Source organism: Cytobacillus sp. FSL W8-0315, assembly GCF_038002905.1.
Classification (GTDB): domain Bacteria; phylum Bacillota; class Bacilli; order Bacillales; family Cytobacillaceae; genus Cytobacillus; species Cytobacillus pseudoceanisediminis.
Map to the genome: position 1 here is coordinate 3,053,205 of NZ_JBBOOC010000001.1, position 57,671 is coordinate 3,110,875.

Sequence of the window (57,671 nt, forward strand, 5' to 3'; positions counted from 1 at the left end):
AACAGAAGGGTATTGCTGTTAATGATCGTGCAGGTTGTGCCTTCAGGAAAATTCATCCAGGTGCCGGGCGGGTGAGGAGCATCCCATTTTTGCACCTCATCAAAGCTATATTTGACATTTGCAGCGGAAAGCTGCTGACCATAATGAAAATTAGTTACATGCAAACGGATCTGCATGGTATGTTCATTAAGCCATTTTATTTCTTTCGCAAGTGAAGGAATCAATCCGCCTTCCCGGTCTGCCCTGACTGGTTCTTCCATTGTATTAAACAGCACATATAGCCAATTCAGTTCCGAAAAATCCGCTGCATGAATCGTTCATCTTGGATATTCCAGCGTGTTTTCTCCTTTCATATCCCATCTCCTTTCCCTCATATATCAATATCTATATTTGCCCTTAACTGTATGTATGTGCAGTGAGAATGATATTTGATTTAATGTCAGGAACTATCGGTTTTAATAAATGAACTAATATTTTTATGGGAGAAAGCGGTAAATTTCGTTTTTAAATCTTTTAGACCTTTATCATTCGATGAAAGCTAAATCTTTTCCCATTTCCATTCCAGGGAACTTAAGTGCCTGAACATGCTGTTATCATTTTCATTACGAATGAAAGTTACTTCTTTTCTAATGGGAACTGAAAAAGAAAGGTAGACCAACATTCCATCATTTATCTAGCAAGTTGGCAATGCAACAAATGGCCGCTGGATAATATGAACCTAACCAAACCCGTAATCAATTATAAATTCCATCTGCAGACTACTCTTTCTCAGGACCTGCTGAGCAATCAGAGAATATTGGTAATAGAGCATTTTGAAATAAGAAATGCTCTATTTTAATTTGTTTGATTCAATGAGTAGGTTACATTTCAATAAAAATATAATAAAAAACACTAATTATTTATTGCAAAACGATAAATATTGTATTAAAATCAAACTGAAAATAAGAAGTGAGGTGTTTTTTATGGAAAAAGTAACAACATTGTTCTTAAAAATAGCCGTTTTTCTATTAGGAGTCCCAATTTTAGTTCTATGTATTTTTTTGGTGCCTGAGCTGGGGAAAGTTGCAGGTGAAATGCTGCCGAAGTTTGCTTTCCTTAAATATTGGGTTTACATCGTGTTTTATGCTTCGACGATTCCTTTTTACTTTGCGCTGTATCAGGCTTTCAAACTTTTGCGCTATATTGACGAAAATAAGGCTTTCTCAGATTTATCTGTCACAGCTTTAAAGAAAATTAAATATTGTGCCATCACCATCGCCGGATTACATGTGCTGGTACTGCCGATTTTCTATATTTTTGCAGAAATAGACGATGCCCCGGGTGTCATCTTCGTTGGCTTGCTGGTTCCTTTTGCTTCAATGGTTATAGCAGTCTTTGCGGCTGTTCTGCAAAAGCTTTTGCAAGAGGCAATTGATATAAAATCAGAAAATGATTTAACGGTCTGAGGTGAGAACATGGCTATTATTATAAATGTTGATGTGATGCTGGCAAAAAGGAAAATGAGTGTAACAGAACTCTCAGAAAGGGTAGGAATCACAATGGCAAACCTCTCTATTTTGAAAAATGGAAAGGCGAAGGCGATAAGGTTTTCAACTCTGGAGGCCATTTGTAAAGCTTTGGACTGCCAGCCTGGTGATATCCTGGAATACCGCAATGATAAGGAAGATTAATGATACAGGTGGGGGATTAAAGATGCATTTGACTATTCGGAAAGAGGAGCCACGTTCGATTCGGTCACTGAAACAGCTCTTTCGTTTTGGCTGGGAGCAGGCATTGTCCTGCTTATTTCCTGTTGTTATTTTTGCTTCTTTAGCTTTAACCAAATTCCTGCCGATGCCCATTCTGCCGAGATATGACTGGCTGCTGATTATTTGTCTCCTGATGCAGTGGTTCATGGTGCGGTCGGGGCTTGAAACGAAGGATGAATTGAAGGTTATCACTTTGTTCCATATTATTGGCCTTGCACTTGAACTATTTAAGGTCCATATGGGCTCATGGGCTTATCCGGAGGATGGCTATACCAAAGTGTTTGGAGTTCCTTTATACAGCGGTTTCATGTATGCCAGTGTAGCAAGTTATCTCTGCCAGGCGTGGAGAAGGCTGAAGGTTGACTTGATTAAGTGGCCGCCATTCCTGGCAGTAGTACCTCTTGCTGCTGCGATTTATTTGAATTTTTTCACTCACCATTATTGGATCGATATCCGATGGTGGCTGTCTGGAATGGTTCTGATTGTTTTTTGGAGATCCTGGGTCAGTTACGAGGTAGGAGGAATCCAATACCGTATGCCGCTTGCACTTTCTTTTGTGCTTATCGGATTCTTTATATGGATAGCGGAAAATATCGCAACATTCTTTGGGGCCTGGGAATACCCCAATCAGGCCGATGCATGGAGCCTCGTTCATTTGGGGAAGGTGAGTTCATGGCTTTTATTAGTGATCGTCAGCTTTCTTATAGTGGCGACGTTAAAGCAGGTTAAGGGAAAAAATTCCACAGGGGAAGCTGCTGATCACCTTTAAAACGGTTCTGAGAATGTGTTTTTTTAAGGTTGTATGTATTTGGCTGGCATCCCGATGTGTATTTATAGATAATCAAATAAATATAAATAAATAGCTGCAATAATAACCGAAAGAAATAATGCACGAAGTTTATGGACATAGTGTAAATGAATCATTGGAAACATAATGATTACAAATAAAAATGACCACCAAATATTCCATCCATTATGGTAGGATATAAAACTAAATCGGTTTGCCAGCCATTCAGCCGCCCAAAATAAGACAATCCATTTTGCATAATAGAAAATTTGCTTTTTTAGGCTGCTGGGGATATTAGATAAGAACATAAATCCAATTAAAGGGTTAATTAGGATGTTATGCAATAGATGAACACCCATCAGATTTAAAATGCCTTTTTCAAGTTCCCATAAGTGAAAATGGCTGTGTGATATAAATTCATAAATGAAGGATGCTACGGAAATGTATAGCATGGAAGGATAATATCTTTCCCAATTGTGCCAGTCACCTTTAAAATAAGCAAAGATAATGACCAGGATAACAAGGATGCAGTGCATAAGTTCACCTCATTTTTCTCATATTAGTATTGACGATATCCGAAATTAAATACCAATAAATGTAAAATAAGGAAATTATCCTAAAAAGACTTTTTGTAAATTTAGTTAAGATCTGAAGTTTATCATTCAAGGGATTTTCATCTTAGTAACTATAGAACAAGCTGCAAATTAGCAGCTTGTTTTTTCATGCAAAGGGATTGGTTTTGTTTAACTATGGAATATATTACTTCATGAAAAGATAGATTTTTTTGTTAATCTTTTTGGAATAATAAACCTACTAAAACATGGTGGGGGGTTCATTTGTGGAATACGGGAATAAGAAGGTAAATATTGAACTGACTTGCACAGAAATTGGAGGCCTTTGGGGGGTTTATTTACAAGAAAGCATGGGTTCCTGTTTTCTCCAGTATTTTTTACACCACCTCCAAGATGAGGAAATCATTCCATTAGCAAAAGAGTCATTGCAAATTTCGCAAGGAAGAATAGATAAGATCAAAAAAATTTTTCTCTCAGAAAATTTTCCGGTACCGGCTGCCTTTTCCGAAGGGGATGTCAATTTGTCAGCCCCTCCATTATTCAATGATGTGTTCACCTTAAGCTATATTTATATGATGAATCGATTGGGAATGATTAATTTCAGCTATACTGCTTCAAATAATGTTCGGCTGGATGTACTGGACTTTTTTACAGAGTGTATACATACCTCTACAGAAATGTTTGGCAAAGCAGTCAAGATGATGCTGGGTAAGGGTATTTATGATCGCCCGCCAAAAATGAACTATCCCAAAGAAATTGAATTTGTTCAAAAGGATTCATTTCTGTCGGGAATTATAGGTGCAAAACGTCCCTTGAATGCAATAGAATTATCGGAAATATTTTTTAACATCGAGCGGAATTATTTTTCAGTTCTCATCATGCTTGCGTTTGCTCAAGTAGTAAAAGACAAAGAACTGAAAAAACATATTTTGAAAGGAAAAACGCTCAGCGAAAAACAGATATCCTTTTTCAATAACTTATTAATGGAAGAAGAGCTACTTGGAACCGTGACCGTCGGAATGGAAGTAACAGAATCCATGGTGGCACCTTTTTCAGACAAACTGATTTTTTCAATGATCAATGTTTTAAATTCCGTAGACATTAGTTTAATTTCACATGCCATGTCAGTGTCCATGAGAACTGATCTAACATCTCAATACAGTAAAATTATTGCAGAAGTCATGCTTTATGCAAAGGATACCTTTGATATCGTGGTAAAGGAAAAATGGCTGGAGCAGCCTCCGCTTGTAACTAATAGGAAGATGCTGATACATAAAAAGCAATAATGTATAAGCAATAGAAATAAGTATGAATCATTTATTTTACTGCAGCCTTAAAAGGCTGCAGCAGTGTTTTCAAAGCTATTCAGTGCTATCGGATGTATTTCCTCTTTTCACTAAATACATTGCAGTAATCCACGACGTGACAGGAATGACCATCGTAACACCAATTCCTGCACAGAAGATCGTAATCATCTCACCGCTGAAAATCTTTGAATTGATAATTTCACCTGGTGAATAGGATAGGTCTTTAAACCATATCAGAAGTGCTAAATATCCGCCAAAGAAGGCGAAAAATAATGTGTTGGTGCTTGTTCCGAGAATATCCTTACCGATGCTGATGCCAGCTTGGAACAAGTCTTTTCTGCTAATGTCCGGATGATAATAATGAATTTCCCTCATTGGCGAAGAGATGGCCATGGCAGCATCTGTTATGGCGCCGATTGTACTCATGATGATGACAGATGCAGCCACTTTAACAAAATCAACCCCAATATAAAGGGAAAATATGCTCAACTCTTCTATTTCCTCTTCACCAAATCCCTGAATATTTGCCTTATCTGCAATGATGACAATGAACACAATGAGAACTACTGTAGTAATGATCGAAGACAGAAATGCGGTTATCGTCTTAATGTTCACTTCATTTATAAAAAATAGATTGATACAGCCAATTAGTGCACATGCGAATAATGTAACGATAATTGGATTGATGTTTGGATCGTTCATAAAGAAGAGGACGAAAATAATCACACCGAAATTGAGGAAGATCGCAAAAAATGATCTCGCTCCTTTTTTTCCGCCGATAAGGGTCATCAGAATAAATAATATGGCTGACAGTAATAGGATGGCGTTCATCTTTGGGCCCTCTTTCTATTAATGAAGTATATCGTCGTATACAACCCAATCGGAATCGTGATTACAATCCCAATTCCTCCGGCAAGTGCCCGGGCTAATTCCAGTGAAAGGTTCATGGATAGGCTGAATCCGAGCGGGGAGTCATTTTTTATATACAGAATAAGCATCGGAATGGAGCCGCTGATATAGGCGAAAAACAAGATATTCGTCATGGTGCCCATAATGTCTTTGCCTACTTCCATTCCAGAGCGTTTAAGAGCCTGCACTGGAATGCTGTTATTTTTTTCATACAAACTAAACAGTGAAGATGACATGGTAATGGCTACATCCATAACCGCCCCCAACGAGCCGATAAATAAACCGGCTAAGAAAACCATCTGATAGGGCCTGGTTATAAACTGGAGCTCTTCGTATCTTAGCCCCTTCCCGCCAGTTAACCATATGACCAGATAAGTGACCAATAATGATAAGAATGTAGCCGCTAGCGTTGCAATAATCGCAGCATATGTTTTTTCGTTGAAGCCATTTACGAGCAGAAGGGAGGTAACGGTAAATAAAATGACTGCCAAACAGCAGATCAGCAGCAGGCTTATTTCCGGATTTTTCAGATATACATCCAATGCATAGGAAAGCAGCACGGCATTAACTGCCAGGCTGATTATGGAAAAGAGACCTTGTTTTTTTCCGACAAAGAGCAGTATCAGGATAAAGATCCATCCTGTCAAGAGTATGTAATGGTCGCGCTTCAGATCTAGGATATCTCCGCTTAGTTCTGCAGCACCTGCTTTTTTTTCCTTTATGGACACAAATAACTTTTGTCCTGTCTGAATTTCATAATCGTATGCTTTGGATTTAGAAAACTGATTTGATAAGTGGATTTGCTGTCCTTTTTCTTCGCCATTCGTTATTTCTGCCACTATCTGCTGTTCATAAATGCGGTCTTCATTATCGTAAATATCCGTTACTTCTTCAGCTTGATGAGTTTTAACCGCTTTAACTTCAGCGATGGATCGTTCATAGAATGAGTCATTGTTTTGAACAAATAGAACGGAGGCAGCAATGCAAAATGCCAATATGATATATAAATAGAATTTTTTGAGTGGGATGTTTTTCAAAATTAACCTCCAGAGGAAATAAAGACAAATTTTAGTATAAATGAGCGGTTTTCCCGCTGAAAATCCATAATGATGCCATGCAGCTGCCTGCTTCAACGAAAATAGAATAACAGTATTTTTTTCAGATAGTCAAGCTTATCAAAGTGTGTGTGCAATGTCTAATTGTTTTGGTCTGTAAGCATCAATGGCTGCAGATAAGGTCAAAGAGAAATGCCTGCCAGGTTTAACACTTGGCAGGCATTTTTAATTACAAAATTATGAGGAATATCAAGGGATCACTGGTCAGTGAGATCCATAGATCAAACAATTTAACTAATATGAGAACTTCAAAGGAGGTGATTTTAACATGACGACAGGTAAAAACGCGAACAGTTGAAGGGTTTGCAGCAAGACATGAAAAATTGTTTCATCTACAACTTGCATCGTGCTTATTCTATATCATGCATCAGTGCAGTTCAGATTTTAAATAATCCACATGCTCTCTTTGATTATCTAATATTTGGTGAACAAGACTCATGCTTTTTTCATCCAGCTTATCCCGGACTAACTTCTCCGTCATTTTAATTCCGTAAAGATTTTCTCCTTTAATGGCATGCTTTAAGATATCCTTTTCACCTTGTGGGTGATCGAATATCTGACTGATGAATTGTTCAATTTTGCCAATAACTCCTTCGCTGGTAGCCGGTGTTCCGTGCAGCTCCTGAATTCGTTCTGATAGCAGCTCTGCATGATGCTTTAGATCCTTTTGGATCATAATGAATCTAGAGCGAAGCGGGGAAGCGTCATCAAGGTTTTTAATAAATTCTTCATAAGAATGTATTCCCATATATTGACCCTGCAGTAACTTATTTAAGGGTTTTGTAACTTTCTGTTCTTCCATCAAAATCAATCCCTTTTATTTTATAGGCTCAGCTGATTCTAGTTTAAACGGAAAAAAATAGTTTCATGCAACTTTTGGAAACCCGAGCTTTTATGGAGATTGGTAACAATGCATAAGCAACTATTCAAGATTTAAACCAGACTTCAGCATAAACCCTAATAATCCAGGGCAAATTATCCTCGTAATCAACATCTCTTCCTGCAGTCATCGAGTTTCGTTGCCTTCAGTAAATGTAACAGCGTGGATTCTCCGTGCTGTTAAAAGGCTAGCTGATCTTAAATAAGTGAAAATACTAAAAAGTGGTTGAGTCAAACAATAATACACTACCTAAACCATGGCTTTAAGAGGCTTATCTTCAAGCTGATATTACTCAATTGGAGGTACATAATGACTACTATAATCGAAACAATAAAAGATTATTTACAGGTAAATTTAGATAATGAACCAAAAAGCCCTCTTCACGTAGGGGAAGTCATGAGCTGCTGGCTTTACCTCACAATCATGGATGAAGCAAGTGTATATATTCAGACAGGCTTGAATACGACAACAGATGATGATGTGGTCAAAATCCTGAAAGAAAGCTTGAAGCAATGTGATGTTCAAGGACAGAGATTTAAAGACTTTATGAAAAAAGAAGGGATCCATTTGCCTCCAACGAGTGAAGAACGACCGGATTCAGAGCCTAATTCAGTTCCTTTGGGAACCAAACTGACGGATGATGAAATTATGAACGGCTTAAGCATTAAAACTGTGGCTGCCATTGTTCATTGTTCGACAGCAGCCGCTCAGTCTATAAGAAATGATGTAAGTTCGCTGTTTACCCACTGCATGCTGGAGAAAATGAAATTTGGTGCCTCATTAAAGGATTTAATGAGGAAAAGAAGCTGGATTAAGGTTCCTCCTTACTATTATCCGCCAGGGTCTCCTAGGAACTGATATATAAGCATCCCATAAATAAAAGGACTGCGATTTTTTTAATTATTTGATGGTAATTTCGGTTCATCCTGAAAACAATGCCATCACTAAAATGGTGTGTTTAAAGGATTGCACAGGAAAAACCGGAATGAAGGGGGTTTTACCTTTCGTCCTTGCATACTCCGGTATTTTCTGCGTTCTGTATCGGTGGAAATTATAACTATACCTGAGCGTTAACAAAGGTCTAAAACATCAAAATGAATAGAAGCATTGAGACAAAGCACCATTGAATTCTCTTTAAGTCATATCAGAATTTGATTTACTGACCTGCAGCGTCAATGAATATTTGGATCAATTCATATTTATTCGCATTCATTATGGATTCAAACTTCAAAAAAAATCATCCATAAAGGATGACAGAGTATGACTGCTGAGCCATGTGTTAATTCTTTTTCTTCAAATTGCAGCTTTCAGTTTGCTGGATCTCTTGTTTCTGCCTTTCTGCGTCCTTCTTGAATGCCTCCATTGCTTTATAGAAAAGCAAAGTCACCTCTATCACCTCCATATAAAATGTATCCCCCCTGTATCATTAGATAAAACGTTAAATAAAGAATTTATTATATGAAAAAACATTGACCAATATGGTCATTTTTTGTTATGTTGAAAATGACCACTTTGGTCATTTTGGTGAAAGGAGTGGAATATAATTAATACTACTTTTTACAGCTTGAAAAGCGAAAAACAGGAACGAATCATCAATGCAGCCATGAAGGAATTTGTAAAGAGCGGCTTTGAGAAGGCATCTACAAATGAAATAGTAAAGGATGCACAAATAAGCAAAGGCTCTTTGTTCAACTATTTCAGCAATAAAAAGGATTTGTATTTCTTTTTGATTCAGAATGCAATAAACATCATTGAACAAATCTATGTTGAAATAGATATGAATGAAAGGGACATTTTTGAAAGAATCAGCCAGGTAGGGTTCATTAAATTAAACATTCAAAAGAAGTATCCCCTAGTATTTGATTTCTTAAAATCCCTGCTTGAAGAAGATGCTCAGGAAGTAAAATCTGATATAAATCAACTGCTGGCAAACATTCAAAAAGATGGCATGAAAAGAATCTACGAAAACATCGACTGGTCAAAGCTACGGGAGGATATAGAACCTGAACAGGCGATAAATATCCTTAATTGGACAATGACTGGTTTCGCGGAGCTGCAAATCACGAAAATCAAGTCATTTGAGGATATCGGTATCGAGCTGATTAACGAATGGGACAGTTATAAGGAAATTCTAAAGCGCTGTTTTTATAAAAATGGGGAGGAATGACCATGAGCCTTTTAAAAGTAACCAACCTAACAAAAAAATTCGGCAAGTTTACGGCACTGAATGGGGTAAATCTCGAGTTAAATGCAGGTGAGATACTGGGGTTCATCGGCCCAAATGGGGCAGGAAAATCCACCACCATTCGGGTTTTATTGGGGATACTAAAGGCAACAGGCGGAGAAGTAAAGCTTTTTAACAAGGACGCCTGGCAGGATGCTGTCGACATTCATAAGAGGGTGGCATATGTGCCTGGTGACGTGAATCTTTGGCCGAACTTAACAGGGGGAGAGGTCATTGATTTATTTATAAAATTAAATGGCACTGCGAATAAGGCGAAACGTGAGGAGTTAATAGAGAAATTTGATTTGGATCCATCCAAGAAGTGCAGAACCTACTCTAAAGGAAACAGGCAAAAAGTTGCTCTGGTTGCGGCCTTTTCCTCTGATGCAGACCTGTTCATTCTGGATGAGCCGACATCAGGCCTGGATCCATTGATGGAAAAGGTTTTTCAGGAATGTGTGATGGAAGTTAAGAGACAAGGAAAGAGTGTTCTCCTGTCCAGCCATATTTTATCAGAGGTAGAAAAGCTGTGCGACCGGGTAAGCATTATCCGTCAAGGCAGGATTATTGAGTCGGGAACCTTAAATGAGCTTCGCCACCTTACACGGACACAAGTCCTCGTTGACACAAGCATGCCGATTACAGGATTACTTGATATGCCAGGCATTCATGACATTCAGGAAAGTGAACATGGGATGTCGTTTCAGGTTGATACGATGCAAATGGATGCAGTCATCAGGCATATAAGTCAATTTGGCATCATCAGGCTGGAAAGTGCCCCGCCAACATTAGAGGATTTATTTATGCGTCATTATGAAGGGGAAAAGGATACTGGAGGTGTCCGCTGATGGCAGGCAATCATTTAGCAAAAACCGCTTTCCTTTCAAAATTTATATTCCGGCTGGACCGTTTGCGTATCCCAATATGGGTGCTGGCACTAACCTTTTTTACGATAATCGTTCCAGCAGCCTTTAAGGGATTATACAATTCTCAGCAGGAAAGGGATGCTATGGCACAAACAATGGCCAACCCGGCGATGACTGCCATGACTGGCCCCGCGGATTTAAGCAACTATACGATTGGTGTCATGACAGCCCATCAAATGCTTTTAATGACAGCTGCTGTGACCGGTTTAATGAGCATCCTGCTGGTTGCCCGGCATACCAGGGCTGATGAAGAGGATGGGCGGCTGGAATTGCTCCGTTCGCTGCCTGTAGGGCGTCTATCCTATTTAAATGCATCATTGCTTGTAGTATCGGCAGCTTGCATCGGATTGGCTTTGATTAATGGATTCGGCCTTTATGCCTTGGGAATTGAAAGCATGAATCTGGAAGGGTCATTGCTTTATGGTGCTGCATTAGGGGCGGCGGGTCTATTTTTCGCAGGTGTAACAGCTGTATTTGCTCAGGCTTCAGATAGTTCACGGGGAACAATCGGCTATTCGATAGCCGTGCTTCTTATTTCTTATCTTTTTAGGGCAATCACAGATATCAGCAATGAATCATTATCCTGGCTTTCGCCGCTTGCATGGGTAACCAAAGCAGAAGTCTATGATTCTAATAATTGGTGGCCTATTGTCTTAATGATTGCTGCCGCCATGGTTCTTTTTGCCATCGCGAATTATTTGAACGCTATTCGGGATCTTGATCGCGGATTTTTGCCATCCAGGCCGGGAAAAAAATATGCATCCCTTTTTTTGCAGAGTCCAATCGGCCTTGCGTTAAGGTTGCAGCGGACCGGAATCATTTCATGGGCAATAGGCATGTTTGTGCTGGGGGCTTCTTACGGTTCAGTATTAGGGGATCTGGAATCATTTTTCTCAGATAATGAAGCCATGAAGCAGCTCCTTAAGCCAACAGAGGGGGTAACATTAGTAGAACAATTCATTCCAATGCTGATGATTGTCATCTCACTGATGGCAACTATTCCTCCAGTGATGGCCATGAATAAACTTCGAGGTGAAGAGAAAAAGGAACGAATTGTTCATCTTTTGAGCAGAGCCGTTTCACGGACAAAACTGTTAGGGAGTTATTTCGTTATATCTGTCATTAATGGATTTTTCATGATATCGCTGGCAGCACTCGGATTATGGTCTGCCGGGACTGCTGTGGTTGAAGGCGGTTTATCCTTTGGAATGATCTTTGGGGCAGCATTATCTTATTATCCAGCAATGCTGGTCATGATTAGCCTGGCCGTCTTTCTGATTGGATTTCTGCCAAAATTCACGGGTTTTATTTGGCTATATGTTTTATATTCATTTATTGTGCTGTATTTAGGAGGTTTATTTCAATTCTCTGACTGGATCGGCAGTATTTCTCCTTTTGGCCATGTTCCGCAGGCACCGATTGAGGAATTCTCAATTATTCCGCTGCTTCTATTGTGTTTAATTGCTGGGGGACTGGCGTTAGCGGGGTTTATAGGGTTTAATAAGAGGGATATCGAGCAATAAAAATTAAGAAACGCAATCTATATGGGGATTGCGTTTTTTATTCATACTAATAACAGTCCAAAGGGTAATCTGAAGTTACATGTGTTGCAATATCAAAATTTTTGTGATTAAATAACAATATCCAAATCGTAATAATTACGATTTTCATCAGAAAGGAGTGACATACCTTGGCAAAAAAATCTAAGGTAGCAAAGGAAATCAAACGGCAGGAGCTTGTATTAAAGTATGCAGAATTACGAAAGGAACTAAAAGAAAAAGGGGATTATGAGGCTCTAAGGAAACTGCCAAGAGACTCATCACCGACACGGCTGAAAAACCGCTGCCAGGTTACGGGCAGACCGCGGGGATATCTTCGCAAATTTAAAATGTCCCGAATCGCTTTCCGGGAATATGCGCACAAAGGGCAAGTTCCGGGAGTTAAGAAATCCAGCTGGTAAAATAAAATGCGGAGGTTATGAAAATGAAGGTAAATATTCATCCGGAATATCATAAAGTAGTATTCATGGATATGAACAGCGGCTTTAAATTTTTGACAGGATCAACAAAGACTGCAAATGAAACAATCGAGTGGGAAGATGGAAACACATACCCATTGATTAAAGTTGAAGTAAGCTCAGATACACATCCGTTTTATACTGGAGTTCAGAAGTTCACGGATCGCGGCGGACGTGCTGAACGATTTATGAAGAGATATAACATGAAGAGCAAGTAAATTGTTTCTCCACTTGGCGAGATGAGGTGAAAGATATGAATTCACATCTTATGGAAATGGTCTCAAGAGAGATTGTAAAGTCACTACCTCCTGAGCAAAAAGAGATTTATGAATTTGTCGTTGGTCTGGAAGAAGAGCTGGCTCAAAAGGCTTCGACTTCTGAAGAATTTATGGCTCTTCTTGTGAAGCATTCACCTCATAGGCAGGCGGCAGCACATTTTAACCTTTCATTTGGACAGCTGATGATGACCATGCATGAAATTGAAGACAAAATTAACAGGCTGCTTGAAAATAAATTGAAACATGTCACATGGGTCGAATTAACAGACAGTGTCCGGGCAAGAAAGAAAAGAAATAAAGTTAAATATTTTTATTTCTCCTTAAACGAAAGTAAGTCGTAAAAAAATTTATTCTTTAAATCGTAATGATTCCGTATTAAAACCTGCATCAGGAGGCTCATATGGTCTATGATTGGATCGTTGTAGGAGGCGGCATTCAGGGCAGTACCATTGCAGCCTTCTTAGTAAAAAATAATAAGGTATCAACTGATAAGCTGCGCATTATTGATCCACATGTAAGGCCATTATTTAAGTGGACTACAAGTACGGATCGGATTGGCATGAAGTTTCTGCGCTCACCTTTTGTACATCATCTTGATGTCGATCCATTCAGCTTAAGAAGCTACGCAGCAAAGCACCAATGGAAGAAAAGTGAGTTCTATGGGGTCTATAAAAGACCATCCCTGGAAATGTTTAATGAGCACAGTCAGACTCTTCTCCATGATCTTGGATTAGGGGCCAGCTGGCATCAGGGATATGTAAATGGTCTCGATAGGGAGGACAATTATTGGATTGTAAATACAGCCGGAGAAGAACGTCTAAAGGCAAAAAGAGTCGTACTCGCATTAAGCATAAACGATCAGCTGCATGTACCCGAATGGGCAGATTCTATTAAGCAAGAATGGCATGTGATGTTTCACATCTTTGATGATTCTGCAGATTTTTCAAAATTGAGGATGCCTGTTGCTGTCATTGGAGGAGGCATTACAGCCGCCCATACAGTCATCAAGCTTTCGGCACTCTATTCAGGTCAAGTCACTTTAATAAAAAGGCATCCCTTTAAGGTTTGTGATTTTGACAGTGATCCGGGCTGGCTGGGACCTAAATATCAAAAAAGCTACCAGCGAATCACCGATTATTCCGAACGCAGAGAAGTTATTAAAAAGGCAAGAAACCGGGGATCGCTGCCCTCAGAGTTATTTCACAAGCTTAGGAAGCTTGAAAATGAACAAACGATCAAGGTGGCAGACGGAGAGGTTACTTCCGTGAAGCAAGGAGAAAACAAGGAACTGATTCTTTCAGTGGACACACAGGAAGTCAAGGTGCAGTCAATTGTTTTTGCAACCGGGTTCAGGCCATCCAGGCCTGGCGGAAGCTGGCTTGAGAAAGCCATTGAAACGTTTGGCCTTCCATGTGCAAAATGCGGATACCCGATTGTGAGTCAATCCCTTGAATGGTGCCGGGATCTATATGTAACAGGGCCTCTTGCAGAACTGGAGATTGGGCCGATTGCCCGAAATATTTCAGGCGCGCGTCAGGCGGCTGAAAGAATTGTTCAAAGCATTTAAGAAGTTAATAGGAGGAAATTAATATGAGAGTAAAGATTACATTAGCTTGTACAGAGTCAGGGGACAGGAATTACATTACCACTAAAAATAAGCGGAACCATCCTGGCCGGATCGAATTAATGAAATATTCTCCCCGTTTAAAGAAGCATACATTGCATCGTGAAACGAAGTAACGGTCAAATGTAATACTTTAACGACTATTTGTCAGCATAATAGCTGCAGAAAGTCTAAAGGTTTAAGGCTTGTAGGCACCTTTAAAAAACGAATTGTAAATCTTTATTAAATGGGATAATTGATTTTCAAAGCGCTAAAAGTAAAAATTGAGCTAACATATTGAAATAGAATAATAAAAACCCGCCCGCACATACTAAAACTACGATTTGTTAAGTTTTGGAGGAGTGCACGGTGGGTTTTTTTAAATCAAAATTAAAAAGGTTTAATAGGGACAATAAACAAAAGAAGAATGAAAATAGTGAGCATGAATTGCGGATTGATGAACTCCTTCATCGCTGTAAAGAATCAACAGATTTTGTTTCCTATAGATATTCAGAATCCAGCCCATTTTATATTCATTATTACCAGACAATTGTAGAAATTAATATTTTGCATCAATATGTCTTGCCTTATATCAATGAAAATAAGAGCAATACCCTTTTTGATCTTCAGCAGGCTATTCCCATTGATAATACTGAAATTATAGATAATGTTCATGAAATAAGGGATAAATTGCTGACAGGCTGTATTGTTATTGAAGTAAAAGGTTCACTGCAGGAGGCTCTGGTTATTTCTGCTGTATCGCTTGAGAAGAGACCCGTCAGTATGCCTGAAGTAGAGTACAGTGTTGTGGGGCCTAAGGAAGCTTTTGTCGAATCAATTGATGCCAATATCAATCTGGTCAGGAAGAGGCTGCCTATTCCTGATCTCATCGTGGAAGAAGTAAAGATTGGAAGCCTGACAAAAACTAGGGTGGCTGTTCTTTATATTAAAGGAGTTACTGACGAAGAAAATGTGAATACGATCCTGCAGCGCCTGAATGATATTCAATTTGATCAAATTGTGGACAGCTCTTTTATTAACCAGATCATATCTGATAATCATAAGTCTCCCTTTCCTCAATTAATTGATACGGAAAGGCCGGACCGGGTAGCGAGTGTGCTCTCTGAAGGGAAAATAACGATTCTTGTTGATGGCTCACCGCATGCATTAACAGGTCCTACAACTCTGGTAGAGTTTTTTTCTGCATTTGAAGATTACTATCTATCCTGGCATATTGCCTCCATTTTTCGGCTGGTCCGCTTGTTTGCGGTATTCTTTTCCGTTTTGTCGACATCTCTTTATGTTGCCGTGCTCACGTATCATTACGAAATGATTCCGGAAAACCTGCTTAATCCGCTCATAGCTTCAAGAAGCGGCATCCCGTTCCCGCCGATACTGGAAGCGATTATTCTGGAATTGACCATTGAGCTATTGCGTGAGGCTGGGGCAAGGCTGCCGACAAAAATCGGTCAGACGATTGGTATCGTAGGCGGTATTGTAATCGGGACTGCTGCTGTACAGGCTGGTCTGACCAGTAATGTGCTGCTGATCATCGTGGCGCTTGCAGCCCTGGCTTCTTTTACAACGCCTGTCTATCAAATGGGCAATACTATCCGCTTAATCCGCTTTCCTTTCTTAATCACTGCCCAGTTATGGGGACTTCTGGGAGTTACGTTTTGTTTCTCATACATTTTGAGCCATTTACTTAAAATGTCTTCTCTGGGACGCCCATATCTGGCACCCGTCTATCCATTACGGCTGGCTGACTTAAGGGATTCACTCTTCCGCCTCCCGTTTTTCATGCAAACGAAGCGGCCATTGCAGGTCAGATCTCCTGTACGAACTCGTTTTCAGCCCAAAAAGCACGAGAAATCCAAAACAGATATAGAAGATTAATTGGTGTAAATATGTTCCGATAAAGGAGGCTAGTTGATGTTTCCATTGCCTAAAGAGGATAAAATGGTATCGCCCTATTTTGTATTTTATTTAATACATGCTATGCAAATAGGCGTTGGTATCCTAGGTTTCGAAAGAGTTATTGTCCAGTCGGCCGGCTATAGTTCCTGGATCGCAATCTTAACATCCGGCGCCTCCATTATTGGATTGATATGGGTTTCCTATCGCATCATAAACAAGGGAAACAACGACATCGTAGCCATACATGCTGATATTATGGGAAAATGGATCGGCGGTTTTTTCAGCTTTCTATTTTCCTTATACTTCTTTGCTTTTGCATTGGTTGTACTTAGATCATATGTGGAAGTGCTCCAGGTATGGGTATTTCCCGAAGTCTCCGAATGGATATTCGTACTCATTATCATTTTTTTATCCTATTCCTATGTCACAGGAGGTTTTCGGGTTGTAACAGGGGTAAGTTATTTAGGGATTTTATACGGGTTGCCATTATTATTGGTGAAGTTTTATCCTTTACAGTATGCCGATTATGGTAATCTTCTGCCAATCCTGAATGCCTCTCCTGCACAATTATTTAAAGCTTCAAAAGAAATGACCCTTAATTTTCTCGGGTTTGAGACCTTATTTATGTTTTATCCTTTTATAAAAGATGGTCCGAAATCTGAAAAGTGGGCATACTTCGGCGTGCTATTCAGCATATTTATTTATCTGCTGACTGCTTTTGTTACGTTTGTATACTTCAACCAGGAACAGTTGAAAGGCACCATTTGGGCTACACTCACACTATGGAAAATCGTGGACTTAATCATTGTGGAGAGGTTCGAATACATAGGAATTTCCGTATGGTTTTTTACCATTCTGCCGAATATCTGCATCGGCCTCTGGTGTGCCAGCCGGGGGTTGAATCGGCTGTTTCCTGTCACTCAAAGAAATGCCTTAAGGATTTTTTGCCTATTGCTGTTTTTCATCAGCATTCTTCTAACGGATAGACAGCAAATTGATGTGCTGCAGAAAGCTGTTTCCCAAATGGGTTTATATACTATCTACTTTTACTTACCATGCTTGCTGGTCTTACAATATATCATCATGAAGGTGAAAAAAGGATGAATGCTAAAAACTATTTATGCTGTTCCTTGATTACAATCCTCCTTGCAGGCTGTACTCCAAGTCCAAAGGTATTGGAGGATATCCAATTAGTGCAGACCATTGGCTATGATTATGTTAATGGTGAGGAATTTGAAGGAACAGCAGGCTCTTCCAATATACCTCCAGGTGAACAGTCATTACCGGTGAATGACGTTTTTTCTGCAACAGGGAAGACAAGTAAACGGATCAGGCAAAAGATTCAGGCGGAAGCTGCAAGGCCCATAGTCGTTGGCAGGGTGGGATTAGTCATTTTCAATAAGGAGCTCGCAGAGCATGGGATTGAAAAACAAATAGACAGTCTGCAGAGAAACCCCAGTATTGGCCGGAAATTGCTGCTTGTAGTATCGAAAGAGAAGGCGAAAAACATTATTGATTCAAATTACTCGCAAAGTGATTCTGTATCACAGTATTTAATCGATGTGGTGGAACAGAATCTTGAGGCGACTATTCCTGAGATAAATTTACACCGTTTTCTTGTTCACTATTACAGCAAAGATGCCGACCCATTTTTACCTTTAATTGAGAAACAGGGTAAGCATTTGAAAGTAAGCGGAATGGGAATTTTTAAAGAAGATAAGCTAGTTGATACAATCAGCTTTGGTGATGCCTATATCTTTAAAATCCTTTATGAAAAATTCCGGAGGGGACAATTTGAAGTAGAACTTAGCGGGGGAGAAGATGTAAGTCTCGAAAACCTGTCATCAAAACCTAAAATAAGGGTGGACAAGAGGAATGGGAAATATATAGCCACTTTTAAGGTGAAAGTAAACGGCAGAGCGATGGAAGGGGTTGATTTAGATCTTACAGACAAGAAAACGATTGAGAGAATTGAAAAAGCAGTGGAAAAAGAAATAACTGAGAGAGCAGAGAAAATGATCAAGAGGTTTCAGGAACTGGATACAGATCCCCTTGGCATCGGGGAAAAGGCAAGGCAGCGCTCTGATTTTAATCGTAAGGAATGGAAAGAGCAGTATAGTCAAATGGAAATAAAGATTGAAGCAAAAGTGAATGCTGTTCAATCGGGGATTATAGAATAATCATGTATATAAAAAGAGAAATTGGCATCCGATATAAGGGTGTCATTTTTAATTAAAAAATTTTCAGAATTATTATTGTTTTACAAAGAAATATATGATAGTTTAGTTAAAACGAAGTTCAGACTTCATAAATTTAAAAAATTCAGCTTAAACTTCATAATATTAAGGTGAGTCTAAATGGTATTAAAAGAAGTGATCGAAAAAGAGTTTAATAACCTCTCCAAAGGGCAGCAGAAGGCCGCTAAGTATTTACTGGATCACCCTAAGGATTTTGCTGTGAAGTCAGCGGGTGAGATTGGCAAGAGAATCGGGGTAAGCGAAACGACAGTCATCCGATTCTGCTATTCGATTCAGCTTTCCGGCTATTCGGAGCTGCAGAAGATGGTAAGGGAACAGCTATTGAAGGCGAATAGCACACTTGGTCAGTATTTTACCAGCAAGGTGGAACTGGCAGAAAAGCCGGAGTTCCTTGCGAGTGTGATGGAAAAGGATTGTCTCCATATCAGAGAAACGATTCAGAATATAAGTCAGGACGATTTTGATGTTTTAGTGGAGCGTTTGATCAAAACAAAAAAAATATATGTTACAGGTCTGCGGTCTTCCTTTGCGGCAGCAAGCTGGCTTTCTTTTACCCTTGGGGTGGTAAGGGGAAATGCGAAGCTGATCCGGCCGGATACGGATGATCTGCTGCTGACGATCACTGAAATGGATAAAGAAGCGACGTTTATTGCGATTTCATTCGACCGCTACATGAAAGATACGATTAAAATGGCGGAACTGGCGAAAAAGCAGGGTGCATTTGTAATTGGCATCACGGATTCAGCAATCGCACCGATTAAAGAGCATGCCGACTTGCTTTTTCAAATCCATTCATCGGAAAAATCGACGATTGATGCTGCGCCAGCACTCTTTTCCTTTCTGAATGCGGTGATTGCGGGTGTGTCGATTCAAGATGGTGACCGATTTCAAAAAAGGAAAGAGCAATATGAAAAGCTGGATAGTGAACATTTTTTTATTCAGCCGGGAGGGAAGATGGATTGAAGGAAATTATTGAACAGATTAAACCTGCATTGGATATGGTTTTTAATCATTTGCACGAAAACCCGGAAGTAAGCTGGAGGGAATATAAGACCACAGAGTACTTGCGGAAATTCCTGGAAAGCCGGGGTTTTCAGGTTCAGCTGTTTGGGGATTGCCCTGGTTTGGTTGTTGAAGTGGGGGAAGGGAGTCCATGCGTCGCGCTGAGAGCGGATATGGACGCACTTTGGCAGGAAGTGGACGGCAAGTTTCAGGCCAATCATTCGTGCGGACATGATGCCCACATGACAATGGGGGTTGGGGCCATGCTGCTGCTTCAAAAGGCTGGCTTCCCCAAAAAAGGCAAACTGAAATTCATCTTCCAGCCGGCTGAAGAAAAGGGCACTGGTGCCTTGAAAATGATTGAGCATGGCGTGCTGGATGATGTGGATTACCTGTACGGTGTACATCTGAGGCCAATCCAGGAAATAAGAGATGGAGAAGCGTCTGCAGCCATTTACCATGGCGCTGCAAGGTTTCTGACCGGGGAAATTATCGGGGAAGATGCCCATGGGGCCCGCCCGCACCTTGGGCAGAATGCCATCGAGATCGGTGCTTCTTTCATTCATGAAATTAAAAATATTCATTTGGATCCGATGGTTCCGCATACGGCCAAGATGACCAAATTCCATGCCGGCAGTGACTCAGGCAATATCATTCCGGGAAAAGCGTCCTTCAGCCTGGATCTGAGGGCACAAACAAATGAAATCATTACTGCACTGGGAGAAAAAATAGAAACGATCACTGAGTATTTATCCAAGCTGTATGGAGTCAAGATCAGCCTTGAGATGAAAGCGAATGTGGCAGCAGCTGAAGTAGATGAAGAAGCTCAGAAGTATCTGGAGATGGCAATAGTTGATGTCCTGGGAGCTGGCCAATTAAGGGAACCAATCGTGACTTCGGGCGGGGAAGACTTCCATTTTTATACTCTCAAGAAGCCGAATATAAAAGCCACGATGCTTGGATTGGGCTGTGATTTAAAGCCGGGGCTGCATCATCCGGACATGACGTTCAATCGGGAAGCGATTTACTCGGGAATGGAAATACTGGCCAAAGCCGTAATGGCCACTTTGGAAAAGGAGGAGTGAAGATGGCTGCTGTGACAATGGATTTACGGGTATTAAAGACAGCATCCGATATGGATCTTATACAAAGGCTGGAGAAGACAATCTGGAATATGGATCCCCTTCCGGTTCATCAAACCATCACAGCTGCCCAGAACGGAGGGCTGCTGCTCGGGGCATTTATAGAGGATAACCTTGTGGGATTCAGCTACGGATTTCCAGGTTTCCACAAGGGAAAAGGCTATTTATGCTCCCATATGCTGGGCATTCACCCTGACCACCAGGATAAGGGGCTGGGGGCATTATTGAAGCAGAAGCAAAAAGAACTGGCTTCAGGTATGGGCTATGACCTGATCACCTGGACTTTTGATCCGCTGGAAAGCCGGAATGCTTACTTGAATCTTTCCAAGCTGAATGCGGTTTGCTCCACTTATGTGGAGAATTGCTACGGAGATATGGATGATAGCCTGAATCATGGGCTGCCGACAGACCGTTTAAAGGCAGAATGGTGGATTACCAGTTCGCATGTGGAGGAGCCAGTAGGCATTGAAACAGCGGACGCACAGAATCCCTACGATTGGGGAGTATCAGAGGACGACTTTCCTGTTTTATTAAATACTGAATGGGATGCTGCGGAAGGTCCAGTGCTTGTTCCGATTCCGGCAAACTTCCAGATGATTAAAAATAAGAATTTCGAGCTTGCGATCGATTGGCGCTTTAAAACAAGAAGGATTTTTCAGGAGTTATTTTCTAAGGGGTACGCTTTGGCAGGATTTCAAAAAGGGCTGGAAGGCCCTGTGCATTACTATGTATTAGTTCAGAGGAATCAGCTTAAACTCAACTAACAGGAAAAGGCGGGAATGAATATGAAAGTGACAGAAGTCGTATTGCGGCATATGAAAATGAGAATGAAAGCTCCATTTACAACAAGCTTCGGCACGTTTCAGGATAAGGAATTTCTCTTGCTGGAAGCCAAGGATGAAAATGGTGTGAGCGGCTGGGGAGAATCTGTTGCCTTTCATTCACCATGGTATAACGAAGAAACGCTGAAAACGAACTGGCATATGCTTGAAGATTTCATCATTCCGAATCTATTAAACAAAGAAATGCAGCATCCGGATGAAGTTTCGGAAACTCTCTCCTACATACGGAAAAACAATATGGCGAAATCAGCATTCGAAGGGGCGGTTTGGGAGTTATATGCCAAGCAAAAGGGAATTCCGCTTGCAAAGGCTCTTGGCGGTACAGCGAATGAGATCGAGGTGGGCATTAGCATCGGGATTCAGGATAGTATTGATGAACTGCTGAACCTCATTGATGAATATGTAAAGGAAGGCTATAAGCGCATCAAAGTCAAAATCAAGCCAGGCTGGGATGTTGAAGTCATGAGGGAAGTGAGAAAGCATTTCCCGGATGTAGCGCTTATGGCTGATGCAAACTCAGCATACACCCTTGAAGATATCAATCTTTTAAAGCAGCTGGATGAATTTGATTTAATGATGATCGAGCAGCCGCTGGCATCAGATGATATTATTGATCATGCCGTTCTGCAGAGAGAACTCATAACGCCTGTCTGCCTCGATGAAAGCATCCATTCCTATGAAGATGCGCGCAAGGCGATTGAGCTGGGAAGCTGCAAAATTATTAATATCAAAATCGGCCGGGTCGGCGGGCTGACAGAATCGAAGAAAATTCATGATCTCTGCCAGGAACGGGGCATTCCAGTATGGTGCGGAGGCATGCTGGAATCCGGGATCGGCAGAGCACACAATATTGCCTTAACCACACTTTCCAATTTTATCATGCCAGGGGACACAGCCGCATCATCCCGCTATTGGGAGAAGGATCTGATTGACCCTGAAGTAACTGTCGAAGATGGAATGATCAAGGTTCCAGGAAAACCTGGCCTTGGATATGAGCCAAGTTATGAAACCATTAAACAGTTTACTGTTTTTGAAAAGAGCTTTTCTTAAGGGAGAGAGAATTCTCTCTTTCTCTTTTAAGAGGAGTTGTCGAAAAATTCAAATATCTAAAAGGGGGATCAGAATGAAAAAGAGTATTCAGATTGCCGGTGCTTTTATCGGGGTCATAGTCGGAGCGGGTTTTGCTTCAGGCCAGGAAATTTTGCAGTTTTTTACCAGCTTTGGCTGGATGGGGATAGGCGGTGCCATTCTGGCGACCATTTTCTTTGCTTTTCTGGGGATGAACTTAACACAGCTTGGAAGCCGTCTGCAGACAGATTCCCATAAAGATGTCATTTACCATATTTGCGGCAGGTATTTAGGGATAGCCGTCGATTTCATTATTACCTTCTTCCTTTTCGGTGTGGCCGCTGTCATGCTTGCCGGATCGGGATCCATTTTTGAAGAGCAGTTCGGAATCCCGAGCATGGCCGGCAATGTCATTATGGCTATATTAACGATCCTGACCGTTTGTCTGAATATCCAAAAAGTGATTTCCATTATCAGCCTGGTTACACCATTTCTCTTAGTAATGGTGATTGTCATTGGCGGTTATGCCCTAAGCACAATGGGGATTAATTTCTCTGAAGTACAGAAACTGGCAGAAAGCCAAACCCCAGCCGCTTCCAACTGGTTTATGGGCGGACTATTATATGTTTCATACAATATTGCGGCCGGTGCTGCAATGCTTGCTGTCATGGGCGGAACCACTAAAGATGAAAAGCAGGCAGGAATGGGGGGCATCCTTGGAGGTGCAGGTTTGGGAATTCTTATCTTAATAATCAATGCAGCCATGCTTGTCAAAATGGATGTTGTGGATGGCTCTGACATGCCGATTCTTGCTCTTGCCAATGAAATTTCACCTGTATTTGGATTATTGATGTTCGTTGTATTGCTGGGCATGATTTACAATACCGCTGTTGGTATGCTGTATGCCTTCACGGCCAGGATCGTGAAAAGGGAAAATCCTAAATTTAATCTTTTTGCTGTATTATTTGGTGCGGCAGCGTTTGGAGCCAGTTTTGCAGGCTTTATTACGCTGGTGGGAACGGTTTATCCTTTGATGGGATATTTAGGGTTTACGCTTATTGCGGCAATTGTGTTTGCCTGGCTGAGGGGGAAACGGAAGGCTGTTGTGAGTATGGATAATGGAGTTGCTTTAAAACAGTAGAAACTTTGCTGATACTTTAGAAAGCTCAGTTCTCCTGAGCTTTCTATACCTTCTCATATTTACCTCATAATGGTATTGCGGCTCTTGACACTGAACTGGTGGAATCCATCTTAATAAAGATTATATTCTCCATTTTCCGGGCCGCTTCCAGCGGAAGGAAAAGTAACACCCATCGTACGCAATGCTGCTTTTGCTTGAGATAGATAATTTTCTGCCTGGTTCTGCCATCTGATGATCAGGCTAATAAACGCCTTATATTCAGGACCTGCATTTTCCTCCATCGTATTTAGCCCTTCACGCACCTTTTTATCCTCATTTTCCGCATTTACGATGCAGGCCGCCAATGTAGCGATTATCGATTGCCGCTGCTCTCCATTCACAAGTCTGCGGGCACAGCCGACAGTGGTCACGCGGTGATACGAAGCCGGAACCAGATGCTTGTGCATTTCTGCATTTCCTTTTAAATCTTTGGTCTCAGGAATATGAAAAAGCTCAGAACTCATGGAACAAACCATTTCTTCAGCATATAAACTTTGCTGCAGCAGTGTTAAAATATCTCCCCAGCTTGTTGTCCGGTAATATGGATAATAATAAGGATTCAATCGAACCATCTCCTTTTATGGATATAGGAACCCCATTATTATAGATATGTTTGTTAAGCGGGTGTCATGTCATCTTGGGTGGCGGGGGTCAGTCCATATCTTTTAGAAATAAGAATGAGCTAACGCACGAATCCCATCCCCGATCTTCTTCACACCAACTGCAATTATCCGGTCCTCCACCTGAGAGACACTCAATCGAATTCTATTTTCCTTTAGATATTCTGGAAGATACATTGGTGCAGCATCCTGAACCAATACATTTTTCTTTTGAAGATGCTTTACAAGATTCTTCGCCTTCATTCTGCCCGGAAGAACAACTGTCGAATAGAATCCCGAATCCCCGCCAGTAAATGAAGTATTGGGAGGCAAATGCTCCAGGTATGCCTTTTGGAGAATGGTACCCTTCTTCTTGTATTGCCGCCGGAGTTTTTCAATATGGGCTTTGAACATACCGCTGCTTAAGTAAATCTCAAGTGCCCCTTGTGTGAGGACGGGTGTATGGACGTCCGCTGCAAATTTGGCCTGTGTAAAACTTTTCATTAAGGCTTCTGGAAGAACTGCCAATCCTAATCGCAGCCCTGGCAGCAAAACTTTCGAAAAGCTTTTTGTGTAAATGACTCTTCCGGAAGGATTATAGGCAAACATGGGATCTGCCTTTTTTCTTGTATCAAGATCACCCATATAGTCATCCTCCACTATGTAGACATCATATTTCTGAGCGAGCTCGACCATATCCTTTTTTTCCTGGTTGGAGTAGCTGCAGCCTGTAGGGTTTTGAAATCTGGAAACAGTGTAGAAAAACTTGATGTTTCTCTCTCTGAATATCTTTTCTAAGTAATTGAGGTCAATGCCTTTCTGATTTACCTCTATGCCAATAGGCTTCAAGCCGCGGGAAGTGATGGAATCTATGAAACTGAAGTGGGTTGGCTGTTCTGTGCAGATCTCTGTTTTATTATTAGGAAAAGGGAGTGAGACCAAGAGATCCAGAGCCTGCTGGGAGCCGGATACCACCGCAATTCTTTCAGCCGGGGCGAAAACCTGCAGATCCTGAAGCTGAGCTGAAAGCTGATGCCGAAGACTCGGCAAACCGAGGGGATGGGAATACTGAAACATTTCCTCTTTATATAGCTCAATTGCCTGATTCATACAATGCTGATAATCACGGTAGGGCATCATGCTTTTATCCGGTCCTGCTGAGACAAAGTCAATGATCATAGGTTTTTGTTTTTTTGGCATATCAGTACCAACCGCAAAATAGCCGCTTTTTGGCACAGAGTAGATGAGATGTGCCTTTTCCAATTCACTGTAAGCTCTCATTACTGTGTTAATGCTGCAGTTAAATTCTTTGGCAAACCTGCGAATGGAAGGGAGCTTTCCTCCGGCTTTCAAGCGTTCATCATCTAGTCTTGATTGAATTTCTTCTATGAGTTCATCATATTTATTGCCCATAAAAACACTCCGCTCGTTGAATTTGTATGGGTACAGATGGCCAAAACTGTTCTTTTCTGTATCCATCATGCTGTTTATAGTATAAGGGACAAATACAAGAGCTGACATCATGACAGAAATCCTATTTTATATGAAGGAGGAAGAAAAGATGAAGTGGATGAGAAGAGCAGGTATTGCTGCCCTTTCCGTGTTATTGCTGCTGACGGGTACAGGTGCTGGGGCATTAGGGGGAAAAGAAAACACAAAGGATCTGCACATTGAAGAAGCTTTTGCAGGAACAGAGGGCACTATGGTTCTCAAAAGTCTTAAGAATGACAAGGTTTATGTCTACAACAAGGAGAGGAGCAAAGAGAGACTGACGCCTGAATCAACCTTTAAAGTCGCCAATGCCCTAATCGGACTGGAAACTGCCGCTGTAAGAGATGAATACGAAGTGAAAAGGTGGGATGGAGTTGAACGGGAATTCGAAAGCTGGAACCGGGATCATTCGCTTGCTTCTGCCATGAGGGAATCAGCTATCTGGTTTTATCAGGACCTGGCGAGAACGATTGGTGAAAAGAAGATGCAGGAATACGTATCAAACATCCAGTACGGAAACCAGGACATATCAGGAGGAATCGATGCCTTTTGGCTGGACAGCAGCCTGAAAATTTCCGCAGCAGAGCAAGCTGATTTTATCGAAAAATTGGTTGAAGAAGAATTGCCTTTTTCACAAAAGAACCAAAAGACAGTTAAACGAATGATGATTCAGGACGAGCAGGATCAGTTCATCCTGCATGGTAAAACAGGGTCAAGGCTGTCTGACATGGGACTGGGCTGGTACGTTGGTTTTATTGAAACAGAGAAGGAGACATGGGTGTTTTCGGTGAATATTGATGGAACAGGTACGGAGGCTAAGAATATTGCTGTGGAGGTGCTGAAAGAGAAAAGAATCATGAAAGACTAAGGTCAGCAGATCAGTGAAGAAAGCCATAATAATGGTTTCCCTCACTGGACTTCTGCTGAAAATGTATAAGAGACTTTTCCATTCGGCCATTCTGCTAAGACTTCATAAATATAGCTGCCTTTACTTGAAGGTACAGTAATTTGATGATCCTCAAGCTTTATTTCTTTTTCTTTTCCTGTTTCATTCCATAAGTACACTTTAATAACTGGTTGATCTTCAATCTTAATCCTAACTTTTTGGTCTGGTTTCATCATAATAGGTTTTAGATGATCTGCCATTTGATTCGGTGATGCGTGATCTGTTGTCATAGTTTCCGTCTCTAGCCCTTTTTTTCTAACCCACTGTTCATTTCCTTTTTCCATTTGATAATCTGTCCCGTTCACTTCGGCAACTGCATTCATCGATGGAGGGAATTCTGCTTCTTCCCCAGCGTTAGTTGAGCATCCAATCATTATTATAAAAAGAGAATAGGCTAAAATCATTTTTAACAACCGTTTTAAACCCACATTGCCACCCGCCTTTTTAGAGAAACTATTAAAAACAGTTTAACTGAAAGAGGAAAAAATTGCATAAATGCGGAATTAAAATAGGTACCGTCAATAGAAAGGAATACTGAAATGACTAAAAATATCTCCTTAATCCGTTCATCGAAATTACCGTCAGTTGATTATGCATATGCATCTCATGTTCCTTCCGGAATGGACCTATTTTTTATGGCGGGAGCCTGCCCGCTTGATGCCACTGGAAAAGTGCCTGAGCAAAGCGGATATGAAGAACAGGCCAAGCTTTGTGTCGAGAACTTGAAGTCAGCATTAAAGGAATGCGGGGCAGAATTAAAGAATGTGGCTTATACAAGAGTTCTCGTCGCATCCTCAGACCAGGCAGATTTGGTGACAGCCTGGCAGGCAGTTAGAGAAGAATTCGGCACACATGATGTTCCAAGTACATTGTCCGGTGTAACCGTTTTAGGTTATAGCGGCCAATTAGTTGAGATAGAAGCGGTTGCAGCTTTATCCAAAGAATAAAAAATTTTTTTTGGTGAAAGTTTTTCGAATTGAAGATCGTTTAGGCGTTTCTATTCACGGATTGCGGCTGTTGTTCAAGCCATCTATGCTTAACCAAAATTTTATAGCAAAGGGCACCTGCCTGAGCAGCATGAAGTGATACTTTTTGATAGGTTACATTGAGATCCGATCTAAGGCTTGAACCTGCACCAGCTCCATAATACGAGAGAGCTGTATTTACTAAAAACGCCGCATGAAACATCATCAATTTGTCAGAAAATGGACTAACTGTTGATTCTGTGATTTCTGCATCCCATTTAAAAGGTACAGGCAGATAATCCTGCCGCAAAATGGTGTCAAGACTATCAGCATCTTTTCCTGCTAATTCAGCGTTTTTTGCCATGAACTTGCGTACGTCATCATACTCTGCCACTTGTGCAAAAGCTAAGCTTAGTGTCCTGACTAATCCTGTTTTCATTGAATTATAGAAAACGCTGCTGATTTCCGAAATGTTAAGTGGTCTTTTTTCACCTGCTAAATTCGAAAGCATGCCTGTTGTATCAGTAAATTCTATCTTCTTTGATGGAGGAACAGCCGGTACGGTTGTGAAGTTTGGGTAGGTCTTGGATAATCCAGTGATTCTCTGATATAACTCTTTGGCACTGACGATACATTCTAAGAAATAGTCCTGCAGGTCTTTTCGGTCAATATTTGTCAGTGCTAAGCTATAAGCTGTTAAGCCATGAGCCGTCATCAATTTAGAGTAAAATAGCAGGCATTGATCTGAAAATAGACGCGGGGCTTCAAGGTTCACATCATTTTCTGTAAAGCCAATGGGGTGTTGAAAAGTTGAATTTCTTAAATAAGCTGTGATCTGGCTGGTATGGTTTTCTGATCTTAGCAGTGAGTCCTCCAAAATGGATTTGATTTTTTTATCCGTAACAACATTAATGAAATATTTGTAAACACAAATAGCCATACTATCGCCCATATACTGATGCCAAAGTGCTGAAAGTTCAGCGCTATTTAAACTCCCGTCCAATTTTTTTCCGAAAATGCCCATTCTGGAAACCCCCGCGTCTAATCGCTTTTTCCTTAGTTTGTCTTATTTTTTGACAATTATTATATATTGGAGCCCGAAGGTTGTGAAAATGGACAATGGACCCATCCGCCATAGGCTGATAGGGTCCATTTTTTTATTCGTAATGCTTTAAAACCAGCTGCTGTTCTTCAATGGCATATACACAGTCAGCGACCCGATCCATAAATACTTTATCATGAGATACCAGGAGGACGGTACCCTCATATGCTTTTAAAAATCGTTCAAGGGCTTCAATGCAATAAACGTCCAGAAAATTCGTCGGTTCATCTAATATCAGGACATTATATCTGCCGAGGAACAGCTGGCAAAGCACGAGACGGATCGCTTCCCCGCCGCTTAAGCGGCAGACATCCTTTTTCAGATCATTACCTGTAAAGCTCATAGAATGGAGGACAGAACGAATCTTGCTTTCATCGTAATCGCTTGTTTCTTTCATAAATTCAAAAACAGGCTTACTTTTCTCAAATTGGTAATCCATTTGTTCATAAGCGCCTATAACTGCTTTCGGAGAAAGAATCGTTCCCTCGCCGCGATCGAAGATAGCTTTTAGCAGTGTTGTTTTTCCGGAGCCATTTTTCCCAGTAATTGCGATGATTTTTCCAAGCGGAAATTGGAAGTTCGCTTCCTTAATAAGTGTTCGGTCTCCTGCTTTCAGCGTAATCCTCTCACCCATAATGGGATACTTATTATGCATTTCAAGAGCGGGGTGCTGATGAAAGTGGATGGTCGGATCTTCTTTGGGCGCTTCAACAGCTTCAAGCTTCTGCACCCGCTGCTCAATAGCTTTGGCTGCCCGCTGGACGGCTTTTTGGCTTGTTTCTTTTGACTTCGTCATAAACATTTTGTTTGCTTTCGCCTTTGTTTCTTTTTTTGAGATATGTCCGCTGGCTTGCGTTATTTTGTCTGCCTTTTTCATTTTTTCTTCTGCCGCTTTTAATAGCCGGGACTTCTCTTTCAGATATTTTTCATGCTGTTCCAGCTGCTGTGTTCGCTTAAGCTCTTTTTGAGCCTTGTAGTCCGAATAATTTCCGGTATACTCTGTCACGCATCCATGTTCAATTTCCCAAATCTTTGTGACAAGCTTATCCAATATATATCGGTCATGACTGACAATGACCAGTGCTCCATAATAATAGGTCAATTCTTCAATGAAAAACTTGATCCCTTCTCTGTCGAGATGGGTAGTAGGTTCATCAATCAATAATCCTTCATAGTAGTTTGAAAAGATTCCAGCAAGCTTCAGCTTTGTTTGTTCACCGCCGCTCAGATGATTCATATCGATCTTAGGTATCGATAATTTCCCTGCGAGACCAGGGTCAATATCACCTGCCTCTGGAGCGGCGAGCTGATCGAAATAAGCAAAATCGGCCAAGCGGTTCACAATTCCCTGGTCAGGGTGTATCTGACCGGACATCAGCTTTAGGAGAGTGCTTTTTCCTGCCCCGTTTTTTCCTACAATGCCAATGCGGTCGAATTGATGAATGGCCAGCCGAGGAATATTCAATACCAATCTATCTAAATAAGAGACTTCTATATTTTCTAATTCAAAACATACTTTTTCCATCATAAAACCTCATTTCTTATTTGTTTATACCGATCAGGATATCTGCATCTAACGTTACATGACCGCTGTTCCTGCCAATAAAAGAATGAATGGCAGCCTGATTGGAATCCCAGGAAAGGGGAGACATCCTGACTAAATACGGAAGTTTGCTTTCGTCCATTTTTCTTACATCCGTCACATGAATCGTGTCAGTTAGAGTAAAATGCTTTCTAAAAAGGGAAACGACCTCATCATTTTTATATAAATTATTTTCATTGCTTCCATAAAAGGAATTCCGCATTTCCTTTAAATGCCCACTCCGCGGGACCGCCTTTATGATGATCCCTTTTGAGGTCAAAATTCTCTTGAATTCCCTGTAATTTGAAGGAGAGAAGAGATTCAGAATCATATTGAAGGACTGATCTGCTAAAGGAGGTTTAGCCAGATCCCCTACAAGCCATAGTTCATTTTTGTAATTTTTCGCAGCCTGTTCAATCCCGGCTTTCGAGATATCCACACCAACACCTGTCATCGTTCCAATCCCGGATTTCTCTAATATCTTTTTCAGGTGTGAACCTTCACCGCACCCTGCATCAAGCATTAAGGATGGAGTGCTGGAATGTGCGAAATAGTCATGAATGACGGCTGAAATTTTGTCATGAAGAGGATCAAACAGTTCACTTTCCATGATGATTTTCTCTCTGGCTTTATATAAAGTTTTGCTGTACCTGTTCTTGGCAGAATGATTCAGCATGTTCACATATCCATGCTTTGAAATATCATAGGTATGCCTGTTCGGACATAAGAGGCTTTTATATTGAACAAGATCTAATGATTCCTGACAGAGCGGGCATTTTAGAGAAGTACTGAAAGTCTTAAACTTTGCAGCGATTTTTTGATTTACCATGTTTTCTCTTCCTTTCAACAAAAAAAATCACAGGCATCTGCCTGTGATTCAGAGTAAAGGGAAGAAGACTCATCCTAATTTGGTTTGGGCTGATCAGAGCCGTCAGCAAATAAACCTTCCTGTTTTTTGGAAGAGTTTAACAGATAAAAAAAGAGAAAGGCAGTAAAATCATGCCTTTCTCAAATTGCCAATTTCGTTTGGCAGAATATGAAATAACAAATTGACGCTATTCCATATAAATTGAAGATTATTAAAAAAGGACAGACTGATCCCATTTACTCTGCATACACAAGCAGAGCCTTTGAACGTATTCAATTACTGGTTCAAAGCTGGGAATCGAAGTCTCATTGCGTGTGTCATTTTTTAATAATCCTCCTTAAAGATAAAATACAGTTGTATTATAAATGCTATTATTAGATAAGTAAAGGTCCGTGCGGAATTTTATAAAAGAGGGGAGGGAAGACTTAGTTTGAAATGGAGGGAATAATATGAAAAATAAATTTTTCCTGATTTTATTCATCGCACTTTTTGTATCTTGTAGTTCGGCATATGCCCAATCCCTGACTTATCCCTGTAGCATAGTACTTGAGCCGGTAAATGAAGTCCCCAATATTAGCGGCACAGCTTTAATTGCAAAGGTAAAGAAACCATATACGGATCAGCCAGGAAGTCCTGTAAGAGAACGAACCGCTGTCGGTATATACGCTGATTGGATGCCTCAGCCTTCAGCATTTGGGGATTATGATCAATATGAAGGATTTGCTCAAATTCCTGGTGTAATAAGCTGGAGATTTAAAATGTATCCCATTAAGGAAGATCAGCCAAGCTGGTTTGGCGGTTCGCCTTGGGTGGGGAAATTTGATGAAATCTCAGCAGAATTATCTGCTGAAACGATCGTAAGCTTGAGGCTGTCCAATTCCAGGACCAATCGTCTGGGACCGGCCGTTTTACAAAGTACATTAAAGGGATGTGTACAGTAAGAAGGATTTTGTATAAAGGGTATTTAATACTAATTAGGGTGAAAAAACAAAAGACTAAGAGGGAGAAGCGAATGATAGCAGAGTTAGGAGAACTAAATCAATATGATATTCCCGGTCTAATAGATTTATCGGCATCGGTTGGATGGGATTATGATGAAAATGAAGTTAGAACACTTTTGGAATCTGGGAGAGTTTTCGGACATAAGAATTCTGCAGGGAGAATTGTTTCAAGCTCAGCAATAATCCCCTATGATACTAAACTGGCGTCGATTGGCATGGTTATTGTCCATGAAGAATTCAGGGGATTTGGGCTGGCAATGGAAGCAGTCCGGAAATGTGCTGAAAGTATTACTGCGGATAGGACGGTAATGCTGATTGCAACGAAGGAAGGACAGCCCCTTTATGAAAAAATGGGCTTTACAACAGTGGATTATATAAGCAAATTTCTTTGTGATAAATTTGTCCCTGAAAATTTACTGGATCATGATGGAGTTTTCATAGAAGACTTCAATCAGTCTGATTTAACCAAACTTGTTGATTTGGACGGGGCTGCCTTTGGGGATAAGCGAAGTGTTTTTCTCCGCAATCGAATCAGCCAGTCCAAACAATGTCTTGTTGTTAAGAATAATAATGGAGAAATCATTGGATATGGACTATCCATACAGGGGCCAGTCAATTTAATACTCGGACCTATTGCGGCTCCGGATTCAGAAACTGCTGCTCTAATCGTAGAAAAATTGGCTTTACATCATAAAGGGAAGCTGCGAATTGATGTTCCAGAGGGAAGAACTGATTTTATGTCCTATTTGGAGCGAAGCGGTTTTGTTAAATCAAATACTCCACCAGTCATGATAAAAAATTCAGCAGCTATGCCGCAGAGGAACAAATCCTTATATGCTATTGCTTCGCAGGCTTTTGGATAGGAGAATGATGAAATTGGCTATGCGCAAATAAATCGTTTTATCCACAAGTAAAATAGGGTTATGTGCAAATAAAATATTTTATCCGAAAGTAAATTTGGTCTATCCGCACGTAAATTTCACTAGGACGTCAATAATGCTTATATAGCTCTGAAAAACGGCTGCGGAAAGCCCAATCTCCATGCAAAATCATAAAAAAACGGCTTAATCTCAGGATTAAAGCCGTTTTTTTATGTATTTATCTTTAATTATCGCCTAGATAATCAGCAGTGCCGTCCCGATCGTAATCAGAATTGCGCCTGCAATTGTATTTAACGTCGGTTTTTCTTTTAAAATGATGAAACTTAATATCATTGTAAGCACAACACTGAACTTATCAATGGGGTTAACCACACTAACCTTGCCGATGGCCAGAGCGCCGAAATAGCACAGCCAGGATAATCCGGTTGCGGCTCCTGAGAGGAAAAGAAATAGATAAGACTTTTTGGAGATTTTTTTAAGATCCTTAAAGGTCCGCTGAAAAAACACAATCCCCCAGGCGAAAATAATGATGACCACTGTCCGGATGAAAGTAGCCACATTGGAGTCGACGTCTTCAATTCCTATCTTTGCTAAAATATTGGTGGCTGCAGCAAATACCGCAGACATTATCGCCAGGAAAATATACGATTTTGTATTGAATACTTTCTTTTTTGAAGTCTTTTTTCTGTCTTTTCCGATTAAAACAAAGGTTCCAATGGAGATAATGACTCCCCCTGAAACAACTAATGCTGTGGCGGGTTCCCTTAGAATAATAAATGATAACAGGATGGTTAAGACGACACTCGACTTATCAATGGGAACTACTTTTGACACATCGCCGATCTGAATGGCTTTAAAGAAACAAATCCATGATAGGCCGGTTGTCAGGCCTGAAAGAATGAGAAATATGTACGATTTTACAGAAATAGTCAAGATGCTTTCCGTTTCTCCCGTAATAACAACCATAAGATAAGCCATGATGACCACTACAATCGTCCGGACTGCAGTAGCCAGGTTGGAATCTACTTTTTCAATGCCAATTTTTGCGAGGATGGCTGTGAAAGATGCAAATACTGCGGCAAGCAGAGCTAAAATGATGCTCATAGACATGATCTCCATTTCTTCAATGGGTTTATTATATACATTTTATTTTACTGAAGTGCATATAGAATATTCTCTAATCCCTTTAGTGTAAATTTATAAAATTCTGTTTTCCTGTTGAGTATTCTATATTATAGTTTGGTTAAGCAAGGAGGCAGAAAATGGATCAAATTGATAAAAGAAATCGTTTGAATGATGAACCATTTCGTTTTCGGCAAAATAAGAATAACACAGTATTTCTTGATTATAATGGAAAACAAGTGAAAATTCTAAAAGGAAAAGATGCAGAGAAGTTTCTAAAAAAAATGAATGATGCTGAAGATGAAAAGAGCAGGCAGTTAATCATGGCGAAGATAACGGGGAACTTTAAACGGGGAAATGAACGGTTGTAATGGTTCTGAGCTAAAACAGCAGTGTCAATTGACACTGCTGTTTCTATCTTTATGTAAGCAGAATTCTACCTGTGCTGGTCGAAAAGAATAGCGTTGCCATCCGGATCTTCGAGTGTGAAACTTGCAGGGCCGGCGCCTGACTCATCTGCTTCGTTTATAATTTGAATCCCTTGTTCCTTCAGCTGCTTTTGTAGCTCCCGAATGTCAGTGAATCCCTCTAAATTTTCTGCGTTTTGGTTCCAGCCAGGGTTAAATGTAAGGATGTTTTTTTCGAACATGCCTTGGAATAGACCTATCACACAGTTTTCATTCTTTAAGATCAGCCAATTTTGCGCAATATCCCCGCCTAATGCCTCAAAACCAAGTTTTTCGTAAAATTCTTTTGACTTATTAATGTCTTTAACAGTTAAACTTACTGAAAATGCTCCTAGTTTCATAGTTCCTCCATGGTTTTAGTTTTTATATAATTCAGATAACACAACTTGAGTTTAATCGAAGCCATTTTATAAAGCAATAAAGTTGCCATTAAAAAAGCGGCTAACGCCGCTTTTTAATAAAGTCTTCTTCTCCGAAACCGGCTGCAGGTAAAATCGGTTTGGATTTTCATATAAATATAAATGATCGTTGCAATTGTTCCTTCTTCGCCGGGCCAGTTTGTCTTTGGCTTCAGGCACTTAAGGAATTCCTGGTCACAGCAGCATTTAGATCTCCCGCTTGCCCAGCATTTATCATGGACCCTGCAGCAGGCATCCACGCCATTAATAGGGCCGTCTGGTCCGCTGCAGCCGGGACCGCACCATCTGTAGCCGGGAAATAGACAAGGAATTTGTTTTCTTCTAGTCAATAGTATCCCTCTTTTTATATCAATTTAATTATTGATATGGCAGATCATTCATAGAGGTGTGGTTACTTAACTACTAAATGAAGATTGTTTACGCATTAAGGGCAGGGGCCTATACCCCATAGGCATCTGACGCATATCCTTTACTGTAGACAAATACAGAGGAGGAGTTCTGTTTGGATTATCAATATCAGCACATGCCTGCGACACAGGAGTATGTTCCGCAAAATAGCATGTATTTCCCTGAATACCGTATTCGGCCGGGTTTTGGATTCGGGAGACCAGGCTTTGGGTTTGGCCGGCCAGGATTCGGCTTTGGAGGACCAGGATTTGGACTGGGGCTTGGATTTTTAGGGGGGCTGGCGACAGGAGCATTGCTGGCACCTGGCCCAGGATTTGGATATCCTTACTATCCATACCCGCCATACCCGTATCCGCCATATCCTTACTATTACTAAAGGAGGAGAGCTTTGTCCTGGGGCAGAGCTCTTTTTTAATTGATTTAATTTTCAGAATTGTATAATATGAAATAACGATAGGAGGATGAGAACATGATTAAACAAGTCGGACAAATAATGCTATACGTAAACAATCAGGATGATGCAGTGAATTTTTGGACTGAAAAAGCCGGGTTTCAGGTAATAGCCGAAGAAGATAATGGCCAGGGAATGAGATGGATTGAAGTGGCGCCATCAAAGGAGGCGGAAACGAGCATCATTCTCCACAATAAGGAGTGGGTAGAGAAGATGTCTCCGGGATTAAACCTGGGCACCCCTTCACTGATGTTCTTCACGGAAAATATTGAACAACTGTATAGTGACTTTTCAAACAAGAATATTACCGTTGGAGAAATGGTAGACATGCCTGCCGGCCGGGTTTTTAACTTTGCGGATGGAGAAGAAAATTACTTTGCTGTGATGGAGAAAAAGTGATAAAGGGGTTGAAAGCGCTGATAAATTAAGAGGTGTAGAAAGATGAAACAAATTATTGCTCTCGGAGGCGGAGGGTTTTCTATGGAGCCCGACAATCCATTATTAGATGCGTATATACTTAAACAATCTGGCAAACCAGTTCCCAGTATCTGTTTTGTCCCTACTGCAAGCGGTGATTCCGACCAATATACAAACAGATTCTATCATTTTTTTGAAAAAATGCCCTGTCAGCCATCCCATTTATCTTTATTTAAACCGCCAGCCAGAGATATAGAAGGATTTATAATGGAAAAAGATATTATTTATGTTGGCGGAGGCTGCACGAAAAATCTCGTTGCTTTGTGGAAGGAATGGGGATTAGATGCTTTCCTTAAAAAAGCATGGAATCAAGGGATTATTCTGGCTGGCATAAGCGCCGGCTCTTTATGCTGGTTTGAAGAAGGCGTTACAGATTCCTTTGGCGATGAAAAGCTGGATCCGTTAAAATGTTTAGGATTTTTAAAAGGCAGCAATTGTCCTCATTATGATGGTGAATTAAATAGAAGGCCTTCCTATCATCGATTAATGTCTGAAAACAAAATCAAAGCTGGTATCGCAGCAGATGATGGAGCCGCCATTCACTACATAGACCAGGATATTCTGAGGATTGTCAGTTCAAGACCTGATGCAAGGGCGTATAGAGTATATTTTGATGGAGAGGTAAAAGAAGAAGTGCTTGAAGCTGAATTTTTAGGATAACAACTTACGGGAACAGCGTACAAAAAATCGTCAGGACCACTAATCTGAACAGTTTCTCAAGCATTCCGCCAGCTCCTTTCGATTGGTAAGCATAGTTTTATTCTACGTGTCCTTTATTAATAGAATATAATTGGCCTGTAAAGTTTTTGTTAAGTGTATTTAGGGGTTCGCCGGCATCCCTTTTCCCATGTCTGAAACAGCTCTATTTCCTCTATTTTATGATTTTGATATTCTTAAGGAGAGGGGGAGAGGGAATGAACAAAGTCTATCTCGATTACAATGCAAGCACACCTTTGGCACCGGAGGTTTTAGATGTTATGAATCCGCTTCTGACGGGCTATTACGGGAATCCTTCCGCCCATCATTGGGCTGGGCATCCGGTAAAAGAGAAGCTGGTGATTGCCAGGAAACAGGTAGCTTGCTTGTTGTCATGTTTGCCGGAAGAGGTTATTTTTACAAGCGGCGGAAGTGAAGCGAATAATTTGGCATTAAAGGGTTATTATTTCAAGCATCAATATAAAGGCAAACACATCATTACGTCAAAAATCGAGCATCCTGCCATTGTAGAGCCCCTGAAATTTCTGGAGCGCCTGGGTGCTGAAATCACCATGGTGGATGTAGATGCATATGGGATGGTTTCTCCTGAGGCAATTGAAGATGCCATTCGGGAAGATACAATCCTGATCACCATCATGCATTCAAACAATGAAGTGGGGACCCTTCAGCCGATCGATGAAATAGGGGAAATTGCCAGAAGACACAGGATCGCTTTTCATACCGATGCATCTCAATCCGCAGGCAAGGTACCTATTGATGTCAATCACCTGAATGTGGATATGCTCACTATAGCGGGCCATAAATTGTATGCCCCTAAAGGAATTGGCGCCTTATATATCAGAAAAGGCTTAGAGCTTGAGCCGCTGATTCATGGAGCCGGACACGAGTTTGGATTGCGAGCAGGCACAGAGAACACGATGCTTGCAGCCGGGCTCGGAAAAGCCTGTGAGTTGGCTCAGGAGCAGGCCTGGGACCGGAAGCTCGCTGACTTAACGAATTATTTTTGGGTTCAATTGCAGGAGGCATTTGGTGATGAGGTTGTCCTTAACGGCCACGAAGAAAAACGGCTGCCGAATACCCTGAATGTAAGTTTTGTCAATCGGGTTGGACAGGACATTTTATCCGCCATTCCACAGCTTGCTGCCTCTACAGGGTCAGCCTGCCATTCAGGCATAGTGGAATTGTCCCCTGTTTTGAGGGAAATGAAGGTTCCTGAATATGTTGGAATGGGTGCTGTCAGATTCAGCCTTGGAAGATATACGGCAAAGGAGGAACTTGATCAGGTGATTTCCTGGCTGAAAGAAACATTCTAAATTATTCCACTGAAAAGACATCGGCAATCTGCAGAAGATCATCCGAAAAAATGCAATACATATCCGCATCACCGGCTTCAATGGCCATTTTTGGTACGGCAATTCCATCGTAGCCTTGCTTCGCAAGACTTTTGCGAAATTCTGAATTGGCTTCATCTTTATTCAGTAAGATCGCCTTATCTTTCCAGGTAAGGTGTCTTTTTTTTGCGCTTGCATAGTCACAAAAGGGGTCCCGTTCATCCATAAAATGTTCAAAGGAATCGAAGTCCTTTAATATTGGTTCATCTATATACAATTTATAAACAAATCCCAGCACCTGTTTGTCATATTCAATCACTTTCGGCAAACCATCTTCCCAGAACTCAGTGTCCGATTTTTCGATAACCGTTTCTGTTCCAATGGCAAAGGACTTCGCAGATTCAAAGTCTGATGAAAGCCATATGCCAAGCGTATCGATCTCTTTCATTGCTTTTTGCATAGTCTGCTCTTTATGAAAGTGGTCAAATTTCCTTATGGAACCGTGATAAACGATCAAAAGATACACCTCCCATTTATAGGATGCCCCATCATTTGGTCCGTTATGAATGATGAAAAGATCCAGCATGATGATCCCTATTTTATAAAAAATTCATTTTTATTTCAGCACTTTGGAAATAATAAAATAAAAAAGAGGGACGTGCAGCCAATGAGTGATAAACAAAACACGGAATTAACTGCAGCTGAAATAGCGCAATTATGGTCGGCTTATTTGAACAGCAGCATGTGTAATTGTATTTTCACATACTTTTTAAATGCGATTGAAGACCAGGAACTACAGTCCATGCTTCAGGATAGTATTCAATTGACTGAAACACATTTACAGAAACTGACCGGTTTTTTTGAAAACGAAGGGTTATCCGTGCCACATGGATTTAAAGCTGAAGAGGATGTAAGAGAAGATGCTCCACAGCTGTTTTCGGAAAATTTTTCCCTGCATTTCTTCTACAATATTGCCATGTTTGCTGTTAATTTTTATGCCCTGTCCAAAACACTTTCCGTCCGGTCTGATATCCAGGAATATTTTAACAGTTGTTTGATGGAAATTAATGAATATGAAACAAAGCTAAAAAAAATGCTGCTGAACAGAGGCTTGTATATGAGATCCCCTCTTGTCATTCCAGTAAAAGAAACCAGCTTTGTTGAAAGCAAAAAATTCATGGGTGGCTTGTTTGGAGATAAAAGGCCGCCGAATGTTATTGAAATTACAAATATATATACGAATTTGAAAAGCAATGCCATGGGAAAAACGATTATGGTGGGATTTAGCCAGGTCGCCCAATCGAAGGAAGTTGGCCAATTCATGGTTAGGGGCAGGGACATAGCCGCCAAACATACAAAAGTATTTGCCGGGATGCTCGAAGAAAGTTATTTGCCTGTTAGTATGTCTTGGGATATGGAAGTAACGGATTCCACTGCCCCGCCCTTTTCAGATAAGCTAATGATGTTTATGACGACATCCCTCATTGCTCTTAGTGCAGGGATTTATGCAACAAGTGCAGCTTCAAGTCCTCGAAAAGATATTTCGGTTAATTTCCTTCGCTTGTCTGCTGAAATCGCAGACTTTGCTGAAGATGGTGCAAACATCCTGATAAAAAACGGCTGGTTCGAGGAACCGCCGCATCCGGCAGACCATGATGAACTGGCAAATAGATAATCGCTGAAGGCTGGGGGAGGTCCGTATTCTTTTCCAGCCTTTTTTGATTTATTGTATTCCACTTGCATGAAGAATTAGAAAAGGGTGGAGAACAGCGAGAACTAGCAATTTGAATTTTTTTCGATGGAGACAAAAACAATTACGCTGGCAGAACTAGTTGCGCTTATGGTGATGAACGCAAAGGTATTGAGAACCTAAACTGACCCGAAGAGACATACGGAATTAATGAAGAAATTCTACGCAGACGTACGGATCATCCAAAATGAGAAATCGCTGCTGATTACGCCTGGGGATGGGCTGGCGATCTCATGAGTGGAAGGTGAATAACGACGAAAAGGGCAGTGCTCCAAAAGAAATGGTAGTTAATTGTAATGAATAACGACGAAAAAGGCTGTGCCCCATAAGGGATGGTAGTTAATCGTAATGAATAACGACGAAAAGGGCAGTGCTCCAAAAGAAATGGTAGTTAATCGTAATGAATAACGACGAAAAAGGCTGTGCCCCATAAGGGATGGTAGTTAATCGGAATGGATAACGACGAAAAAGCTGTGCTCCAAAAGGAATGGTAGTTAATCGTAATGAATAACGACGAAAAGAGTTTAGCGCCGTAAGAATGGTAGTTAATCGTAATGAATAACGAAGAAAAGAGTTGAACGCCGTAAGAAATGGTAGTTAATCGTAATGAACAACGACGAAAAGGGCAGTTCTCCAAAAGAAATGGCAGTTAATCGTAATGAATAACGACGAAAAAGGCTGTGCCCCATAAGGGATGGTAGTTAATCGGAATGGATAACGACGAAAAAGCTGTGCTCCAAAAGGAATGGTAGTTAATCGTAATGAATAACGACGAAAAGAGTTTAGCGCCGTAAGAATGGTAGTTAATCGAAATGAATAACGACGAAAAGAGTTGAACGCCGTAAGAAATGGTAGTTAATCGTAATGAACAACGACGAAAAGGGCAGTTCTCCAAAAGAAATGGCAGTTAATCGTAATGAATAACGACGAAAAGGGCAGTTCTCCAAAAGAAATGGCAGTTAATCGTAATGAATAACGACGAAAAGGGCGTTCTGGAAGTTATTCAGAATCAATAACGGGCAAAATGACAATGTACAACTTAATACCGGTGTCAATCCCAAATCGTCCCCTTAAGCTTTTTCCGTGTAAAATAAAATGGCACCTACTATACTAAAGAGGAATATACAGTATTGGAGGAATACTATATGCATATTGAAATGTGGACTGACTTCGCTTGACCGTTTTGCTATATTGGCAAAAGGCATCTGGAGGATGCCATTAAACAGATTAATCATCCATTTGAAGTGACTTATCGCTGCTTTGAACTGGACCCGACTGCTGAACGGGATATAAAGGATAATATGTACGAAAAGTTATCCAAGAAATATGGGATGACGATTGAACAGGCGAAAGCCAACACGCAAAACATGGTGCAGATGGCGAGAAATGCCGGGCTTGAATTCAACATTGATACCGTCGTTCTCACTAACACGTTTGATGCTCACCGTCTGACGATGTTTGCCAAAGCGAAAGGACTAATGAAAGAAATGACTGACAGGCTGCTCCGGGCTTATTTTACAGATTCCATTCATATAGGGGATCATGCTGCTTTAGCAGAATTAGCCGAAGAAGTTGGCCTGAACCGAGAGGAAGCTGAAAAAATGCTTGCTGGCAATGAGTTTGCAAAAGAAGTCCGTGCAGATGAGCAGCTGGCACAGCAATACCGCATCACCGGGGTTCCATTCTTCCTTATTAATAAAAAGTATGCACTTAACGGAGCACAGCCAACTGAGATGTTTGTTCAGGCTCTGCAGAAGATTATTGCAGAGGATGAGATTACTGTTTTAAATGATCATGACGGTATGATCTGTGATGATGACGGCTGTGAAATTCCTAAAAAACAATAAAATCAAAAAGAACCAGTCTCTCCTTATTGAACTGTGCCCCGATTTACGGACAGTTTAAAAAGCGCCTATGCGGCTAGTAAATGGCCCCGGTTTTGCTCCGGGGTCATTTTATTTAAGCCCCATTGATAACGATGCTGGTTATATTCCTCAATCACTCGATCCACTTCTATTCTAACATCTCCTAAATTATCTAATGATTTATACTCTGCTAAATCCTTAAAGTGCCCAAAGAAACTTTCCATTGGTGCGTTATCCCAACAGTTTCCCTTTCGGGACATCGATTGTATTAAGCCAAGTTCTTTTACTTTGCTTTGGAATTGGGGATGGGTATAGTGGAAACCTTGGTCAGAGTGCAGTATGGCTTCTGGATGAAAATGATCGCCAACAGCTTGTTTTAACTTTTTAAGCGTCTTATATACAATATCCATTTCTAACGAAGTGGATAGATGATAAGCCCTTTCTTTGGTAGCTCCATCTTTTACGCAGGATAAGTATGCTTTTTGTCCCTTTCCGAAATAGAGATAAGTAATGTCAGTAAGCAGGACTTTTCCTGGTTCTTCTTGATTAAATTCTCGGTTAAGGAGGTTGGGACAAGATCGATGCTCATGGGTTGCCTTAGCCATTTTACGATAAGGATTGGCTTTCCTTACTTTTGTTACAAGATTATATTTTGCCATCAGACGCCTAATCTTTTTGTGGTTCATTACCGATGAATAATCATTCTCCATAATCATTTTGATCTTGAGGACACCTACTTTTTCTTTTTTACTTATGAATATTTCTCGAATTAACTCTATATCCAATTGATCCTTCTCGTCACGTTGTGCCCGTAATTGTGCTGCCTTCAGCCAATCATAGTAGCCACTTCGACTTACGCCTGCCAGTTCACACAGGTAGGAAACAGATTTTTTCAACTGATATGTTCTGATGGTTTTCTCAATTAAAGAAAACTTCTCAGCTGCCGTTAGAATCGTTTCTTCATCAACGCCTGCCTTTCTAGTTCTTCCAGCTTTTTTAAGAAGTCATTCTCTGCCTCAAGGAATTTAATCCTTGCCTCAGCCTTCCTTAGTTTCTCCTCAATGGAAAGTTGTTTAGAAGAAGGACGTCCAGTGCTCCCTTTACCTCGACGTTCCGTAAGGAAACCTTCCTCCCCGAACCTTTCGAATGTTTCTCTCCAACGCTTAAGACAACGTTTTGGCTGTTCCTTGCCAATCATTTCGAGATCAAAGCCTTGTTCAATAAAGATTTGCGATGGTGTTTTCCCACTTTTGTACTCCGCCACTGCTTTTATCTTAAATTCAGAACTATAGGAGATTGACCTCTCAGAAGCCCTCAAAACATTAGGATTCTTTTCAAGCTCTTTCATTTGGAATTCATTATAGATATTCTTACTCATAAAAAATCCTCCGCCTTATTCATTAAAACTATTGAAACACAAAAAACCCCAGAAAGGGGCACTTTTTTATCAGTGTCCACTATCTAGGGTATAGTTCATATAAGGAAAAGGCTGGTTCTTTTTAATTAGCCGCCCAACTTGAAAAATCAACGTACCTTCTTTTTTTATGGGCATATGATGTGTTGATAAATCTGTGAAGGGAATGACATGTATTGTATCATCCTAATGCGTATTCCTATCCATATTACCCTTTAGTAAATGCACCTGTATTCCATACTGACAACATGTTAAGAAGCAATCAGGATCATTTTCAGCAGCTTTGTGAAACGGTCCTTGAAGGGGTCAAAAGGGAAGCTTCGGTACTTGAGCTATACACGCAGCTTGCAGAACAAGCCCCTAATGAAGAGCATAAACAAAATATTATTCAGGCTATTGAAGGAAAGAAAGTCCATTTAACCCATTTTTGCAATCTTTATTACAATTTAACAGGAACACAGCCGGAGTATCAAATTGGCGAAGTATCCATTGATCATTATCGGGATGGCCTGCAGAGGGCTTATCAATTGGAAATGGAGGGCTTCCAGGAGAATCAGCGCGGTTCCGCACTTTCTCAGCTTCCTCAGGTTCAAAATGTGTTCATTTGGGCTATGACAGGGGAACAGGAAAATGCAGCACGCCTTGTTACACTAAATGACCGGATTACCGATTATGGCCCTCAGCCATTTGTCGTTGATATTGAAGAAGCGACAAAACAAAATAACACTTTCCGGACGGCGATTTGGACAGGAGAGCATTTGCAGCTGACATTGATGAGCATAAATGCAGGAGAGGATATCGGACTGGAAATTCATCCTGAACTTGATCAATTCTTAAGAATTGAAGAGGGGGAGGGAATCGTCCAGATGGGAGATAGCAAGGATCAATTAGATTTCCAGCGTAAAGTAGCAGACAATTTTGCCATCATCATCCCTGCAGGAAAATACCATAACGTCATCAATACAGGCAGCAAACCTCTTAAGCTATACTCTATCTATTCCCCGCCGCAGCATCCGTTTGGGACGGTGCATCAGACGAAAGCAGATGCCATGGCTGCTGAGGAAGAGCATCAGCAAGGAAATTAAAAGAAAAGGGATAAAACAAAAGCGGTCAGGGCACATTCGCTTTCGTTTCATCCCTCTTTAATTTGGATTAGAATCTCATTACATAAATTACTCTTGTCTGGTAAGTATATTTAATAAATCTAAAGCTGGAGAATTTTATGAAGAATTTAGTAAAGGTTCTAATACCCAAACAACTATATTTATTAATCATCCTGTCAACAGGCTTGCTAAACCATGTAATATTGATTCCTAATTTATTGACAGCTGCCGGAAGAGATAGCTGGCTGAGTGTGATTGCAGCCTATCCGATTTCACTGTTTTTCATATGGCTTATTTACTACATACTAAAAAACTCATCTGATGAAGGCTTCTTTTTCATGGTGAGAAAGCGTCTCGGACGGACATTTTCCGTGCTCTTATCGGTTCCTGTGATTCTTTTTTTAATTACGGGCTCCTATATAACATTCAGGGATTTAATGATTTGGCTGAATGCGTATTTTCTGGCAGATGCTTCTGTCCTTATGATTAATATAATTTTAATACTGGTATGCATGATTATGACACTTTCCGGTGTGAAATATATGGCTATATCAAGCGGCATACTGCTTCCGCTTGTTATGCTTTACGGCGTATTCATTTCCGTTACAAATACCAGATTGAAGGACCCCGGCCTATTGTTCCCGCTGCTTGCAGACGGAGCAGAGCCGCTCATGTATGGTATTCTCTATACTCTTTCGGGATTGTTTGAGGTTTATATCATCATATTACTGCAGCCGTATTCACAACAAGCATTTAAGTTTAAGCATCTTGTTATTCTTTTGACGCTTCTGGCAGGATTAATTTTAGGGCCGCTCACAGCCTCGATCATGGAATTTGGACCTGAAGAAGCGACTAAATTTCTTTACCCTGCCCATGAACAATGGAGGGTATTAAGCATTGGAGAGTATATCTCTCATCTGGACTTTCTCGCTTTATATCAGTGGCTAAGCGGGGCATTGATCAGAATCGGATTATTTATGTATTTAGCAGGCGCATTTTTTCCAGCTAAAAAGAAACATTATCGATTAAATCCGAAGTTGGTCTTTTCTTTATACCTCATCTTGTTTGGGCTAATGAGTATAAAGATTGAAACTTATACCTTTTATCAGGTTATCTATAAGTATTATCTGCCGGTCAGCATGGTGTTTTTTCTGTTGTATATCCTTTTGTCAGCTTTGATTATATTAGTTTTGAAGAAAAGGGATGAAAACCATGGCAAGAACAAGAATTCCAAAGTCCAATCCTCAACATAAAGAGACAGAGAATGGCTGCATAAAAGCAGAGAAGTTAAAACAGCAGTTTTCCAAAAGCGGGGATTTTGTAAGCAATGTCCATGCTGCTGAAAAAGATGAGTTGGAAATTTTCTATTTCGATACTTTGGCCGATACCAAATATTTGGATCAATATATCTTGCCAAAGCTTGCTGCTGAAAAGGACGGAACTGCAAAAGATAAGCTCAGGACTTTATTCCAAGCTGACCTGGTAACGGAAAAATCAATTGATGACTTGTCTTTATTGCTTTTTGAGGGGAATTTCCTGTTCCTGGCTGATCAGCACTTGTTGAGTATAAAAGCAGCAAACCTTCCAAAACGGCAGCCTGAAGAGTCTGCACTTGAGACTTCCATTAGAGGCCCAAAGGATGGGTTTGTTGAAGATCTGCAAACAAACATATCTTTAATACGCAGAAGGCTCAATACCAGCACTTTATGTGTTGAAAAATATACCATTGGAAAACGGAGCAAAACGAAAGTGGCACTCATGTATATAGAAGATATTATTGATCAGCGTGTTCTGCAGGAAATCCACAAACGAATGGGGAAGGTTGAGCTCGATATCTTGACCAGTATCCATGAACTCGACTCCTTAATAAGGGACCGCCCTTTTTCGATATTCCCCAGTCTTGATTATACAGGCCGTCCGGATTTTATCGTTCAGGCACTGAATCAGGGCCGGTTTGCCATTCTGGTGGAAGGAAACCCCACCGTTACCTTTGCCCCGGTCAGTTTATTGCTGCAGACTAAATCACCTGAAGACCATTACATCAATTATGCGTTTGTAAGTCTGGAAAGAATCATCAGGATGATTGGGATAACGGTATCCGGTTTCCTTCCAGGGGTATGGATTGCATTTTCCGCCTTTAATATTGAACAGATTCCTTACCTGATGGTTGCCACTATCTCCGTGTCCCGATTTGGCCTGCCTTTGAGTGCGCCGATTGAAATGTTTATCATACTTCTTTTGTTTGAGCTTTTTAATGAAGCTGGAATCAGGCTGCCTAGAGCCATTGGACAGACAGTGGCAGTATTGGGCGGTTTAATTGTCGGTGATGCCGCCATAAGGGCCGGATTAACCTCTCCAACCATGCTCGTGGTTTCGGCCATTACGTATATTTCGTCTTTTACCCTAGTGAATCAGTCCCTTAGTTCCGCCATTACCATTGTTAGATTTATCGTTATCATCGTGAGTACTTTTTTAGGCTTGTTCGGTGTTATCGTATGCTATATTCTCACTGTTTTATATTTATCGACACTATCTTCGTTTGGCGTTCCTTATCTTTCATCCATAGCCCCAATAAGCTGGAGGGAAAGTGTAAAGGCATTTCTGATGCTGCCTGTGCAATTTTATAAATCCCGTGCCTCGGCAACTAGCCCTGAAGATCCAACGAGGGGGGATAAATAATGGCAAGGAACGTAATACTGATGATTGCCGCATCCTGTATTTTGCTTTCAGGTTGTGCCGGCATCAAAAATATACAGGATTTAACCTATATTGTATCAATCGGGATGGATTATGATGAAGAAAAAGATGAATATACAGTCTATCTCCAAGGGCTGAATTTTTTAAATGTCGCTAAGCAGGAAGGCGGAAAGACAGCTGAGCCAGTCCCTATATTTGTGGCTTCAGCGAAAGGGGAAACGTTAAATTTAGCTGTAAGGAAGCTGTACAAATTATCCGAACCTCCCTTATTCTTTGGCCATGTAAAGACTCTAGTCATCTCCAAACGGATCGTTCAGCACAAATTTAAGGAGGTGGTGGAGGAGGTTGGGAGGAATCGTTCTATTCGTCCTACACTTCATATCGTGACAACAGAAGAATCCATTGAAGAGGTTTTTAATATTAATGCTCTGTTTAATTATCCAGCTATATATACTGTTTTATTTAAAAAGGATTTTTACGAGGTTGCCCAAAATGAAATTCGGCCCGTACCTTTAATGAAGTTTCTGCGGGAATATTATGAACCGATGAATGCAGCGAAACTGCCCTCCGTTAAAATTAATAAATCAGGCTGGAAAGCAGAAAAGGATTACCCGGTATTATATTTTGATGGTTATACCGTTTTTCAAAACAAGAAATATATAAAGGAACTTGCATTTGAGGATTCTTTATTTCTTAACTGGATAATGGAAAATTATATAGCTTTAGATGAAAGAGTCGAAGAAGATGGTAAATTGGCTGCAGCCGTAAAGCTGGAAAGTCCGGAGCTGAAATTTAAGTATGAGGAAAATGCCCCTTCCCCGAAATTCTCCATTGTTTTATCCATACGTGCTGATTTACTGGAAAGAGTAGAGGACATTTCTCCTGATCGATTGAGAAGCTTGGTGGAAGAGAAAATAAAAACAAAACTGCGATCCCTTTATTTGGATGGGGTAGAAAGAAAAATTGACTATCTTAATGCCGGTGAGAAATGGTTTCGTATGCGTCCAGAGAAATTTGCGGAATTAAAAAAACATGGTAATTTTTATTTGGATGAAAACTCTCTTACTGACATTCAGGTGAATGTTCAGATTTTAAATTTCAACAGCTATAAGTTTAATGAATGAAAAATTTCTTCTGGGAAGACGCTGAATACCTCTTCTTTTTTAGCAAATTTTACTCTAAAAAAAGATAAATAATCCTGGACTTTTTTGGCACTAGTCGAAGTATCAGCGGCAAACCCGTTATGGCCAGTACGACTATAGATGTGGACCAGTAAGCGAAGGGACTGGAATCAGGAACAGTCAGCTGCTAAATGAGAAACCGCAGTTTTGTCACCCATGGCGCGACAAAGTTAGGTTTCTCCTTTGTTGAGTATAGCCCATTTGTACTTTACCATTAATAATAAAGTACTATATTTTGAAAGGATGAGTGTACATGGCTCAATCTAATCTAAAAGTAGCTGTACAGAAGTTCGGTAATTTTCTGAGCTCTATGGTTATGCCGAATATCTCTGCTTTTATAGCATGGGGTCTTATTACAGCTTTATTTATACCTACTGGGTTCTTCCCAAATGAAAGCCTTGCCAAAATGGTCGATCCAATGGTTAAGTACTTGCTTCCGCTTCTAATTGGTTATACCGGAGGGAAGCTTGTACATGATCAGCGCGGTGCCGTTGTTGGTGCCATCGCGACTATGGGGGTCATCGCAGGCGCGGAAATTCCTATGTTCCTAGGCGCCATGGTTATTGGTCCTCTTGGCGGCTATGTGATTAAGAAGTTCGACCAGATGATCGAAGGCAGGGTGCGTGCAGGCTTCGAAATGCTCGTGAACAACTTCTCTGCAGGAATTCTTGGTGCAATTGTTGCCATCCTTGCATTCCTGGGAGTGGGTCCTGCTGTTGATGTATTTACCGGCTGGCTTGTAGCTGGAGTTGACTGGCTGATTGGCACAGGACTTCTGCCGCTGACAAGCATCTTAATTGAACCTGCAAAAGTATTATTCTTGAACAATGCCATCAACCATGGTGTTCTTTCGCCAATCGGCGTTGAACAGGTAAAAGAAACAGGACAATCCATCCTGTTCCTGCTTGAAGCAAACCCTGGACCTGGTATTGGTGTCCTGCTTGCTTATATGTTCTTTGGAAAAGGCAATGCAAAGAAATCTGCTCCTGGTGCCGGAATCATTCACTTCTTCGGCGGGATTCATGAAATTTATTTCCCGTACATCTTAATGCGTCCTATGCTCATTATTGCTGTCATCCTGGGCGGAATGAGCGGTGTGTTCACACTGGTTCTTTTAGGCGGCGGATTATTCGCTCCTTCTTCACCGGGCAGCATTATCGCCATCACGGCTGTGACGCCTCATCATGCAAGTGCGTATATTGCAAACTTCGCAGGTGTTCTTGTGGCTGCTGCTGTTTCATTCATCGTGTCTGCATTTATTATGAAAACAGGCAAGCAGGGTGAAGAAGATATTGAAGAAGCTGCGAAAAAGATGCAGGAAATGAAAGGCAAGAAAAGCTCTGTATCCAACGTGTTTGAAGGCGGTCAGGCTGCAATGCCCGATTATGTATCCAAAATCTATTTTGCCTGTGATGCAGGAATGGGCTCAAGTGCCATGGGTGCATCACTTCTCCGCAAAAAGGTGAAGGAGGCGGGCATGGACATTGCTGTTACGAATACAGCGATTTCCAATCTCCCATCAGATGCTGAAATCGTCATTACACAGGAAGAACTGACACCAAGGGCACGCCAGAAAGTGCCGAATGCATTTCATGTATCGGTTGATAACTTCCTGTCAAGTCCGGAGTATGATAAGCTGATCAGCGCACTTCAGTTCCCGGCTAACTCGGAACTGCACGAAATCGTTGAAGATGCTGAAGAAAATGTTCCTGACATCGTGGATGAAGAAATGGCTCATGATGACGATTTATTGCGTCCGGAAAATATTTTCCTGAACAAGGAGTTTGCTGATAAGGAAGAAGCGATCCGCTTTGCAGGAAGAGTGCTTGTCGATGCAGGCTATGTGGAAGAAAGCTATATTGAAGCCATGATTGAACGTGATAATATCACTTCCACATACATGGGAAATGATGTAGCGATCCCGCATGGAACCGAAGAAGCCAAAAAAGCTGTGATCAAATCCGGCTTTACAGTTATCCAGGTGCCAAATGGTGTTGATTTCGATGGCCAAAAGGTCCGTCTGATCTTCGGAATTGCAGGCAAAGACGGCACACATCTTGAAATCCTGTCAGGAATCGCGGTAACATGTTCTGACATGGATAATATTGAAAAATTGGCTGCGGCTGAATCTGTCCAGACCATTATGGATATTATCGGCAAAAAATAAAACTAAAGCTATTTCCGAATAGAAAAGCGTCATTCTGCGCTTTTCTATTCAGTGTTTTTGTCACTAATTTTAGAAATGAGCTGATCTCATGTATATTACATCGAGGGAAAAAGCCATTATTGAATTGATTATAAAAACATCGGGTAAACACACGGCATTGTCGATTGCCTCTTCGTTAAATGTCAGTGCGAGGACGATTCAGAGGGATTTAAAGGCAGTTGAGAAAATCGTCAGTGAGTTCGAATTAAAGTTAACCCGCAATATAAACCAGGGCCTTGCGATTGAAGGGAAAAATGAGCAGATTTTCCGGCTGATCCAGCATTTGACCAGCAGTGAACCGATCGACCAGCCTCCTCAGGAAAAGAAGCTGCGCCTTCTTATAGCCATTCTTGAAGAAGACTTATACAAGACTCAGGTTCTGGCAAGCTACCTCGGCATCAGCACGGCAACCCTATCAGCCTATCTGGATGAACTTGCTGAATGGCTATCTGTATTCCAGGTGCAGCTGACGAGAAAACGGGGAGTCGGTGTAGAGCTTCACGGATCAGAAGCCAACAAACGAAGAGCGCTTGCGCATTTTTTCCTTCAATATTTTCATGAAGAATTAATTGAGAAACTATTTTTGCTGGAAAAAGGAAAGCTTGGTGAAGAAAGGATTCTTCATTACTTTGAACCGGATAATTTTTTCCAAGTGAACAGCATTGTTCAGACTGTTTTTTCTGGTGCACCTGCCAGGTTTGCTGATAGCGGATACCTGGAGGTTGTGCTGCATGTAAGCATTTCTCTGCAGAGGACCCTAAAACAGCTTTTTGTGGATCAGAATGATACCCTTCCTGAAAAGGAAGTTATTGTTGAATACGGTTTGATGCAGCAGATAACAAGCAAGCTGGAACAAAAATTTGACTGCAGTTTTTCAGAAGGGGATATCCTATACCTCGCACGAATACTTAAAGGGACCAAATTAAGCGGAGCCGAGGCTTTTCCATATGACAGCATTCTGCTCGCCCAAATGATCAAGAACGTGATTAAATCTGTTTCGGAACAGCTGCATGTGGATTTGACCAGGGATTTTTCCTTATTTCAGGGACTGCTGGCCCACATGGAGCCATCCATATTCCGCATGAAACAGAATATGGAATCCTATAACCCGCTTAAAGAAGAAATTATGCGTAAATATCCGGTTCTGTTCATGGCTGTAAAAAAAAGTCTTGAAGAGGAATTTACTGATATTGATCAATTTTCCGATGACGAGATCGCGTTCATCGTCCTTCATTTTGGCTCAGCCCTGGTCATGCAGGAAGAGAATCTTTCCATTAAGGCGCTTGTCATTTGTCCGACAGGCATCGGAACATCCAAGATGCTAAAGAGCAGGCTGAAAAAAGAAGCAGCTGAAATCGATGTGATCGAAATCAAGTCGATGAAGGAAATTTCAGAGGGTGCTGATCTGAAAGAATATGATTTAATCCTTTCTACAGTCAGACTTCCTTTTATAAATGCTGAGTACATATTGGTGAATCCGCTCTTAAGCGATGAAAATATTCTTACCATAAAAAACTACTTGCAAAACAATATTGAAAGCCTGACAAAAGGAAAAGAATATCAGCCGGAGGAAGGGTTCAAACAGGCTGAACAGAGTAACCTTTCATTATCCGCAATGCTTGAGGAAGTAAGAGATATCCAGGAGAGCATCGAGTCTCTTGTTCATAACTTTCGTTTTTACCGGATGGATGGAGGAGAAAGCCAGGAGCAGATTCTTAAGAAAATGCTTGGGAATGCCGAAGGAGATAATTTGCTGACGAATGCTGAGGATGTCCTGCAATCATTAAGGGAGCGGGAACAAAAAGGCGGGCTTGGCATACCTGAAACCAATATGGCACTCTTTCATGCCCGCAGTAAAAATGTCCATAAACTTATTTTTCAGATTGCCCACCTCCCTGAGCCATGCATGGTAAAGGGGATGGACGGGAGAGATGTTATTCTAAAAAACCTTCTGCTCATGCTGGCACCGTTCGAGCTAAGCAGAAGAGAGCAGGAGATATTAAGCTTAATCAGCACAAATATCATTGAGACAGAGGAAGCGATTCTAATTTTTTCTTCAGCCAATGAAGACATGATTTACAAGAAGCTGGAATCGATTTTTACAGAATACCTGCAGTCCCATTTTAAAATAAATCAGTAAAGGAATGATTTGATGAAACAAGCAGTGCATTTTGGAGCAGGGAACATAGGAAGAGGTTTTATCGGAGCCCTATTTTCACAGTCAGGCTACCATGTAACTTTTGTTGATATTGCCGACGAAATCATTAATCAGCTGAACGAAGAAAAGCATTATCAAGTGCTGCTGGCTGCAGATGAACAGGAATCCATGATAATTGAAAATGTTTCAGGATTGAATAATCTAAAACAGGAGAATGAAGTGATAGAGGCCATTAAGCAGGCTGACTTCTTAACAACAGCGATTGGCCCTAACATCCTTCCGCGGATTGCCCCATTAATTGCAAAAGGCCTGGCTGCAAGAGCAGCTGCAGGAAATAACGAAAAGCTTTATGTCATTGCATGTGAAAACCAGATCTCTGCGACTGACCTTTTAAAAGGCTACATTATGGAGCATCTTGACAGAGATGTAAATCTGGCGGGTGTATCTTTCTTAAACTCCGCCGTAGACCGAATTGTCCCAATCCAGAACAATCAGGGATCACTGGATGTTCTTGTTGAACCGTACCATGAATGGGTGGTGGAGGTGACTGAAGATATTCCGCATATCGAAGGAATGAAAATTGTTCCGGAGCTTGCTCCATTTATCGAAAGAAAGCTGTTCACGGTTAACACAGGACATGCCGTTATTGCTTATTTCGGATACCTGGGCGGAAAAGAAACCATCGACCAGACACTTGCAGATGAAGAAATTTATAAGCAGGTTCAGGCAACACTCCGAGAAACAGGTGCCTATTTGATTAATCGATATAATCTGAATCCGGAGGACCATCAGAAGTATATTGATAAAATTATCGGCCGGTTCCAAAATGCCCACCTGAATGACGGTGTTACACGAGTAGGACGCTCGCCGATTAGGAAGCTTGGCCCTGAAGACAGACTGGTTCGTCCGGCCCTGCAGGCACAAAAAGCAGGCTTATCTTACACAAACCTGGCTAAAGCCATTGCTGCGGCACTAATGTTTGATAACAGGGAAGACGAGGAAGCAGTAAAGCTACAGGAGATGATTCAAGAAAACGGAGTGCCAAACGTGCTGAAAGAAATATGCGGACTTGAAGATTCAAGCGAGCTTGCTATAGAAGTACTGAAACAGTATGAAGCATTGAAATAATAAATTGGATTAGAGGCTGCTGAAATGATTCGGCAGCCTTATTTTTTTGGAGTTCTTCGGTGGGGTGGGGTGCGGCAATGAAATTTTACTAAGATTTTACTGGGGTAAAGGTAGCCAGTTTTGGTTGTGCATGACGGGCAAAGTTGGTGGACAGTCAGGAAAATAGGTTTCATGGAGGGCTTATGAAGCCCAAAATGGATGGAGTGATGAGGAAATGGTAGCCATGTAGTGCTCATGAAGCCCGAAATGATTGGAGAGTGGAGGAAAAGGTCGCCATGGCGAGCTTATGAAGCCCAAAACGGATGAGGTGCCGAGGAAATGGTAGCCATGTAGTGCTCATGAAGCCCAAAATAGGTGGAGTGATAAGAAAATGGTCGTCATGTAGTGCTCATGAAGCCCAAAACGGATGAGGTGCCGAGGAAATGGTCGCCATAGAGAGCTTATGAAGCCCAAAATTCATAAAGCCCATAAATTCCGTATTCATCAGGTGGCAAAGGAGAAGTCATCTTCTATAATAAAGCCGAAATCCCAGAACCAGCCGTCGAAATGGGAGTTAATCAAACGGAATAAAGCCGAAATCCCAGAGGCAGCCAACAAACTGAGAGTTAACCAAAGGGAATAACGACGAATTCCCATAGCAAGCCAACAAAATGGGAGTTAATCAAAGGGAATAACGACGAAATCCCAGAACCAGCCGTCGAAATGGGAGTTAATCAAACGGAATAAAGCCGAAATCCCAGAGGCAGCCAACAAACTGAGAGTTAACCAAAGGGAATAACGACGAATTCCCATAGCAAGCCAACAAAATGGGAGTTAATCAAAGGGAATAACGACGAAACCCCGGAGCCAGCCATCAGAAGGGGCGTTAATCATAAGGAAGAGCGTCGAAACAAGGAAATTTTTAAAACTGGATTAATCAGATTCCAGTAAGATTGAACTGAACAATGCTGTTTAAATTAAATACTCGTTCTAAATATTTAATTTTCAAAAAATATTGACAACTATCTAAAAAACAGATAAATTATAAAATAATATAAAGTTATAACATTATATTATTTCAAGGGAGATACATAAATGCAGATAGATAAGAGTCTACATATACCTCTTTATAGACAAGTAGAGCAGATTCTGGAAGAGAAGATCATTTCAGGCCAATGGGAGGTGGGGAGCCAGCTGCCGACTGAGCAGGAGCTGTCCGATCGATTCGATGTCAGCACCATTACTGTTAAAAGAGCTGTGATTGAGCTTGTGAATAAAGGTTATCTCTTCAGACAGCGAGGCAAGGGAACCTTTGTATCCGGATCTGCAAAAGAGCAGGACCTTAATTCCATCATTTCGCTTTCCGGTGCGGAACAGGAACATCCGCATGAAATGCTCAGCTTTAAATATGAAACAGCAGGTTCTGAAATTGCCCAGAAGTTACGGATTGATCCTGAGGATGAGGTGATCAAAATTGAGAGATTAAAAGTGGAAAACAATGATCCTCTTGCATTGGAATATACCTATCTTCCGGCGGATAAATGTCAGGGGCTTACACCTGAAATGATCAATAACGACTTAATTTTTAACATCTTAAAAAATAGATTCCATATAGCACTAAAACGAGCCAGGGTATTTATCCGGCCATATATTCTTCCTGATCATCAGGCTAAGCTGCTTCATGTGGAACCGGGGACCCCAGTATTTGAGTGGGAGCGTACTACATACACAAAGCAAGAAGACATCATTGAGTTCTCTAAATTCTATATCCGCAGTGATAAAGAGGTTTATTATACAGAGGTTCAATTGTAAAAAAATGCTGAAATACAAAAGGACATTTTATAAATATAAAAGATATAAAGTTATAATATTATATCTTTATATTTTATATATAAATCAATCTCTTTAAATAGATTGATCCAAATTTAAAAGGGGGTATCGCTTTTATCAAGTCTTCATCTTAGAACAGCTCCTTAAGTTCACAAAAGCAAAAATAAACGAGGGGGAAATGAGTTGAAAAAGAAAGCTTATTTAATTGTATTGCTTTGTTTATTGCTTGTCACGGCTGCAGGATGCAGCGGCCAAACTGGAAGCTCTGCAGATGAAGGATCAGGAAAAAGTGATGAAAAGACACTTGTATTAGCGGCTTATGGAGGAAGCTATGAGCAAAAAATGAAGGAGGACTTGATCCCAAAGTTTGAGAAAGAGCATGGCGTAAAGGTGAAATATATTACGGGAAGCTCTGTTGATACCTTATCTAAGCTTCAGGCTCAAAAGGATAATCCTCAGATTGATGTAGCTTTCCTTGATGATGGTCCTCAAGCTCAGGCAAAGGCGTTTGGATTGCTGGCGCCATTGGATGAGAGTGTTGTTACGAATCTGGCAAATGTCTATGATATTGCAAAAGACAAGGATAATGTCGGCGTTGGATTCGGAATCATCTCAACCGGCTTGGCTTATAACAAGGATGTCTTCGAACAGAATGGCTGGGAACCGCCGACTTCCTGGAATGATTTGGCCGACCCGAAGTTTAAAGGAAAACTCGTACTCCCTTCCATTGCCAATACGTATGGGGTTCATTTCCTGCTCATGACGGCGATTGCCAATGGCGGAGATGAAGAAAACATTGAACCAGGCTTTGAAAAGATGAAGGAAATTGCCAAAAACGCGATCACTTTTGATAAAACAGCTGACGTTTCAAATTACTTCCTTCAAGGGCAGACAGTCGCAAGTGCATGGGGAAGCAGCCGGGTATTTACCCTTCAGGATAGCGGATTCCCGATTGAGTATGTCATTCCGGAAGAAGGGGCTCCAGCGTTGATGGCAACCGTCAGTGTGGTGAAGGATGCTCCAAACGGGGATCTTGCACAGGAATTTGTCAATTTTGTTCTGGATGAAGAAGCTCAGCTTCTATTTGCGAACTCCTTGTTTGACGGCCCTGTTAATAAGAATGTAAAGCTTGAAGGTGACATTGTCGATAAAGTGGCTTATGGGGAAGAGGAGATTGCCAAATTGATCAAAGTCGACTGGGAAGCTGTAAATGCAAAACGAGCAGAGTGGACAGAACGGGCCAATAAAGAAATCGAAGTAGCCCATTAAAAGAGAGGGGAAACGAATGAGTTACTTAAGCCTGGAAAACGTGGTCAAGACATTTAATAAAACAGAAGTGGTTAAAAAGCTCAGCCTTGGCATCCAAAAAGGGGAACTGGTCTCCTTTTTGGGACCTTCGGGCTGCGGAAAAACGACAACACTGAATATGATCGCCGGATTTCTGGAGGTGGATGGCGGGAAGATTGAGGTGGACGGCAAACCCGTTCACCTGCTTCCTCCCAATAAAAGAGAAATGGGCATGGTGTTCCAAAATTATGCTTTGTTTCCGCACATGACGGTTCTTGATAATGTCGCCTATGGACTTAAGCTGCGTAAAGTGCCAAAAAATGAAATAAACAAAAGGGTTCTGGAAGCATTGGAAATGGTACGTCTGGCTGGCTATGAAAAACGCTATCCAAAGGAATTATCCGGGGGACAGCAGCAGCGTGTTTCATTGGCAAGGGCCCTGGTCATTAAACCGAAGGTGCTACTCCTTGA

Annotated in this window: 60 protein-coding genes (2 of these 60 cut by a window edge); 42 read left to right on the plus strand and 18 right to left on the minus strand. The window is 41.1% G+C overall.

Annotated elements, in window-relative coordinates; all coding sequences use genetic code 11:
* Positions 1-260 carry the 5' portion of a hypothetical protein gene (locus tag MKY20_RS15595; RefSeq protein WP_071158332.1) on the minus strand. 55 nt of this gene lie to the left of the window's left edge, so 260 of the gene's 315 nt are visible here — the first part of the coding sequence; its start codon is at positions 258-260; the stop codon falls past the left edge of the window.
* Positions 261-962: 702 nt separating this feature from the next.
* On the opposite strand from MKY20_RS15595, the gene MKY20_RS15600 reads away from it, so the two are divergent.
* From MKY20_RS15600 to MKY20_RS15610, 3 genes are read left to right on the plus strand one after another with little or no spacing between them, the layout of a single operon-like run.
* Entirely contained in the window at positions 963-1,445 is a 483-nt protein-coding gene (locus MKY20_RS15600; protein ID WP_009334154.1) for a DUF2975 domain-containing protein, read from the plus strand.
* Between the two features lie 9 nt (positions 1,446-1,454).
* Entirely contained in the window at positions 1,455-1,670 is a 216-nt protein-coding gene (locus MKY20_RS15605; RefSeq protein WP_009334156.1) for a helix-turn-helix domain-containing protein, read from the plus strand.
* A 58-nt stretch (positions 1,671-1,728) separates the two neighbouring features.
* A complete protein-coding gene (locus MKY20_RS15610; protein WP_026041845.1) occupies positions 1,729-2,517 on the plus strand; it encodes a DUF817 domain-containing protein in 789 nt (262 codons plus the stop codon).
* Positions 2,518-2,579: 62 nt separating this feature from the next.
* Here the strand turns inward: MKY20_RS15610 and MKY20_RS15615 are convergent, their stop codons facing one another.
* Complete coding sequence (locus tag MKY20_RS15615; protein WP_009334158.1) at positions 2,580-3,071, minus strand: CBO0543 family protein; 492 nt, start codon at positions 3,069-3,071, stop codon at positions 2,580-2,582.
* Positions 3,072-3,373: 302 nt separating this feature from the next.
* Here MKY20_RS15615 and MKY20_RS15620 point away from each other — a divergent pair, with 302 nt between their 5' ends.
* Positions 3,374-4,393, plus strand: coding sequence for a DUF3231 family protein (locus tag MKY20_RS15620; protein WP_009334159.1), 1,020 nt, complete (start codon positions 3,374-3,376; stop codon positions 4,391-4,393).
* Between the two features lie 75 nt (positions 4,394-4,468).
* On the opposite strand, the gene MKY20_RS15625 is transcribed toward MKY20_RS15620, so the two are convergent.
* The 3 genes from MKY20_RS15625 to MKY20_RS15635 all read right to left on the minus strand — a co-directional run bounded on the left by MKY20_RS15625 (position 4,469) and on the right by MKY20_RS15635 (position 7,240).
* Complete coding sequence (locus tag MKY20_RS15625; RefSeq protein WP_251157070.1) at positions 4,469-5,245, minus strand: YibE/F family protein; 777 nt, start codon at positions 5,243-5,245, stop codon at positions 4,469-4,471.
* On the minus strand, positions 5,242-6,360 hold the full coding sequence (locus MKY20_RS15630; protein WP_251267299.1) for a YibE/F family protein: 1,119 nt from the start codon (positions 6,358-6,360) through the stop codon (positions 5,242-5,244). The genes MKY20_RS15625 and MKY20_RS15630 overlap by 4 nt, the downstream gene beginning before the upstream one ends.
* Before the next feature lie 445 nt (positions 6,361-6,805).
* Positions 6,806-7,240, minus strand: coding sequence for a DUF2383 domain-containing protein (locus tag MKY20_RS15635; protein WP_251157072.1), 435 nt, complete (start codon positions 7,238-7,240; stop codon positions 6,806-6,808).
* Positions 7,241-7,627: 387 nt separating this feature from the next.
* On the opposite strand from MKY20_RS15635, the gene MKY20_RS15640 reads away from it, so the two are divergent.
* The gene (locus tag MKY20_RS15640) at positions 7,628-8,176 is read left to right on the plus strand and encodes a DUF3231 family protein (RefSeq protein ID WP_009334163.1); all 549 of its coding nucleotides are present in this window, start codon (positions 7,628-7,630) and stop codon (positions 8,174-8,176) included.
* Positions 8,177-8,597: 421 nt separating this feature from the next.
* Here MKY20_RS15640 and MKY20_RS15645 read toward each other — a convergent pair whose 3' ends face one another.
* Positions 8,598-8,720, minus strand: a complete 123-nt coding sequence (locus tag MKY20_RS15645) for a hypothetical protein (RefSeq protein ID WP_019383403.1) — start codon at positions 8,718-8,720, stop codon at positions 8,598-8,600.
* Positions 8,721-8,882: 162 nt separating this feature from the next.
* On the opposite strand from MKY20_RS15645, the gene MKY20_RS15650 reads away from it, so the two are divergent.
* From MKY20_RS15650 to MKY20_RS15725, 16 genes are all read left to right on the plus strand, one after another.
* Positions 8,883-9,485, plus strand: coding sequence for a TetR/AcrR family transcriptional regulator (locus MKY20_RS15650; protein ID WP_019383404.1), 603 nt, complete (start codon positions 8,883-8,885; stop codon positions 9,483-9,485).
* A gap of 2 nt (positions 9,486-9,487) precedes the next feature.
* Complete coding sequence (locus tag MKY20_RS15655; RefSeq protein ID WP_009334165.1) at positions 9,488-10,390, plus strand: ABC transporter ATP-binding protein; 903 nt, start codon at positions 9,488-9,490, stop codon at positions 10,388-10,390.
* A complete protein-coding gene (locus tag MKY20_RS15660; RefSeq protein ID WP_009334166.1) occupies positions 10,390-11,991 on the plus strand; it encodes an ABC transporter permease in 1,602 nt (533 codons plus the stop codon). Before MKY20_RS15655 ends, MKY20_RS15660 begins: the two co-directional genes overlap by 1 nt.
* 167 nt (positions 11,992-12,158) lie before the next feature.
* Complete coding sequence (rpsN, locus tag MKY20_RS15665; protein ID WP_009334167.1) at positions 12,159-12,428, plus strand: 30S ribosomal protein S14; 270 nt, start codon at positions 12,159-12,161, stop codon at positions 12,426-12,428.
* A 23-nt stretch (positions 12,429-12,451) separates the two neighbouring features.
* Entirely contained in the window at positions 12,452-12,703 is a 252-nt protein-coding gene (locus MKY20_RS15670; RefSeq protein ID WP_009334168.1) for a type B 50S ribosomal protein L31, read from the plus strand.
* A 35-nt stretch (positions 12,704-12,738) separates the two neighbouring features.
* A complete protein-coding gene (locus MKY20_RS15675; RefSeq protein WP_019383407.1) occupies positions 12,739-13,104 on the plus strand; it encodes a hypothetical protein in 366 nt (121 codons plus the stop codon).
* Positions 13,105-13,163: 59 nt separating this feature from the next.
* On the plus strand, positions 13,164-14,330 hold the full coding sequence (locus MKY20_RS15680; protein ID WP_251157074.1) for an FAD/NAD(P)-binding protein: 1,167 nt from the start codon (positions 13,164-13,166) through the stop codon (positions 14,328-14,330).
* A 23-nt stretch (positions 14,331-14,353) separates the two neighbouring features.
* Positions 14,354-14,503, plus strand: a complete 150-nt coding sequence (gene rpmG, locus MKY20_RS15685) for a 50S ribosomal protein L33 (protein ID WP_009334171.1) — start codon at positions 14,354-14,356, stop codon at positions 14,501-14,503.
* 232 nt (positions 14,504-14,735) lie between these two features.
* The gene (locus tag MKY20_RS15690; protein WP_071158315.1) at positions 14,736-16,262 is read left to right on the plus strand and encodes a spore germination protein; all 1,527 of its coding nucleotides are present in this window, start codon (positions 14,736-14,738) and stop codon (positions 16,260-16,262) included.
* 36 nt (positions 16,263-16,298) lie between these two features.
* Positions 16,299-17,387, plus strand: a complete 1,089-nt coding sequence (locus MKY20_RS15695; protein ID WP_341001910.1) for a GerAB/ArcD/ProY family transporter — start codon at positions 16,299-16,301, stop codon at positions 17,385-17,387.
* The gene (locus tag MKY20_RS15700; RefSeq protein ID WP_341001912.1) at positions 17,384-18,463 is read left to right on the plus strand and encodes a Ger(x)C family spore germination protein; all 1,080 of its coding nucleotides are present in this window, start codon (positions 17,384-17,386) and stop codon (positions 18,461-18,463) included. The genes MKY20_RS15695 and MKY20_RS15700 overlap by 4 nt, the downstream gene beginning before the upstream one ends.
* 177 nt (positions 18,464-18,640) lie before the next feature.
* Positions 18,641-19,504 carry a MurR/RpiR family transcriptional regulator gene (locus tag MKY20_RS15705; protein ID WP_251157075.1) on the plus strand — a complete coding sequence of 288 codons (864 nt, stop codon included), beginning with the start codon at positions 18,641-18,643 and terminating at the stop codon, positions 19,502-19,504.
* Positions 19,501-20,628, plus strand: a complete 1,128-nt coding sequence (locus tag MKY20_RS15710; protein ID WP_071158311.1) for a M20 peptidase aminoacylase family protein — start codon at positions 19,501-19,503, stop codon at positions 20,626-20,628. The genes MKY20_RS15705 and MKY20_RS15710 overlap by 4 nt, the downstream gene beginning before the upstream one ends.
* A 2-nt stretch (positions 20,629-20,630) precedes the next feature.
* The gene (locus MKY20_RS15715; protein ID WP_019383413.1) at positions 20,631-21,449 is read left to right on the plus strand and encodes a GNAT family N-acetyltransferase; all 819 of its coding nucleotides are present in this window, start codon (positions 20,631-20,633) and stop codon (positions 21,447-21,449) included.
* Positions 21,450-21,470: 21 nt separating this feature from the next.
* The gene (gene menC / locus MKY20_RS15720) at positions 21,471-22,577 is read left to right on the plus strand and encodes an o-succinylbenzoate synthase (RefSeq protein WP_009334178.1); all 1,107 of its coding nucleotides are present in this window, start codon (positions 21,471-21,473) and stop codon (positions 22,575-22,577) included.
* Positions 22,578-22,650: 73 nt separating this feature from the next.
* Positions 22,651-23,736, plus strand: a complete 1,086-nt coding sequence (locus MKY20_RS15725) for a YkvI family membrane protein (RefSeq protein WP_009334179.1) — start codon at positions 22,651-22,653, stop codon at positions 23,734-23,736.
* Positions 23,737-23,846: 110 nt separating this feature from the next.
* On the opposite strand, the gene MKY20_RS15730 is transcribed toward MKY20_RS15725, so the two are convergent.
* Together MKY20_RS15730 and MKY20_RS15735 are read right to left on the minus strand one after the other, a co-directional pair.
* Complete coding sequence (locus MKY20_RS15730; RefSeq protein WP_019383414.1) at positions 23,847-24,338, minus strand: hypothetical protein; 492 nt, start codon at positions 24,336-24,338, stop codon at positions 23,847-23,849.
* Between the two features lie 102 nt (positions 24,339-24,440).
* A complete protein-coding gene (locus MKY20_RS15735) occupies positions 24,441-25,898 on the minus strand; it encodes an aminotransferase-like domain-containing protein (protein WP_252244956.1) in 1,458 nt (485 codons plus the stop codon).
* Positions 25,899-25,935: 37 nt separating this feature from the next.
* Between MKY20_RS15735 and blaOXA the strand changes: the two genes are divergently transcribed.
* On the plus strand, positions 25,936-26,733 hold the full coding sequence (gene blaOXA, locus MKY20_RS15740) for a class D beta-lactamase (RefSeq protein ID WP_009334183.1): 798 nt from the start codon (positions 25,936-25,938) through the stop codon (positions 26,731-26,733).
* A 41-nt stretch (positions 26,734-26,774) separates the two neighbouring features.
* Here blaOXA and MKY20_RS15745 read toward each other — a convergent pair whose 3' ends face one another.
* Positions 26,775-27,239, minus strand: a complete 465-nt coding sequence (locus tag MKY20_RS15745; protein WP_019383417.1) for a hypothetical protein — start codon at positions 27,237-27,239, stop codon at positions 26,775-26,777.
* A 111-nt stretch (positions 27,240-27,350) separates the two neighbouring features.
* On the opposite strand from MKY20_RS15745, the gene MKY20_RS15750 reads away from it, so the two are divergent.
* Positions 27,351-27,758 (plus strand): RidA family protein, encoded by a 408-nt coding sequence (locus MKY20_RS15750; protein WP_252244955.1) that lies wholly within the window; start codon positions 27,351-27,353, stop codon positions 27,756-27,758.
* A gap of 40 nt (positions 27,759-27,798) precedes the next feature.
* On the opposite strand, the gene MKY20_RS15755 is transcribed toward MKY20_RS15750, so the two are convergent.
* The 4 genes from MKY20_RS15755 to MKY20_RS28705 form a co-directional block, all read right to left on the minus strand.
* Positions 27,799-28,800 (minus strand): DUF3231 family protein, encoded by a 1,002-nt coding sequence (locus MKY20_RS15755; protein ID WP_341001924.1) that lies wholly within the window; start codon positions 28,798-28,800, stop codon positions 27,799-27,801.
* A gap of 133 nt (positions 28,801-28,933) precedes the next feature.
* Positions 28,934-30,403 (minus strand): Msr family ABC-F type ribosomal protection protein, encoded by a 1,470-nt coding sequence (locus MKY20_RS15760; RefSeq protein ID WP_341003366.1) that lies wholly within the window; start codon positions 30,401-30,403, stop codon positions 28,934-28,936.
* A 16-nt stretch (positions 30,404-30,419) separates the two neighbouring features.
* Complete coding sequence (locus tag MKY20_RS15765) at positions 30,420-31,289, minus strand: putative RNA methyltransferase (RefSeq protein ID WP_341001926.1); 870 nt, start codon at positions 31,287-31,289, stop codon at positions 30,420-30,422.
* A 315-nt stretch (positions 31,290-31,604) separates the two neighbouring features.
* Positions 31,605-31,649 carry an erythromycin resistance leader peptide gene (locus tag MKY20_RS28705; protein WP_108721263.1) on the minus strand — a complete coding sequence of 15 codons (45 nt, stop codon included), beginning with the start codon at positions 31,647-31,649 and terminating at the stop codon, positions 31,605-31,607.
* Between the two features lie 128 nt (positions 31,650-31,777).
* On the opposite strand from MKY20_RS28705, the gene MKY20_RS15770 reads away from it, so the two are divergent.
* Positions 31,778-32,269 carry a hypothetical protein gene (locus MKY20_RS15770; RefSeq protein WP_071158301.1) on the plus strand — a complete coding sequence of 164 codons (492 nt, stop codon included), beginning with the start codon at positions 31,778-31,780 and terminating at the stop codon, positions 32,267-32,269.
* Between the two features lie 71 nt (positions 32,270-32,340).
* The gene (locus MKY20_RS15775) at positions 32,341-33,192 is read left to right on the plus strand and encodes a GNAT family N-acetyltransferase (RefSeq protein WP_341001930.1); all 852 of its coding nucleotides are present in this window, start codon (positions 32,341-32,343) and stop codon (positions 33,190-33,192) included.
* 252 nt (positions 33,193-33,444) lie between these two features.
* Here MKY20_RS15775 and MKY20_RS15780 read toward each other — a convergent pair whose 3' ends face one another.
* Positions 33,445-34,314, minus strand: a complete 870-nt coding sequence (locus tag MKY20_RS15780; RefSeq protein ID WP_019383424.1) for an EamA family transporter — start codon at positions 34,312-34,314, stop codon at positions 33,445-33,447.
* A gap of 158 nt (positions 34,315-34,472) precedes the next feature.
* On the opposite strand from MKY20_RS15780, the gene MKY20_RS15785 reads away from it, so the two are divergent.
* Complete coding sequence (locus MKY20_RS15785; protein ID WP_019383425.1) at positions 34,473-34,703, plus strand: hypothetical protein; 231 nt, start codon at positions 34,473-34,475, stop codon at positions 34,701-34,703.
* 65 nt (positions 34,704-34,768) lie between these two features.
* On the opposite strand, the gene MKY20_RS15790 is transcribed toward MKY20_RS15785, so the two are convergent.
* Both MKY20_RS15790 and MKY20_RS15795 read right to left on the minus strand, forming a co-directional pair.
* On the minus strand, positions 34,769-35,140 hold the full coding sequence (locus MKY20_RS15790) for a VOC family protein (protein WP_217026706.1): 372 nt from the start codon (positions 35,138-35,140) through the stop codon (positions 34,769-34,771).
* Positions 35,141-35,253: 113 nt separating this feature from the next.
* Positions 35,254-35,547: a phospholipase A2 family enzyme gene (locus tag MKY20_RS15795; protein WP_034296979.1), complete on the minus strand. Its 294-nt coding sequence runs from the start codon at positions 35,545-35,547 to the stop codon at positions 35,254-35,256.
* Positions 35,548-35,777: 230 nt separating this feature from the next.
* Here MKY20_RS15795 and MKY20_RS15800 point away from each other — a divergent pair, with 230 nt between their 5' ends.
* From MKY20_RS15800 to MKY20_RS15815, 4 genes are all read left to right on the plus strand, one after another.
* On the plus strand, positions 35,778-36,002 hold the full coding sequence (locus tag MKY20_RS15800; RefSeq protein ID WP_175502200.1) for a hypothetical protein: 225 nt from the start codon (positions 35,778-35,780) through the stop codon (positions 36,000-36,002).
* Positions 36,003-36,095: 93 nt separating this feature from the next.
* A complete protein-coding gene (locus tag MKY20_RS15805) occupies positions 36,096-36,476 on the plus strand; it encodes a VOC family protein (protein WP_009334195.1) in 381 nt (126 codons plus the stop codon).
* Positions 36,477-36,518: 42 nt separating this feature from the next.
* Complete coding sequence (locus MKY20_RS15810) at positions 36,519-37,214, plus strand: Type 1 glutamine amidotransferase-like domain-containing protein (RefSeq protein WP_341001935.1); 696 nt, start codon at positions 36,519-36,521, stop codon at positions 37,212-37,214.
* Positions 37,215-37,468: 254 nt separating this feature from the next.
* Complete coding sequence (locus MKY20_RS15815) at positions 37,469-38,584, plus strand: cysteine desulfurase family protein (protein ID WP_009334197.1); 1,116 nt, start codon at positions 37,469-37,471, stop codon at positions 38,582-38,584.
* Between the two features lies 1 nt (position 38,585).
* On the opposite strand, the gene MKY20_RS15820 is transcribed toward MKY20_RS15815, so the two are convergent.
* Positions 38,586-39,128, minus strand: coding sequence for a hypothetical protein (locus MKY20_RS15820; RefSeq protein WP_341003369.1), 543 nt, complete (start codon positions 39,126-39,128; stop codon positions 38,586-38,588).
* A 141-nt stretch (positions 39,129-39,269) separates the two neighbouring features.
* Here MKY20_RS15820 and MKY20_RS15825 point away from each other — a divergent pair, with 141 nt between their 5' ends.
* Together MKY20_RS15825 and MKY20_RS15830 are read left to right on the plus strand one after the other, a co-directional pair.
* Complete coding sequence (locus tag MKY20_RS15825; protein ID WP_341001937.1) at positions 39,270-40,277, plus strand: DUF3231 family protein; 1,008 nt, start codon at positions 39,270-39,272, stop codon at positions 40,275-40,277.
* A 1,265-nt stretch (positions 40,278-41,542) separates the two neighbouring features.
* Positions 41,543-42,199, plus strand: coding sequence for a DsbA family oxidoreductase (locus MKY20_RS15830; RefSeq protein WP_341003371.1), 657 nt, complete (start codon positions 41,543-41,545; stop codon positions 42,197-42,199).
* Between the two features lie 65 nt (positions 42,200-42,264).
* On the opposite strand, the gene MKY20_RS15835 is transcribed toward MKY20_RS15830, so the two are convergent.
* A protein-coding gene (locus MKY20_RS15835) for an IS3 family transposase (RefSeq protein ID WP_252244951.1) occupies positions 42,265-43,595 on the minus strand; the annotation gives its coding sequence in 2 pieces (ribosomal slippage) (positions 42,265-43,223 and positions 43,223-43,595; 1,332 coding nt in all).
* Between the two features lie 212 nt (positions 43,596-43,807).
* On the opposite strand from MKY20_RS15835, the gene MKY20_RS15840 reads away from it, so the two are divergent.
* The 10 genes from MKY20_RS15840 to MKY20_RS15885 all read left to right on the plus strand — a co-directional run.
* Positions 43,808-44,716, plus strand: coding sequence for a cupin domain-containing protein (locus MKY20_RS15840; protein WP_341001940.1), 909 nt, complete (start codon positions 43,808-43,810; stop codon positions 44,714-44,716).
* Between the two features lie 137 nt (positions 44,717-44,853).
* Complete coding sequence (locus MKY20_RS15845; protein WP_009334204.1) at positions 44,854-45,987, plus strand: endospore germination permease; 1,134 nt, start codon at positions 44,854-44,856, stop codon at positions 45,985-45,987.
* A complete protein-coding gene (locus MKY20_RS15850; protein WP_341001942.1) occupies positions 45,947-47,413 on the plus strand; it encodes a spore germination protein in 1,467 nt (488 codons plus the stop codon). Before MKY20_RS15845 ends, MKY20_RS15850 begins: the two co-directional genes overlap by 41 nt.
* Positions 47,413-48,555 carry a Ger(x)C family spore germination protein gene (locus tag MKY20_RS15855; protein WP_341001943.1) on the plus strand — a complete coding sequence of 381 codons (1,143 nt, stop codon included), beginning with the start codon at positions 47,413-47,415 and terminating at the stop codon, positions 48,553-48,555. The genes MKY20_RS15850 and MKY20_RS15855 overlap by 1 nt, the downstream gene beginning before the upstream one ends.
* Positions 48,556-48,865: 310 nt before the next feature.
* Positions 48,866-50,779, plus strand: coding sequence for a PTS mannitol transporter subunit IICBA (locus tag MKY20_RS15860; RefSeq protein ID WP_251265035.1), 1,914 nt, complete (start codon positions 48,866-48,868; stop codon positions 50,777-50,779).
* Positions 50,780-50,867: 88 nt separating this feature from the next.
* Positions 50,868-52,958 carry a BglG family transcription antiterminator gene (locus tag MKY20_RS15865; RefSeq protein WP_341001945.1) on the plus strand — a complete coding sequence of 697 codons (2,091 nt, stop codon included), beginning with the start codon at positions 50,868-50,870 and terminating at the stop codon, positions 52,956-52,958.
* Positions 52,959-52,970: 12 nt separating this feature from the next.
* The gene (locus tag MKY20_RS15870) at positions 52,971-54,104 is read left to right on the plus strand and encodes a mannitol-1-phosphate 5-dehydrogenase (RefSeq protein WP_341001947.1); all 1,134 of its coding nucleotides are present in this window, start codon (positions 52,971-52,973) and stop codon (positions 54,102-54,104) included.
* A 1,074-nt stretch (positions 54,105-55,178) separates the two neighbouring features.
* A complete protein-coding gene (locus MKY20_RS15875; RefSeq protein ID WP_009334210.1) occupies positions 55,179-55,895 on the plus strand; it encodes a GntR family transcriptional regulator in 717 nt (238 codons plus the stop codon).
* A gap of 201 nt (positions 55,896-56,096) precedes the next feature.
* Positions 56,097-57,182: an ABC transporter substrate-binding protein gene (locus MKY20_RS15880; RefSeq protein WP_009334211.1), complete on the plus strand. Its 1,086-nt coding sequence runs from the start codon at positions 56,097-56,099 to the stop codon at positions 57,180-57,182.
* Between the two features lie 16 nt (positions 57,183-57,198).
* On the plus strand, positions 57,199-57,671 hold the 5' portion of the coding sequence (locus MKY20_RS15885) for an ABC transporter ATP-binding protein (RefSeq protein ID WP_341001950.1). Its footprint extends 604 nt past the window's final position; only the first 473 of its 1,077 coding nucleotides appear in the window; it begins with the start codon at positions 57,199-57,201; its stop codon lies beyond the right edge, outside the window.

Coding starts and splice junctions, on each gene's coding strand:
- MKY20_RS15600 (WP_009334154.1), top strand. CDS start 963: ATGGAAAAAGTAACAACATTGTTCTTAAAAATAGCCGTTTTTCTATTA.
- MKY20_RS15605 (WP_009334156.1), top strand. CDS start 1,455: ATGGCTATTATTATAAATGTTGATGTGATGCTGGCAAAAAGGAAAATG.
- MKY20_RS15615 (WP_009334158.1), bottom strand. CDS start 3,071: ATGCACTGCATCCTTGTTATCCTGGTCATTATCTTTGCTTATTTTAAA.
- MKY20_RS15625 (WP_251157070.1), bottom strand. CDS start 5,245: ATGAACGCCATCCTATTACTGTCAGCCATATTATTTATTCTGATGACC.
- MKY20_RS15635 (WP_251157072.1), bottom strand. CDS start 7,240: ATGGAAGAACAGAAAGTTACAAAACCCTTAAATAAGTTACTGCAGGGT.
- MKY20_RS15640 (WP_009334163.1), top strand. CDS start 7,628: ATGACTACTATAATCGAAACAATAAAAGATTATTTACAGGTAAATTTA.
- MKY20_RS15645 (WP_019383403.1), bottom strand. CDS start 8,720: ATGGAGGTGATAGAGGTGACTTTGCTTTTCTATAAAGCAATGGAGGCA.
- MKY20_RS15655 (WP_009334165.1), top strand. CDS start 9,488: ATGAGCCTTTTAAAAGTAACCAACCTAACAAAAAAATTCGGCAAGTTT.
- MKY20_RS15660 (WP_009334166.1), top strand. CDS start 10,390: ATGGCAGGCAATCATTTAGCAAAAACCGCTTTCCTTTCAAAATTTATA.
- MKY20_RS15670 (WP_009334168.1), top strand. CDS start 12,452: ATGAAGGTAAATATTCATCCGGAATATCATAAAGTAGTATTCATGGAT.
- MKY20_RS15675 (WP_019383407.1), top strand. CDS start 12,739: ATGAATTCACATCTTATGGAAATGGTCTCAAGAGAGATTGTAAAGTCA.
- MKY20_RS15680 (WP_251157074.1), top strand. CDS start 13,164: ATGGTCTATGATTGGATCGTTGTAGGAGGCGGCATTCAGGGCAGTACC.
- rpmG (WP_009334171.1), top strand. CDS start 14,354: ATGAGAGTAAAGATTACATTAGCTTGTACAGAGTCAGGGGACAGGAAT.
- MKY20_RS15695 (WP_341001910.1), top strand. CDS start 16,299: ATGTTTCCATTGCCTAAAGAGGATAAAATGGTATCGCCCTATTTTGTA.
- MKY20_RS15700 (WP_341001912.1), top strand. CDS start 17,384: ATGAATGCTAAAAACTATTTATGCTGTTCCTTGATTACAATCCTCCTT.
- MKY20_RS15705 (WP_251157075.1), top strand. CDS start 18,641: ATGGTATTAAAAGAAGTGATCGAAAAAGAGTTTAATAACCTCTCCAAA.
- MKY20_RS15715 (WP_019383413.1), top strand. CDS start 20,631: ATGGCTGCTGTGACAATGGATTTACGGGTATTAAAGACAGCATCCGAT.
- menC (WP_009334178.1), top strand. CDS start 21,471: ATGAAAGTGACAGAAGTCGTATTGCGGCATATGAAAATGAGAATGAAA.
- MKY20_RS15725 (WP_009334179.1), top strand. CDS start 22,651: ATGAAAAAGAGTATTCAGATTGCCGGTGCTTTTATCGGGGTCATAGTC.
- MKY20_RS15735 (WP_252244956.1), bottom strand. CDS start 25,898: ATGATGTCAGCTCTTGTATTTGTCCCTTATACTATAAACAGCATGATG.
- blaOXA (WP_009334183.1), top strand. CDS start 25,936: ATGAAGTGGATGAGAAGAGCAGGTATTGCTGCCCTTTCCGTGTTATTG.
- MKY20_RS15750 (WP_252244955.1), top strand. CDS start 27,351: ATGACTAAAAATATCTCCTTAATCCGTTCATCGAAATTACCGTCAGTT.
- MKY20_RS15755 (WP_341001924.1), bottom strand. CDS start 28,800: ATGGGCATTTTCGGAAAAAAATTGGACGGGAGTTTAAATAGCGCTGAA.
- MKY20_RS15760 (WP_341003366.1), bottom strand. CDS start 30,403: ATGGAAAAAGTATGTTTTGAATTAGAAAATATAGAAGTCTCTTATTTA.
- MKY20_RS15765 (WP_341001926.1), bottom strand. CDS start 31,289: ATGGTAAATCAAAAAATCGCTGCAAAGTTTAAGACTTTCAGTACTTCT.
- MKY20_RS15770 (WP_071158301.1), top strand. CDS start 31,778: ATGAAAAATAAATTTTTCCTGATTTTATTCATCGCACTTTTTGTATCT.
- MKY20_RS15775 (WP_341001930.1), top strand. CDS start 32,341: ATGATAGCAGAGTTAGGAGAACTAAATCAATATGATATTCCCGGTCTA.
- MKY20_RS15780 (WP_019383424.1), bottom strand. CDS start 34,314: ATGAGCATCATTTTAGCTCTGCTTGCCGCAGTATTTGCATCTTTCACA.
- MKY20_RS15785 (WP_019383425.1), top strand. CDS start 34,473: ATGGATCAAATTGATAAAAGAAATCGTTTGAATGATGAACCATTTCGT.
- MKY20_RS15790 (WP_217026706.1), bottom strand. CDS start 35,140: ATGAAACTAGGAGCATTTTCAGTAAGTTTAACTGTTAAAGACATTAAT.
- MKY20_RS15800 (WP_175502200.1), top strand. CDS start 35,778: ATGTATTTCCCTGAATACCGTATTCGGCCGGGTTTTGGATTCGGGAGA.
- MKY20_RS15805 (WP_009334195.1), top strand. CDS start 36,096: ATGATTAAACAAGTCGGACAAATAATGCTATACGTAAACAATCAGGAT.
- MKY20_RS15810 (WP_341001935.1), top strand. CDS start 36,519: ATGAAACAAATTATTGCTCTCGGAGGCGGAGGGTTTTCTATGGAGCCC.
- MKY20_RS15815 (WP_009334197.1), top strand. CDS start 37,469: ATGAACAAAGTCTATCTCGATTACAATGCAAGCACACCTTTGGCACCG.
- MKY20_RS15825 (WP_341001937.1), top strand. CDS start 39,270: ATGAGTGATAAACAAAACACGGAATTAACTGCAGCTGAAATAGCGCAA.
- MKY20_RS15845 (WP_009334204.1), top strand. CDS start 44,854: ATGAAGAATTTAGTAAAGGTTCTAATACCCAAACAACTATATTTATTA.
- MKY20_RS15850 (WP_341001942.1), top strand. CDS start 45,947: ATGGCAAGAACAAGAATTCCAAAGTCCAATCCTCAACATAAAGAGACA.
- MKY20_RS15855 (WP_341001943.1), top strand. CDS start 47,413: ATGGCAAGGAACGTAATACTGATGATTGCCGCATCCTGTATTTTGCTT.
- MKY20_RS15860 (WP_251265035.1), top strand. CDS start 48,866: ATGGCTCAATCTAATCTAAAAGTAGCTGTACAGAAGTTCGGTAATTTT.
- MKY20_RS15865 (WP_341001945.1), top strand. CDS start 50,868: ATGTATATTACATCGAGGGAAAAAGCCATTATTGAATTGATTATAAAA.
- MKY20_RS15870 (WP_341001947.1), top strand. CDS start 52,971: ATGAAACAAGCAGTGCATTTTGGAGCAGGGAACATAGGAAGAGGTTTT.
- MKY20_RS15875 (WP_009334210.1), top strand. CDS start 55,179: ATGCAGATAGATAAGAGTCTACATATACCTCTTTATAGACAAGTAGAG.